Source organism: Cryobacterium glucosi (genome assembly GCF_004402235.1).
In the GTDB taxonomy this organism is placed as follows: Bacteria; Actinomycetota; Actinomycetes; order Actinomycetales; family Microbacteriaceae; genus Cryobacterium; species Cryobacterium glucosi.
Genome location: NZ_SOFS01000019.1, coordinates 224786 through 281905, shown reverse-complemented (window position 1 = coordinate 281905; position 57120 = coordinate 224786). Strand labels below are relative to the sequence as shown.

51 protein-coding genes (2 of these 51 only partly in view) are annotated in these 57120 nt (G+C 69.4%); 36 read left to right on the top strand and 15 right to left on the bottom strand.

Annotation, left to right across the window (positions count from 1 at the left end; genetic code table 11):
- Positions 1 to 577, top strand: partial view of a hypothetical protein gene (locus E3O46_RS09880; RefSeq protein WP_134449932.1) — the 3' portion only. The gene continues 188 nt to the left of window position 1, outside the view; only the last 577 of its 765 coding nucleotides appear in the window; its start codon lies beyond the left edge, outside the window; it ends in the stop codon at positions 575 to 577.
- A 186-nt stretch (positions 578 to 763) separates the two neighbouring features.
- A complete protein-coding gene (locus E3O46_RS09875) occupies positions 764 to 2098 on the top strand; it encodes an ABC transporter substrate-binding protein (protein ID WP_134449933.1) in 1335 nt (444 codons plus the stop codon).
- A gap of 392 nt (positions 2099 to 2490) precedes the next feature.
- Here the strand turns inward: E3O46_RS09875 and E3O46_RS09870 are convergent, their stop codons facing one another.
- From E3O46_RS09870 to E3O46_RS09855, 4 genes are read right to left on the bottom strand one after another with little or no spacing between them, the layout of a single operon-like run.
- Positions 2491 to 3273 carry an ABC transporter ATP-binding protein gene (locus E3O46_RS09870; protein ID WP_134449934.1) on the bottom strand — a complete coding sequence of 261 codons (783 nt, stop codon included), beginning with the start codon at positions 3271 to 3273 and terminating at the stop codon, positions 2491 to 2493.
- A gap of 2 nt (positions 3274 to 3275) precedes the next feature.
- Positions 3276 to 4271, bottom strand: a complete 996-nt coding sequence (locus tag E3O46_RS09865; RefSeq protein ID WP_134449935.1) for an ABC transporter ATP-binding protein — start codon at positions 4269 to 4271, stop codon at positions 3276 to 3278.
- Positions 4261 to 5250, bottom strand: coding sequence for a branched-chain amino acid ABC transporter permease (locus E3O46_RS09860; RefSeq protein WP_134449936.1), 990 nt, complete (start codon positions 5248 to 5250; stop codon positions 4261 to 4263). Before E3O46_RS09860 ends, E3O46_RS09865 begins: the two co-directional genes overlap by 11 nt.
- Before the next feature lie 13 nt (positions 5251 to 5263).
- Positions 5264 to 6643 carry a branched-chain amino acid ABC transporter permease gene (locus tag E3O46_RS09855; protein WP_134449937.1) on the bottom strand — a complete coding sequence of 460 codons (1380 nt, stop codon included), beginning with the start codon at positions 6641 to 6643 and terminating at the stop codon, positions 5264 to 5266.
- A gap of 264 nt (positions 6644 to 6907) precedes the next feature.
- On the opposite strand from E3O46_RS09855, the gene guaB reads away from it, so the two are divergent.
- Positions 6908 to 8410, top strand: a complete 1503-nt coding sequence (gene guaB, locus E3O46_RS09850) for an IMP dehydrogenase (protein ID WP_134449938.1) — start codon at positions 6908 to 6910, stop codon at positions 8408 to 8410.
- Positions 8411 to 8450: 40 nt separating this feature from the next.
- Here guaB and E3O46_RS09845 read toward each other — a convergent pair whose 3' ends face one another.
- The 3 genes from E3O46_RS09845 to E3O46_RS09835 form a co-directional block, all read right to left on the bottom strand.
- A complete protein-coding gene (locus E3O46_RS09845) occupies positions 8451 to 9593 on the bottom strand; it encodes a MalY/PatB family protein (protein ID WP_134561628.1) in 1143 nt (380 codons plus the stop codon).
- 138 nt (positions 9594 to 9731) lie between these two features.
- Positions 9732 to 11654, bottom strand: a complete 1923-nt coding sequence (locus E3O46_RS09840; RefSeq protein ID WP_134561627.1) for a clostripain-related cysteine peptidase — start codon at positions 11652 to 11654, stop codon at positions 9732 to 9734.
- 35 nt (positions 11655 to 11689) lie between these two features.
- On the bottom strand, positions 11690 to 12382 hold the full coding sequence (locus tag E3O46_RS09835) for a hypothetical protein (protein ID WP_134449941.1): 693 nt from the start codon (positions 12380 to 12382) through the stop codon (positions 11690 to 11692).
- Positions 12383 to 12488: 106 nt separating this feature from the next.
- Between E3O46_RS09835 and E3O46_RS09830 the strand changes: the two genes are divergently transcribed.
- The 9 genes from E3O46_RS09830 (at position 12489) to E3O46_RS09790 (ending at position 22190) form a co-directional block, all read left to right on the top strand.
- Positions 12489 to 13607 (top strand): GuaB3 family IMP dehydrogenase-related protein, encoded by a 1119-nt coding sequence (locus E3O46_RS09830; RefSeq protein ID WP_134449942.1) that lies wholly within the window; start codon positions 12489 to 12491, stop codon positions 13605 to 13607.
- A gap of 39 nt (positions 13608 to 13646) precedes the next feature.
- A complete protein-coding gene (locus E3O46_RS09825; protein WP_134449943.1) occupies positions 13647 to 15407 on the top strand; it encodes a glycerol-3-phosphate dehydrogenase/oxidase in 1761 nt (586 codons plus the stop codon).
- Positions 15408 to 15539: 132 nt separating this feature from the next.
- On the top strand, positions 15540 to 16067 hold the full coding sequence (locus E3O46_RS09820) for a cation:proton antiporter regulatory subunit (RefSeq protein ID WP_134449944.1): 528 nt from the start codon (positions 15540 to 15542) through the stop codon (positions 16065 to 16067).
- Positions 16068 to 16070: 3 nt separating this feature from the next.
- Positions 16071 to 17816, top strand: a complete 1746-nt coding sequence (locus E3O46_RS09815; RefSeq protein ID WP_194087900.1) for a cation:proton antiporter — start codon at positions 16071 to 16073, stop codon at positions 17814 to 17816.
- Between the two features lie 5 nt (positions 17817 to 17821).
- Positions 17822 to 18604 (top strand): SURF1 family cytochrome oxidase biogenesis protein, encoded by a 783-nt coding sequence (locus E3O46_RS09810; protein ID WP_166791054.1) that lies wholly within the window; start codon positions 17822 to 17824, stop codon positions 18602 to 18604.
- Between the two features lie 9 nt (positions 18605 to 18613).
- On the top strand, positions 18614 to 19048 hold the full coding sequence (locus E3O46_RS09805) for a DUF3817 domain-containing protein (RefSeq protein WP_134449946.1): 435 nt from the start codon (positions 18614 to 18616) through the stop codon (positions 19046 to 19048).
- A complete protein-coding gene (gene guaA / locus E3O46_RS09800) occupies positions 19045 to 20664 on the top strand; it encodes a glutamine-hydrolyzing GMP synthase (protein ID WP_134561625.1) in 1620 nt (539 codons plus the stop codon). The genes E3O46_RS09805 and guaA overlap by 4 nt, the downstream gene beginning before the upstream one ends.
- Positions 20665 to 20981: 317 nt before the next feature.
- Positions 20982 to 21377, top strand: a complete 396-nt coding sequence (locus E3O46_RS09795; protein ID WP_134449948.1) for a hypothetical protein — start codon at positions 20982 to 20984, stop codon at positions 21375 to 21377.
- Positions 21378 to 21527: 150 nt separating this feature from the next.
- Positions 21528 to 22190: a response regulator transcription factor gene (locus E3O46_RS09790; protein ID WP_134559035.1), complete on the top strand. Its 663-nt coding sequence runs from the start codon at positions 21528 to 21530 to the stop codon at positions 22188 to 22190.
- Between the two features lie 120 nt (positions 22191 to 22310).
- On the opposite strand, the gene E3O46_RS09785 is transcribed toward E3O46_RS09790, so the two are convergent.
- A complete protein-coding gene (locus E3O46_RS09785) occupies positions 22311 to 23117 on the bottom strand; it encodes a Bax inhibitor-1/YccA family protein (RefSeq protein ID WP_134449950.1) in 807 nt (268 codons plus the stop codon).
- Positions 23118 to 23194: 77 nt separating this feature from the next.
- The gene (locus E3O46_RS09780) at positions 23195 to 23770 is read right to left on the bottom strand and encodes a hypothetical protein (protein ID WP_134561624.1); all 576 of its coding nucleotides are present in this window, start codon (positions 23768 to 23770) and stop codon (positions 23195 to 23197) included.
- Positions 23771 to 23806: 36 nt separating this feature from the next.
- On the opposite strand from E3O46_RS09780, the gene E3O46_RS09775 reads away from it, so the two are divergent.
- The 9 genes from E3O46_RS09775 to E3O46_RS09730 all read left to right on the top strand — a co-directional run bounded on the left by E3O46_RS09775 (position 23807) and on the right by E3O46_RS09730 (position 33928).
- Positions 23807 to 24835, top strand: a complete 1029-nt coding sequence (locus E3O46_RS09775; protein WP_134449952.1) for a glycerophosphodiester phosphodiesterase family protein — start codon at positions 23807 to 23809, stop codon at positions 24833 to 24835.
- 114 nt (positions 24836 to 24949) lie between these two features.
- Positions 24950 to 27430 (top strand): ATP-dependent helicase, encoded by a 2481-nt coding sequence (locus E3O46_RS09770; protein ID WP_134561709.1) that lies wholly within the window; start codon positions 24950 to 24952, stop codon positions 27428 to 27430.
- Positions 27430 to 28482 carry an FUSC family protein gene (locus E3O46_RS09765; protein WP_241975339.1) on the top strand — a complete coding sequence of 351 codons (1053 nt, stop codon included), beginning with the start codon at positions 27430 to 27432 and terminating at the stop codon, positions 28480 to 28482. The genes E3O46_RS09770 and E3O46_RS09765 overlap by 1 nt, the downstream gene beginning before the upstream one ends.
- 80 nt (positions 28483 to 28562) lie before the next feature.
- The gene (locus E3O46_RS09760) at positions 28563 to 30002 is read left to right on the top strand and encodes a ferredoxin reductase family protein (RefSeq protein ID WP_241987383.1); all 1440 of its coding nucleotides are present in this window, start codon (positions 28563 to 28565) and stop codon (positions 30000 to 30002) included.
- Entirely contained in the window at positions 29999 to 30535 is a 537-nt protein-coding gene (locus tag E3O46_RS18560) for an FMN-binding protein (protein ID WP_198413633.1), read from the top strand. The genes E3O46_RS09760 and E3O46_RS18560 overlap by 4 nt, the downstream gene beginning before the upstream one ends.
- Before the next feature lie 125 nt (positions 30536 to 30660).
- Positions 30661 to 32064: a ferredoxin reductase family protein gene (locus tag E3O46_RS09745; RefSeq protein ID WP_241975337.1), complete on the top strand. Its 1404-nt coding sequence runs from the start codon at positions 30661 to 30663 to the stop codon at positions 32062 to 32064.
- Entirely contained in the window at positions 32061 to 32633 is a 573-nt protein-coding gene (locus E3O46_RS09740; protein ID WP_241975336.1) for an FMN-binding protein, read from the top strand. The genes E3O46_RS09745 and E3O46_RS09740 overlap by 4 nt, the downstream gene beginning before the upstream one ends.
- A gap of 39 nt (positions 32634 to 32672) precedes the next feature.
- Positions 32673 to 33485 (top strand): FAD:protein FMN transferase, encoded by an 813-nt coding sequence (locus E3O46_RS09735; RefSeq protein WP_241984992.1) that lies wholly within the window; start codon positions 32673 to 32675, stop codon positions 33483 to 33485.
- Between the two features lie 164 nt (positions 33486 to 33649).
- The gene (locus E3O46_RS09730; protein ID WP_134559029.1) at positions 33650 to 33928 is read left to right on the top strand and encodes a hypothetical protein; all 279 of its coding nucleotides are present in this window, start codon (positions 33650 to 33652) and stop codon (positions 33926 to 33928) included.
- Between the two features lie 96 nt (positions 33929 to 34024).
- Here E3O46_RS09730 and E3O46_RS09725 read toward each other — a convergent pair whose 3' ends face one another.
- Entirely contained in the window at positions 34025 to 34504 is a 480-nt protein-coding gene (locus E3O46_RS09725; protein WP_134449956.1) for a MarR family winged helix-turn-helix transcriptional regulator, read from the bottom strand.
- A 133-nt stretch (positions 34505 to 34637) separates the two neighbouring features.
- Here E3O46_RS09725 and E3O46_RS09720 point away from each other — a divergent pair, with 133 nt between their 5' ends.
- Both E3O46_RS09720 and E3O46_RS09715 read left to right on the top strand, forming a co-directional pair.
- Positions 34638 to 35279 (top strand): NADPH-dependent F420 reductase, encoded by a 642-nt coding sequence (locus tag E3O46_RS09720; protein ID WP_134561623.1) that lies wholly within the window; start codon positions 34638 to 34640, stop codon positions 35277 to 35279.
- Between the two features lie 88 nt (positions 35280 to 35367).
- Positions 35368 to 35970, top strand: a complete 603-nt coding sequence (locus tag E3O46_RS09715) for a DUF6518 family protein (RefSeq protein WP_134561622.1) — start codon at positions 35368 to 35370, stop codon at positions 35968 to 35970.
- A gap of 2 nt (positions 35971 to 35972) precedes the next feature.
- Here E3O46_RS09715 and E3O46_RS09710 read toward each other — a convergent pair whose 3' ends face one another.
- The gene (locus tag E3O46_RS09710) at positions 35973 to 36374 is read right to left on the bottom strand and encodes a DUF3054 domain-containing protein (RefSeq protein ID WP_134559024.1); all 402 of its coding nucleotides are present in this window, start codon (positions 36372 to 36374) and stop codon (positions 35973 to 35975) included.
- A gap of 15 nt (positions 36375 to 36389) precedes the next feature.
- Positions 36390 to 37100 carry a VIT1/CCC1 transporter family protein gene (locus E3O46_RS09705; RefSeq protein WP_134449960.1) on the bottom strand — a complete coding sequence of 237 codons (711 nt, stop codon included), beginning with the start codon at positions 37098 to 37100 and terminating at the stop codon, positions 36390 to 36392.
- Positions 37101 to 37273: 173 nt separating this feature from the next.
- On the opposite strand from E3O46_RS09705, the gene E3O46_RS09700 reads away from it, so the two are divergent.
- On the top strand, positions 37274 to 38146 hold the full coding sequence (locus tag E3O46_RS09700) for an EamA family transporter (RefSeq protein WP_134561621.1): 873 nt from the start codon (positions 37274 to 37276) through the stop codon (positions 38144 to 38146).
- Between the two features lie 142 nt (positions 38147 to 38288).
- Here E3O46_RS09700 and E3O46_RS18275 read toward each other — a convergent pair whose 3' ends face one another.
- On the bottom strand, positions 38289 to 41015 hold the full coding sequence (locus E3O46_RS18275) for a hypothetical protein (RefSeq protein WP_166791053.1): 2727 nt from the start codon (positions 41013 to 41015) through the stop codon (positions 38289 to 38291).
- Between the two features lie 201 nt (positions 41016 to 41216).
- Between E3O46_RS18275 and sucC the strand changes: the two genes are divergently transcribed.
- The 9 genes from sucC (at position 41217) to E3O46_RS09650 (ending at position 53396) form a co-directional block, all read left to right on the top strand.
- Positions 41217 to 42386, top strand: a complete 1170-nt coding sequence (gene sucC, locus E3O46_RS09690; protein ID WP_134561620.1) for an ADP-forming succinate--CoA ligase subunit beta — start codon at positions 41217 to 41219, stop codon at positions 42384 to 42386.
- A gap of 13 nt (positions 42387 to 42399) precedes the next feature.
- Positions 42400 to 43287 carry a succinate--CoA ligase subunit alpha gene (gene sucD / locus E3O46_RS09685; RefSeq protein WP_134449963.1) on the top strand — a complete coding sequence of 296 codons (888 nt, stop codon included), beginning with the start codon at positions 42400 to 42402 and terminating at the stop codon, positions 43285 to 43287.
- Positions 43288 to 43407: 120 nt separating this feature from the next.
- The gene (locus tag E3O46_RS09680) at positions 43408 to 44778 is read left to right on the top strand and encodes a cell division protein PerM (RefSeq protein WP_174775127.1); all 1371 of its coding nucleotides are present in this window, start codon (positions 43408 to 43410) and stop codon (positions 44776 to 44778) included.
- A gap of 9 nt (positions 44779 to 44787) precedes the next feature.
- Entirely contained in the window at positions 44788 to 45381 is a 594-nt protein-coding gene (gene purN, locus E3O46_RS09675) for a phosphoribosylglycinamide formyltransferase (protein ID WP_134559016.1), read from the top strand.
- Positions 45378 to 47054 (top strand): bifunctional phosphoribosylaminoimidazolecarboxamide formyltransferase/IMP cyclohydrolase, encoded by a 1677-nt coding sequence (purH, locus tag E3O46_RS09670; protein ID WP_134559014.1) that lies wholly within the window; start codon positions 45378 to 45380, stop codon positions 47052 to 47054. Before purN ends, purH begins: the two co-directional genes overlap by 4 nt.
- An 82-nt stretch (positions 47055 to 47136) precedes the next feature.
- Positions 47137 to 48336, top strand: coding sequence for a mechanosensitive ion channel family protein (locus E3O46_RS09665; RefSeq protein WP_241987382.1), 1200 nt, complete (start codon positions 47137 to 47139; stop codon positions 48334 to 48336).
- A 61-nt stretch (positions 48337 to 48397) separates the two neighbouring features.
- Entirely contained in the window at positions 48398 to 49186 is a 789-nt protein-coding gene (gene ddaH / locus E3O46_RS09660) for a dimethylargininase (protein WP_134449966.1), read from the top strand.
- Positions 49187 to 49659: 473 nt separating this feature from the next.
- Positions 49660 to 51594 (top strand): ABC transporter ATP-binding protein, encoded by a 1935-nt coding sequence (locus E3O46_RS09655; protein WP_134559055.1) that lies wholly within the window; start codon positions 49660 to 49662, stop codon positions 51592 to 51594.
- Positions 51591 to 53396 (top strand): ABC transporter ATP-binding protein, encoded by a 1806-nt coding sequence (locus E3O46_RS09650; protein WP_134559008.1) that lies wholly within the window; start codon positions 51591 to 51593, stop codon positions 53394 to 53396. The genes E3O46_RS09655 and E3O46_RS09650 overlap by 4 nt, the downstream gene beginning before the upstream one ends.
- Before the next feature lie 105 nt (positions 53397 to 53501).
- Here the strand turns inward: E3O46_RS09650 and E3O46_RS09645 are convergent, their stop codons facing one another.
- Both E3O46_RS09645 and E3O46_RS09640 read right to left on the bottom strand, forming a co-directional pair.
- Positions 53502 to 53996 carry a PTS sugar transporter subunit IIA gene (locus E3O46_RS09645; RefSeq protein WP_241987381.1) on the bottom strand — a complete coding sequence of 165 codons (495 nt, stop codon included), beginning with the start codon at positions 53994 to 53996 and terminating at the stop codon, positions 53502 to 53504.
- Positions 53993 to 54226 carry a PTS sugar transporter subunit IIB gene (locus E3O46_RS09640; protein ID WP_134449968.1) on the bottom strand — a complete coding sequence of 78 codons (234 nt, stop codon included), beginning with the start codon at positions 54224 to 54226 and terminating at the stop codon, positions 53993 to 53995. Before E3O46_RS09640 ends, E3O46_RS09645 begins: the two co-directional genes overlap by 4 nt.
- Positions 54227 to 54488: 262 nt before the next feature.
- Here E3O46_RS09640 and E3O46_RS18855 point away from each other — a divergent pair, with 262 nt between their 5' ends.
- The 3 genes from E3O46_RS18855 to E3O46_RS09625 form a co-directional block, all read left to right on the top strand.
- A complete protein-coding gene (locus tag E3O46_RS18855) occupies positions 54489 to 55235 on the top strand; it encodes a GntR family transcriptional regulator (protein WP_134449969.1) in 747 nt (248 codons plus the stop codon).
- Positions 55236 to 55291: 56 nt separating this feature from the next.
- Entirely contained in the window at positions 55292 to 56536 is a 1245-nt protein-coding gene (locus tag E3O46_RS09630; protein ID WP_134559006.1) for a PTS transporter subunit EIIC, read from the top strand.
- Between the two features lie 83 nt (positions 56537 to 56619).
- A protein-coding gene (locus tag E3O46_RS09625) for a glucosamine-6-phosphate deaminase (RefSeq protein WP_134449971.1) crosses the window boundary here: on the top strand, positions 56620 to 57120 show its 5' portion. It continues 285 nt past the right edge of the window; 501 of the gene's 786 nt are visible here — the first part of the coding sequence; it begins with the start codon at positions 56620 to 56622; the stop codon falls past the right edge of the window.

The window sequence follows — 57120 nt, the reverse complement described above, 5'->3', positions numbered from 1 at the left end:
CGGCACGCTGTTCCCGATGACCGGGGAAGCGGGAGCCGCAGTGACCGGCGCCGCTCAGGTCGCCGGCACCGAGCTGGCCGCCCGCGAGATCCTTGAGCAGGCCGTGCCCGGCACTCTGCCGATCCAGCTCGTGCATCGGAACTCGACGGGGAACGTCGCGGCCGCGGTTGCCGACCTGGTGGCGCGACACGTTGACCTCGTTCTCTGGGACGCGACGAGTGCGGTGCCCGCTGATGTCACGGCATCCGTCGCCGCAGCGGGCATCGCCCTGCTGCCTCTGAACGACTTCACGAACGGCGGCACTCCGCTCGCAGCAGACGAGGCCTTCGCAGTGCGCCTGCGCACCTCGGACCCCGGGCTCGCCGACACCGCCGGAGGCGGGGAAGCCTTCGACGGGGTGGTGCTCGCGGCCCTCGCCGCGAGGGAGGCAGGCGACGACGGCGGGCCCTCGATCGCCCCGGCGCTCGACCGGGTCAGCCACGGCGACGCGGTGTGCGCATCCTGGGCATCCTGCATCACCGCCCTCGGTGAGAAGAAGCAGATCGCATACCAGGGCGTGACCGGGCGACGCTCCTAGTACAGCACCTCGTCCGACGGCGTCCCCCAGAGCAGGTGCCGGTGGTGTCACGAATCGCTAACGATGTTCTCTTTGCGCGGCAAGAAAACATCCTCGAAACAAAGTGATCCTAGGTTGGAGCCTAATAACGCGAGTGGGCCTCACCCGGAGGCGTACTTACGCGTGCAAGATGAAAGGGTACCCAGGATGATTAAATCCAAGCACGCCCTCCGGACCGCCATCGTGGCGGGAGCAGGCGTCATCGCCGTCATGCTCTCCGGTTGTGCATCCGGCGGCGGTTCAACCGCTACCACGACCTCGGCTGCGGCCGCGTCCTCGTACACCGACGCAGCTTGTGCGAGCGGAGCGTCCACGGACAAGTCGCTGGTCGTCGGCTCGATCCTCCCGATCACCGGTAGCCTCGCCTATCTCAACCCGCCGGAACTCGCCGGCGTCGGCCTCGCCGTCTCCGACATCAACGCCGCCGGCGGCGTCGACGGCAAGGACGCCTGCGTCCTGGCCACCGACTCCGGTGACAGCACGGACCTGACGATCTCGACCGCGTCCGCCCAGAAGCTCATCGCGGCTAAGGTCTCCGTCGCGATCGGCGCCGCGTCCTCGAGCGTTTCGCTCAACGTCGTCGACTCCTTCGCCTCCGCCAAGATCGTCCAGATCTCCCCGGCCAACACCTCGGCCAAGCTCAGCGGCTACGGTCCGTTCTACTTCCGTACCGCACCGCCGGACTCGGTCCAGGGTTCCGCGCTCGGCCAGCTCATCACGGGTGACGGCAACGCCAAGGTCGCCTTCCTCGTCTTCAACGACTCCTACGGCACCGGCCTCCGCGACTTCACGCAGGCCAGCGTCGAAGCCTCCGGCGGAACCGTCGTCTATGGCGGCAAGGGCAACGGCCAGGAATTCCCCCCCGGCCAGACCACGTTCTCGTCCGAGGTGACCGCTGCGAAGGCGACCAACCCTGACGCGATCGTCATCCTCGCCTTCGACGAGACCAAGTCGATCATCCCCGAGCTCAAGGCCCAGGGCGTCGACCTCTCCAAGGTCTACCTGTCCGACGGCAACACCGCCGACTACAGCAAGGACTTCGAAGCCGGCACGCTGACCAGCGCACAGGGCACGATCCCCGGCGCATACCCGGCTGATGACTTCAAGGCCAAGCTCGTCTCCTGGTACAAGGACACCCAGAACGCAGCTCTCGGAGACTTCTCCTACGCTCCTGAGGCCTACGACGCGACCACCCTCTCCGCCCTCGCGGCGCTGAAGGCCAAGTCCACCGTCTCCGCCGACATCCAGGCGCAGCTCGCGGCCGTTTCCGGCGCGAGTGGCAAGGGCACCAAGTGCAAGAGCTACGCCGAGTGTGCACCGCTCGTCACCGCCGGAACGGACATCCAGTACGTCGGACAGTCCGGCGTCGGCCCGTTCAACTCGCACAACGAGCCGTCGAGCGCCTTCATCGGCATCTACAAGTTCGACAAGGACAACAAGCCGGTCTGGCAGTCCGCCATCGAAGGACAGACCTCCTACTAGCAGGAGAGTGCTGATCGTCGGCTGAGGCCGGACGAACACAGGGAGCGGGGTCGGGCGAAAGCCCGGCCCCGCTCTTTCGTGCGCCCGCCCCCGCGCCTCCCCGCCCCGCGCCTCCCCGCCCCGCGCCTCCCCGCCCCCGCGCCTCGCCGTGCTCGCCAGCATCCGATCTTTCGCTGAGGTGTCGCAGATCGACGTTCGCCGACCCCGTGAACCTCGATGTGCGACCCCTCAGCGAGGTTTCCAGCCGCACCGGCGCCGGTTTCGGCAGCCCGCGCCCGCCGTTGCGGGAGCGCCTGAGCAGACGGGCGCAGCGGCGGATGTCGCCGGGGACGCGAAAAGGCCCGTGCCTGCCCCCAGGGGGCTGGCACGGGCCTCTCGGCGGTGCGGGCGGGTCAGGCGATGCTGACGGGCTTCTCGTCCTTCTCAGCGTCGACGTCCTTGGCGAGGGTGCCGAGGTAGAGCTCGATGACCTTGGGGTCGTCGGCGAGCTCGCGGCCGGTGCCTGTGTAGGCATTGCGGCCCTGATCGAGCACGTACCCGCGGTCGCAGATCTGCAGGCAGCGGCGCGCGTTCTGCTCGACCATCACGATCGTGACGCCGGTCTTGTTGATGCGGCGGGTGCGGATGAAGGTCTCGTCCTGACGCACCGGGGAGAGGCCGGCGGACGGCTCGTCGAGGAGCAGTACGGACGGGTCCATCATGAGCGCACGCGCCATCGCGACCGACTGGCGTTCGCCGCCGGAGAGCGAACCGGCGCGCTGGTTGCGGCGGTCGGCGAGGGCGGGGAACAGGTCGAAGATCGCGTCGAGACGCTCGACGAGCAGCTTGGGCCGCAGGTACAGGCCCATCTGCAGGTTCTCCTCGATCGTGAGGGAGGGGAACACGTTGTTGTTCTGGGGGACGAAGCCGACGCCGGCCTGCACGAGGCGGTTCGCCTTGAAACCGGTGATGTCTTCGCCCTTGAGCGTGACGTTACCGCTGCGGACGGACACCAGTCCGAACAGTGCCTTGAGCAGCGTGGACTTGCCCGCGCCGTTCGGGCCGATGATTCCGATGAGCTCACCGGGGTAGACATCCAGGTTGCAGCCGTTGAGGATATTGACCCCGGGAACATAGCCGGCGACGAGATCCGTCGCCTGCAGGACCGGAGCGGGAGAGCCTGTGGGTACAACCATGACTACGCGTCGCCTTCCGTGCGGTTTTCGAGTTCGACCTCTTTGGCCAGTTCCTCCGCGACTTCGTCCGTGAGGAGCGAGTCGTCGCCGAGGTCGGTGTCGTGGTGCGCGCCGAGGTAGGCGTCGATCACGGCCTGGTCGTCCATGACGGTGGCCGACGGACCCTCCGCAACGACCTTGCCCTCGGCCATCACGACGACCCAGTCGGAGATGTGCCGCACCATGTGCATGTCGTGCTCGACGAACAGGACGGTCATGCCCTCGTCGCGGAGAGACTTGATGTGCCCGAGCAGCGACTGGGTGAGTGCGGGGTTGACCCCGGCCATCGGCTCGTCGAGCATGATCATGGTCGGTTCGCTCATGAGCGCCCGCGCCATCTCCAGGAGCTTCTTCTGGCCGCCGGAGAGGCTGCCGGCCATGTCGTTCTTCTTCTCGAGCAGCTTGAACCGCTGCAGGAGGTCCTCGGCCTGCGCCGTGATCTCCCGTTCGCGCGCAGCCCAGAGCGGCTTGATCACCGCGGCGAAGAGGTTTTCGCCTGGCTGGTCCTTCGCGCCGAGGAGCATGTTCTCGAGCACGGTGAGCCTGCTGAGCGCCTTCGTGAGCTGGAAGGTGCGCACCATGCCGCGCTGGGCGACCTTCGCCGCACCCATGTTGTTGACCGAACGCCCGTTGAACATCGAGCGGGCTGCCTGGTCGGACTTCGGGCCGCCGATGAGGCGCGGAGCGGAGCTCGGCTTGTCGAAGCCCGTGATCAGGTTGAAGAACGTGGTCTTGCCCGCGCCGTTCGGGCCGATCAGGGCCGTGATGATTCCGCGCTGTACCTCGAGGTGCGGCACGTTGACGGCGGTCATGCCGCCGAACTGCCGCACGATGTTGTCGACGACCAGGATCGGGTCTGGCTTGGGGACGCCGGGAAGGGGGGAGACGGCGGCGACGCTCGCGGTTGCGGCTGCCGCAGCGGCTGTCGGGGCGACGGTGACTCCGAGATCAGTTGACATTGAAGCTCAGCTCCTTCTTGTTACCGAGTACACCCTGGGGTCTGAAGATGACCACGAGCATGAGCACCACACCGATCAGGATCCAGGAGAACTGTTCGGCCTGCTGGCCGTTCATGATGCTGTCCGGCACGAACTGGCCGGCGACACCCTGCACGAACAGGCGCAGGGCGAAGAAGATGATCGAGCCGAGCACGGGCCCGAACACGGTCGCGGCGCCGCCGAGCAACAGTGCTGTCCACACGAAGAACGTCATCGATCGTCCCATGCTGTCCGCCTGAACGGATGCCGGCAGCACGTAGATGATGCCGCCGAGCGCTCCGATGGTGCCGCCGAGGATGAGCGCCTGCATCTTGTAGCTGTAGACGTTCTTGCCGAGGCTGCGGATCGCATCCTCGTCTTCCCGGATGCCGCGGAGTACGCGACCCCACGGGCTGCGCATCAGCAGGAACACGAAGAGGCAGAGGATCCCGACGATGGACCACGCGACCAGGCGGATCCACCAGCCGTTGGAGCCGGTGTTGTCGTAGGTGAACGGGCCGAGGGTGGTCTGGCCGTCGCCGAGGAAGGAGAGGTCGGTGAACGGGCCTCGGTAGCTCTGGCCGGTGAGACCGTTCGAGCCGCCGGTGATGTCGGTGAGGAGCGACGAGCGCCCGATCATCCGCACGATCTCTGCGGCCGAGATCGTGACGATCGCGAGGTAGTCACCGCGCAGCTTCAGCGTCGGAACGCCGAGGATGAGTGCGAAGACCGCCGCGGCGACGAGTGCGATCAGTACGGCGGGGAACAGCGGGATCCCGGCGACGATGGAGATGGCGAAGGCGTATGCGCCGACGAGCATGAATCCGGCCTGGCCCATGTTGAGCAGGCCGGTGTAGCCGAAGTGGATGTTGAGTCCGATGGCTGCGATGGCGAGTGCCGCCGTCGATGGCGAGAAGGCGGAGGCGGCAATCGCCGTCAGGGTCGTCAGAAATTCATTCACGGTCTTGTCCTTCCTAACCGATGCGCTCTCGGCGCCCGAAAATGCCTTGTGGCCTGACGAGCAGGACGAGGATGAGAATGAGCAGTGCCGTGGCGTACTTGAAGTCGCCGGGGAGCACGAGGTTCGTGAGCTCGACGACCATGCCGATGATCATCGCGCCGGCGAGGGCGCCGAACGCGGTGCCGAGGCCGCCGAGGGTGACCGCGGCGAACATCAGCAGCAGCAGCTGCAGGCCGGTCTGCCAGTTCACGCCATTGAGCACGAGGCCGAGCATGACGCCGGCGAGACCGGCGAGTCCGGCGGAGGCCGTCCAGACCAGGCGGATGATGGCGTCGACGTCGATCCCGGAGGCCGCGGCGAGCGAGGGGTTGTCCGAAACAGCGCGGGTGGCCCGGCCGATCCGGGACCGGAGCAGGAACAGCCCGACGAGGATGATGACCGCAACGGCGATGCCCATCGCCCAGAGCGACTGAACCGAGAGGGTGATCGGGCCGATTTCGACGGTGACCGGGTTGGCCTTGTCGATCCGGACGGTCTTGGCCCCGATGAAGAACTGGAACGCGTACTGCAGCGCGATCGAGAGGCCGATGGTCACGATCATCAGCTGGGTGTTCGGCAGGCCGCGCTTGCGCAGTGGCTTCCAGATCAGCGCGTCCTGGAAGTACCCGGTCGCCGCGCAGACCGCGACGGTGAGGAAGGCGGCGAGGAAGAGGTTGAGACCGAGCTGGTTGGCGAGCACGAATGCCAGCAGGCCGCCGAGGGTCACCTGCTCGCCGTGGGCGAAGTTGCTCAGCCCGGTCGTCCCGTAGATCAGCGAGAGGCCGACGGAGGCGAGGGCGAGCAGCAACCCGAGGCGGATGCCCGACGCGGCCTGCTGGAGGAAGCGCTCCCACGTGACGGAGCCGGTCGTCGCGGAGTCACCCGTCGACGGGGCAGAGGTCGAGAGGCCGGTGCTTTCCCCGCTGACCAGCTTGAAGATGGTGCCGGCGTTGCGACCCAGGCCGCCATTGACGGTTGCCGGGTTGGCGATGCTCGGGTCGAGGGTGTTCCCGCTCGGCAGGCTCGTGGTGTCGAGGGTGACGGTCGAGGGGCCTGCGACCGTGATGGCCACGCCCCACTTGCCCGCGGCATCCGTCACGAGGTTCTCGGTCGTGTCACCGTTCGTGACCGTGAGCCTCACGCCGACGGCGGGGTCGCCGTTGCCCTGTTTGATCGTGCCCTGGATACAGCCTGTGGTGGCATTGGCCACACACGCCGTAGTCGGGACGGCCGTCGCCGCGGAAGCACTCGTCGCGCCGAGGCCCATCAGGCCCAGACTGGCGACTCCGATGAGCAGGAGACCGGCGAGCATCCGCCGGGACGACAGGAGGCCTGCCGTACGTGTTCGCTGCATGAATGGTGTCAAAACGTAACCTCCGTGAACGGGCGGGGCCTCGGGGTGGTCGAGGGGAAAAAACTCGGGTGAACCGGCCCCTGCCAACTTCTTCGTCGACAGTACGTCCCGATTATGTCGCAAATGTTTCGGAGTGGTCCTCGGAATCGTTTCCGTCCTCAAGGAATGCGCACGCGGAGAAGTCGCTTAACATTGGGGAACCGGTCGTTTCCACGAATTCCCGGACTCTTCTGTTATTTCTCTGCACCAGCAAAAAGGGGTTTCATGGATCAGCCAGATCCGTTCGGTTTCACCGGGCTTACCTACGACGACGTCCTGCTCCTGCCAGGACACACCGACGTCATTCCCAGTGAAGCAGTGACAATGTCGCGGTTGACCCGGAGAATCAGCGTCGCGACGCCCCTGCTTTCGAGCGCCATGGACACGGTCACCGAGACCAGGATGGCCATCGCCATGGCCCGCGAAGGGGGGCTCGGTGTCCTGCACCGCAACCTGTCGATCGCGGACCAGGCCGAACAGGTCGATCTCGTCAAACGCAGCGAATCCGGGATGATTACCAATCCGGTAACAACTTCGCCGGAGGCCACCGTCGCGGACGTCGACGCCCTCTGCCGGCAGTTCCGGATCAGCGGACTCCCCGTCGTCGATGGAGACGGCGTGCTCGTCGGCATCATCACGAACCGCGATATGCGCTTCGTCACGGCCACCCAGAAGCACACGATGCGGGTGCGCGAGGTGATGACGCGGATGCCGCTCATCACCGGCAAGGTCGGCATGGCGCCGATGGACGCGGTGGCCATCTTCGCCACCCACAAGATCGAGAAGCTTCCCCTCGTCGACGACGCCGGCCGGCTCACCGGCCTGATCACCGTCAAGGACTTCGACAAGAGCGAGGAATACCCGCACGCGACGAAGGACGACGCCGGCCGGCTGCGCGTCGGCGCGGCCATCGGCTTCTTCGGCGACGCGTGGCAGCGCGCGACCGCGCTGCTCGACGCGGGGGTCGACGTGCTCGTCGTCGACACCGCCAACGGCGACAGCGCCGGCGTGCTCGAGATCATCCGCCGGCTCAAGACCGACCCGGCCTTCGCGGCCGTTGATGTCATCGGCGGCAACGTCGCCACCAGGAGCGGCGCCCAGGCGCTCATCGACGCGGGCGCGGACGCGATCAAGGTCGGCGTCGGCCCGGGCTCCATCTGCACGACCCGCATCGTCGCAGGCGTCGGCGTCCCCCAGATCACGGCGGTCTACCAGGCCTCCCTCGCCGCGCGTGAGACCGGGATCCCGGTCATCGCCGACGGCGGACTGCAGTACTCCGGTGACATCGCCAAGGCGCTCGTCGCCGGCGCGGACACCGTCATGCTCGGCTCGCTCCTCGCCGGCTGCGACGAGAGCCCGGGAGAGCTCGTTTTCGTCAACGGCAAGCAGTTCAAGACCTACCGCGGCATGGGCTCGCTCGGCGCGCTGCAGACCCGCGGTAACAAGACCTCCTATTCGAAGGACCGCTACTTCCAGTCGGACGTCCCCTCCGACGACAAGCTCATCCCCGAGGGCATCGAGGGGCAGGTTCCGTACCGCGGTCCGGTATCCGCCGTCGCGTACCAGCTCATCGGCGGCCTCCGCCAGTCGATGTTCTACGTCGGCGCGCGCACGATCGACGAGCTCAAGCAGAAGGGCAAGTTCGTGCGGATCACCTCCGCCGGGCTCAAGGAATCGCACCCGCACGACGTGCAGATCGTGGTCGAGGCCCCGAACTACCGTCGCTGACCGGGTCGCGCCGGCACACCCAGCCGGGTGCCGGTGCGGCTCAGGTCGCCGCGGCGATCCGCGAGACGGCCTCGCTGAGCACCTCGGGTGAGCAGCCGAAGTTGAGCCGGGCGAAACCGGCGCCCGGAGTGCCGAAGAGCAACCCGGGGAGCAGCGCGACCTTCGCCCGCTCGAGGGCGACCGCTGCCGGATCATCGCCCCAGCCGAGCGAGCGCAGGTCCAGCCAGGCCAGATAGCCCGCGCGCGGCTGCTCGTAGCCGACCCCGCCGAGATGCGCGTCGAGGAGCCCGGCCAGCAGTCCCCGGTTCGCCTGGAGCGCGGCGAGCGCGCCGTCGAGCCACGGGCCGCCGTCACGGAACGCCGTGGTGCTCGCGAGCAGCCCGAGGTGGCCGGTGCGCTCGCGGATGCCGGGCGGCAGGGCGGAGGTGAGCAGGCGCATCCGTTCGGAGGCGGTGACGATGAGAGCGCAGGTGAGCCCGGCGAGGTTCCAGGCCGTGCTCGCGCTCGTGACGCAGACGCCGTGCTGGGCCGCGGCAGGGGATACCGTGAGGTACGGGGTGAAACTCTCGGCGCTGTAGGCGAGCGGTGCGTTCACCTCGTCGCTGACCACGAAGGCCCCGTACCGGTCGGCGAGTTCGGCGAGGGCCGTGAGGTCCTCGATGCCGTGCGGGTGGCCGAGCGGGTTCTGCGGATTGCAGAGCAGTACGGCGCGGGCGCCCCGGCGGAGCGCGGCTTCGAGGCCGTCGAGGTCGAGCGTCCAGCCGGTCTGGCCGTGCAGGAGCGGCACGTCGACGACCCGGCCGCCCGCCTCGGGCACGAGGTCGAAGAACGGCGGGTAGACCGGGGGAGTGATCACGACCTCGTCCCCCGGCTCGAGGATCATCCGCAGCACCTCGACGACGGCCGAACCCACTTCGTTGGTCGCGACCACCTGCCCGGGGTCGACCGGCCAGCCCCAGCGGCGGGCGGCGAAGCCGGCGAACGCCTGGGCGAGCGGCTCAGCGGATACCGCGTAGCCGGTGTCGCTCCGGCGCACGGCCTCGAACAGGGCGTCCCTGATCGGCTCGGCGAGCGGGTAATCGAGTTCGGCGACGAAAAGGGGCAGCACGTCGTCGGGAAAAGCCCGCCACTTGAGGCTCGTGCGTTCGCGCAGCAGGGACAACGGTTCGGCTTCAACGTCCATGACAGCAGCTTGCACCTCCTGTGCCGTAGGCGCACCCGTTGATTGCCTCGCTGAGGTGTCGCATATCGAGGTTCGCGGGCGCCACGAACGTCGATCTGCGACACCTCACGAAAGCGGGGGCGCGCGGGGGCGCGCGGGTCAGGGGACGGTCGCGGTGCCGCTCGCGGTGGCGCTGTTGCCGCCGAAGTCGGTCACGGTCAGGTCGACCCGCAACCGGCTGCCCGAGGGGAGCCTGGCGAAGGCGTAGTGCAGGGCAGGGAGGTCGGCGTAGAGGCCGTAGTCGCTCGTGCCGACCCAGCTCTCGGTGCCGTCGCCCTGCACGTTGAGCCGCTCGGGCACGATGATGCCGTCCGGGTCCGCGGTGAGCTCGCCGTAGCTGCCGAGCTTGTCGTCGTAGGCGAAGTAGGTCTCGTTGAGGATGTCTCCGCTCGTGCCGTCGAGGGTGAGGCTCAGGAGCACGTCCTGGTAGGTCTCTCCCGCGACGTCACCGGGAGAGTAGTACGCCATCGGCACGTCGATCGTGACGGAGCCGGACCCCGACGTGGCAGTGCCCGTGTCGTCTCCGAGCTGCGCGTACGCGGGCGTCGTGTCGGTGCCGTCGGCCAGGGTGAGCTGGGTGAGGTCGTACCCGCCATGCACCAGGCCAGACCCGCCCGCGTCCACCGTCGCCGGCCGCTCGCCGAGGTAGGTGACCGAGCCGTCTGCCTCGATGAGGCCGTACCGGACGGATGCGCTCGCCGCGTTCCCGAGCCCGGCCGGGTCGAGCGCGGCGCTGATGCTCAGTCCGTCCGCGCCGAAGGAGACCTCGGCGTCACCCCCGGTGAACCGGGTCTTCTGGTCGCCGGGGATCGCACCGCCGGCGGCGTAATAAGAGGTCAGGAAGTCGAGCCAGCCACCTGCGGTGCCGAGTGCACGGTAGTCCTCTGCGAAATAGGCCTTCTGGGGCGGGAAGTAGATCGACAGACCGGTGGCGCCCGCGGTGGACTGGCCGTCGACCTTGTCGACCACCGCCGAACTGATCGCCCGTACGAGCGCATCGGCAGCGTCGGCTTCCGCGGTGTCGCCCTGCCCGATCTCGCCGGCGAGGAGGCCGAGGTCGGTCATGAACGAGTCCTCGGCCGGATCGGGGCTGCGCCCGAAGCCGAGGGTGCTCGCGAGGGTTCGGCCCACGACGGGAGCGAGACCGGCCCCGCGCCCGACCAGGCTGCTGCTGAACGAGGCGAGGGCGGCATCCACCGCCGGCAGCTTGCCGAGGTCGATCAGGGACAGGGTGATCTCGGCCGCGTCGCCCTCGGTTTCGGCCTGGGAGGAGAACCCCTGGATCAGCGCGGAGCCGAGCTCGTCGACGGTGGCGCCCGCGGCGGCCGTCTCGAGGGCCGTGTAGTTCCAGCCGTGACCCGGCTCGAGCTCCTGGGAGGCGAGCAGGCGATCCGCGCGCGGGGCCAGGGTGCTTGCGACCTCGTAGGTCGCCATCAGGCAGGCGTCGAAGCCGAGCAGGTCGAGCTTCGCCACACCGGCCGCGCTCAGGCCGCTGCCGATGGCGTCGTTCAGTTCGGCGAGGCTCAGCGAATCTCCGTCGGCGGACTCGTCACCGCCGACGCCCGGCCAGGATGCGCCGTGATCGGAGATGATCACGGCGTAGTGCTCCGCGGGGTACGCGCTGATGCCGCGGGTGATGAAGTCGGAGAGCACGGCGGGGTCGCCGGTGTCCACGGGGCCGAGGTCGTCCATCACCTCTGCGCCGCCGGGCAGGACGTGCAGGAGCTTCCCGCCGGCCCAGTCGGGCTGGCCGAGCACGGGTTCTGCACTGTAGTCCGCCGAACGGTCGACGAGGGCGACGAGATTGAGGCCGTCGTGCGAGCCGACCTCGCCCATCTCGCCGAGGTCGGCCATCATGAACGGCTCGAGGTCGGTGTCGGCGATCGAGTAGGTGAGAACGGTCCAGCTGCCGGCGGCCGGGCCGTCGCCGCTGTCCGGCTCGACCGGGCTGCCCGTCGTGCACGCGGCGAGACTGACGACCAGGGCCAGTGCGGCCAGCGCCGCGACGGTCCTGCGTGTCACTCCTGCAGATTGTGCCGTTCGCACAGCTTGCCCCGCTACAGGCCGACGTAGGGGATCATCGCGGTCAGCGCGGCAGCGGCGAGGAAGATCACCACGCCGGTCGACATCAGCACGAGCTGCACCTTGAACTGGCGCACGAGGGCGGCGATGCCGAGCAGGAACAGCGAGATGGACATCAGCACGGTGTTGAGGGTGAGCCGGTCACTGAGGCTGTTGTACTCGTCGCCCTGGCTGATCGTCGCGACCGACTTCGCCTGCGTCTCGGAGTAGCCGCCGAAGAGGGTGCTCTGGTATTCCTCGTCGTCGAGCGGGCTGTGGTACACCGTGGCGTCGGCGGTGTTCTCGGCGTCGGCCCGGGCGATGGCCGCGGCGAAGTCCGTCGAGACGGCCTGGAAGGTCAGGGTGTCGTACTTGCCCGTCGCGTCGGCGGCGATCGCCGCATCCGTGCTGTCCTTCTCGATGTCGAGCTCGGCGAGGCGGTTCCAGACCTGGGTGTCCTCGAGGAATTGCTGGTTGGCCTCGAGATAGAGCGACTCCGCCTCGGTGGACTGCGTCGAACCCTTGGTGTACGCCCCGGCCATCTGGCTGTCGTAGAGCGCCGCCTGGAAGGAGGCATAGGCCGTTGCGATGGAGACGAGGCCGAGGAGGACCGCGATCACGAGCTCCAGGTTGCTGAACATCAGGTTGAGGCGAGGCTTCGCGGACTCGGTGGGCTTTTCGGACGACATCGGGTGCTCCTGGTGCATCGGGCAGGTTTGCGGGCCTCACCTGCGGGATTTGCGCCAGCCTAGCGGTTCATACCCTCCGGTTACGGGCTGCGCCTAAGCTGGGGGTATGGAAATCGAGATCGGCCGCTCCAAGCGCGCTCGCCGCGCGTACGCCTTTGACGACATCGCGGTTGTGCCCAGTCGGCGCACCCGCGATCCCGAAGACGTGAATGTCAGCTGGACGATCGACGCGTATGAATTCGCGATCCCGTTCCTCGCAGCCCCGATGGACTCCGTAGTCTCCCCGACGACGGCGATCATGATGGGCCAGCTCGGCGGCATCGGCGTGCTCGACCTCGAGGGCCTCTGGACCCGCTACGACGACCCGGAACCGCTCCTCGCCGAGATCCGCGAACTTCCGGCCGACCGGGCGACCGCACGCATGCAGGAGATGTACTCCGAACCGATCAAGCCGGCCCTCGTCACCGAGCGGCTCGCCCAGATCCGCGCCGCCGGGGTCACCGTCGCCGGAGCGCTCTCCCCGCAGCGCACCCAGGAACTCTACGAAACCGTCGTCGCCGCAGGCGTCGACCTCTTCGTCATCCGCGGCACCACGGTGTCCGCCGAGCACGTCTCGCTCAACCAGGAGCCGCTCAACCTCAAGAAGTTCATCTACGAGCTCGACGTACCCGTCATCGTCGGCGGTGCGGCCACATACACGGCGGCCCTGCACCTGATGCGCACCGGCGCTGCCGGCGTGCTCGTCGGCTTCGGCGGCGGCGCGGCGTCGACCACCCGGGCCTCGCTCGGCATCCACGCCCCGATGGCCACGGCCGTCGCCGACGTCGCCGGCGCTCGCCGCGACTACCTCGACGAATCCGGCGGACGCTACGTGCACGTCATCGCCGACGGCGGCCTGAGCACCTCCGGTGACATCGTCAAGGCGCTCGCCTGCGGCGCGGACGCCGTCATGCTCGGCACCACCCTGGCCAGGGCGACGGATGCCCCCGGCGGCGGATTCCACTGGGGCGCCGAGGTGCACCACCCGCAGCTGCCCCGCGGCAAGCGGGTCGAGGTCGGCACCGTCGCCCCGCTCGAGACCATCCTGTACGGCCCGACGCCGATCGCCGACGGCACCGCCAACCTCGTCGGCGCCCTGCGCCGGTCGATGGCGACCACCGGTTATTCGACCCTCAAGGAATTCCAGCGCGTCGAGGTGGTTGTCGCGCCGTACCGAACGAACTAGCGTCGAGGTACGCACCACCACCTCGATGGGAGTACGCACATGGCAACAGGGAATTCGGTCACGCGGTCGAACAAGCTGGGACCGGCGGAACGCGCCGCGGCCATTGAGAGGCTGAAATCCAAGGAGGTCGACATCCTCGTCGTCGGCGGCGGGATCGTCGGCGCGGGCAGCGCCCTCGACGCCGTCACCCGCGGACTGAGCGTCGGCATTCTCGAGGCGCGAGACTGGGCCAGCGGAACGTCGAGCCGGTCGTCCAAGCTCGTGCACGGCGGCATCCGCTATCTCGAGCAGCTCGATTTCCGCCTCGTTCGGGAAGCGCTCACGGAGCGCGGACTGCTCCTGCAGCGGATCGCCCCGCACCTGGTCAAGCCCGTGCGCTTCCTGTACCCGTTGAAGAAGCGGGTCACCGAGCGCTTCTATGTGGGTGCGGGCATGCTGCTCTACGACATCTTCTCGTACACCGGTGGCCGGCCGCCCGGCGTCCCTCACCACCGGCACCTGTCCAAGCGCCAGGTGATGGGCATGATCCCGAGCCTCGACGCCGACGCGACGGTCGGCGGTATCACCTACTACGACGCGCAGGTCGATGACGCCCTGTACACGGCGTCGCTCGTGCGCACCGCCTCGTTCTACGGCGCCCACGCGGCGAGCCGGGTGCGGGTCGAGGGCTTCATCAAGGTCGGCGAGCGGGTCGTGGGCGTGCGCGCGCACGACCTCGAGACCGGCGAACGCTTCGAGGTGCGCGCGAAGCAGGTCGTCAACGCGACAGGCGTCTGGACCGACGACACCCAGCGGATGGTCGGCGAACGCGGCACCTTCAAGGTGCGCGCGAGCAAGGGCATCCACCTCGTCGTGCCGCGTGACCGGTTCCAGTCGGCGATGGGGCTGCTGCTGCGCACGGAGAAGAGCGTGCTCTTCGTGATCCCGTGGGGCAGGCACTGGCTCATCGGCACCACCGACACCGACTGGCACCTCGACAAGGCGCACCCCGCGGCGACGGCCGCCGACATCGACTACCTGCTCGAGCACGTCAATTCGGTGCTGCGGGTGCCGCTGACCCGCGAGGACGTCGAGGGCGTCTACGCAGGTCTCCGGCCGCTGCTCGCCGGGGAGTCGGAGCAGACCTCGAAACTGTCCCGCGAACACCTGGTCGGGCACTCCGTTCCCGGTCTCGTCGTGATCGCCGGCGGCAAGTGGACCACATACCGGATCATGGCGAAGGACGCCATCGACGCGGCCGTTGACGCCCTCGACGGGAAGATCGCCCCGTCAACGACGCACGAGATCCCGCTGCTCGGTGCGGAGGGGTACAAGGCCGCGTGGAACAAGCGCACCCGCATCGCGACGGCATTCGGGCTGCACACCGTGCGGGTCGAGCACCTGCTCAACCGGTACGGTACCCTCACCGACGAGCTGCTCGACCTCATCCGGGAGAGCCCTGAGCTGATCGAGCCGCTCCCGGGAGCCGACGACTACATCCAGGCCGAGGTCGTGTACGCGGCCGGCCACCTGGGCGCCCTCCACCTCGAGGACGTCCTGGCCCGGCGCACCCGCATCTCGATCGAGGCCTGGGATCGCGGGGTCTCCGCGGCGCCGGTCGCGGCCAGGCTGATGGCCGGCGTGCTCGGCTGGGACGCCGAACGCGAGGAACGCGAGGTCGCGGTCTACCTCAAGCGCGTCGCCGCGGAACGCGCCTCCCAGCTCGAACCCGACGACGAGTCCGCCGACCGGGTGCGCCTCGAGGCTCCCGATATCGTCCTGACCGAGCGGTCGGCGATGGGCGACTCCGTCACGCACTGACACAGGCGACACCACCACCGGGCGGATGCCGGGCGCACGTCGTGCGCCCGGCATCCGACTGTGCCCGGCCGGGTGACGGGCGGCTTCGATAGACTAGGGCCCACTTGCCCATAATCTTCAGGAGTCGTAACCATGGTTGACGTTCGGCGGGTCAAGCTTCCCGGAGTGGGTGTGCTGCACACCTTCATCACCGATGACGGCGGCAAGGTCGGCGTCATCGCCCACCGCTCCGGGCACAGCGACCTCATCACCTTCGCGGACGACGAGGGCGGCCCAGACGCGAGCAAGGTCTCCCTCCGCCTCAACGAAGACGAGGCGCACACCCTCGCCGAACTCCTCGGCGGCACCCAGATCACCGAGTCGCTCACCGCGCTCGACCAGATCCCCGGTCTCAGCATCGACTGGTTCACGGTCGACTACGAGGATCACATCGCCGGCCAGACCCTCGGCAACCCCGCCGACCGCGGCATCGCCGGCCTCACGGTCGTCGCCGTCGTGCGCGGCGAGTCCGCCAACCCGGCACCGGCCCAGGACTTCCGGGTCTTCCCCGGCGACACCCTCGTCGTCGCAGGATCCCCGGAGAAGGTCGCCAAGGCCTTCACGTTCTTCCGCACCGGTGAACTCAAGGCCAAGACCGTCGACGCGCCCCCCGGGGGCTAACCAATGAACCTTGGCACGGACCTGATCACACTCGGCATCCTGCTGGTCGTGGCTTATGTGCTCGGGCGCGCCGCAAAACTGATCGGCCTGCCGTCCATCCCGATCTACATGATCGTCGGCCTGCTCGCGAGCCCGTACACCCACTGGTTCCCGCTCGACTTCCACTCCGCAGACATCGAGCTCATCGCCGTCTTCGGGCTCATCCTGCTCCTGTTCAGCCTCGGCCTCGAGTTCGACCAGGAGGAGTTCTTCAACGACGCCGGGAAGCTGCTGCTCTCCGGCGGCTCCTACGTCGTGATCAACATGGGCATCGGGTTCGCCTTCGGCATGATGGTCGGCTGGGGCACCCGCGAGGCCCTCGTCATCGCCGGCATGACCGGCACGTCCTCGAGCGCGATCATCACCAAACTCCTGATCGAGCTGCGCCGCCTGGCGAACAAGGAAACACCGATGATCCTCGGCGTGACCGTGGTCGGGGACATCTTCATCGCGGTGTACCTGTCGATCGTCTCGGTCGTGCTGAGCGGCAAGACCGAGATCTGGCCGATCGTGCTGCAGCTGAGCATCGCGTTCCTCTTCCTCGTCGTGATGTTCTCTCTCGCCCGCTGGGGCGGCCGTGTCGTGTCCCGGCTGGTCCGCACCAAGGACGACGAACTCTTCACGATCCTGTTCTTCGGGCTTGCCGTGCTCTTCGCCGGCATCGGCGAGATCATCGGGGTGACGGATGCGATCGGCGCGTTCCTGATCGGTGTCGTCCTCGGCGCGAGCACCTACCGCACCCGGCTCGAACGTGTCGCCGTCCCGTTGCGGGACATCTTCGCCGCCTTCTTCTTCCTCAACTTCGGCCTCGCGCTGCACATCAATGAGTTCGGTTCCGTCATCCTCGTGGTGCTCGCGGCGGTCGTGATGACCTTCGTGCTCAACCTGATCTCGGGGATGCTGTTGGCCCGGTTGCACTCGATGGGAATCTCCGAGGGGCTCAATGCCGCCGCGATCCTGGTGAACCGCGGAGAGTTCACGCTCATCCTCGCGACCCTCTCTGTCGGAGCGGGCCTGAACGGGCTACTCCAGCCGTTCGCGGGCCTCTATGTGCTCACCATGGCCATCCTCGGTCCGCTCTTCGCCGCCAATTCCGAGAGGCTCGGCGCCCTGCTGCCCGGACGCCGCCGGAAGCGCGCGGGCGTCCGGCCCGACCGCGACCCGATGCACGCCGAGGAGTTCCGGCTCGTCGACGCGGCGACAGCGGGCGCGCTGAGCGACCAGGACGCGCAGCGCGCCGCCGCCCACCTTGGCGACCAGCCGCTGCCGTCATCACGGCCGGAGCCGCGGAAGCGCACGGACCACGACCGCCGCGCCGACCACGACGAACGGGCGGAACAGGCCGAACGCGGCGAATACGTCAAGCACGTGGTGGATGACGGCATCGACGAACTCGACGGGCCGACACCGCTGCCTGCCTCAGTCCGACCGAACACGGCCCCGCGCCCGAGCGCACGCGTGAACCCAGACCCAGACCCAGATGCCGATGACGAGACGCAGGCGCACGCACCTGCCGACGTGCACGTTCCTGCCGACTCGCACCCCGCCGCCGCCCCGGAATCGGACCGGGATTCCGGCGTCGATTCCGGCCAGGCCGCAGAGGCCGACGCAGACGCCGACCCGATGGCCGACTACGCCAAACGACTTTCGCGCACTCGCGCCCAGAGGGACAAGCCGGCACCCGACGCCGGGACAGGTGACTACCAATGATCCGCATGATGCTCCGCCCCCGCTGGATTCTCGCGCTCCTGCTCGCCCTCGCCGTCGCGGCCGGCTTCGCGGCGCTCGGGCGCTGGCAGCTCGAACGCGCCGTCGCATCCGGTGTGGTCGTCGAGAAGACCACCGAGACCGTGAAACCCCTCGCCGACGTCGTGACTCCCGGAGGCGCCCCGCGTGACGCGGCGACCGGCCAGCTCGTCACCGTCGACGGCAGTTACGTACCCGGCGACGAGCAGCTGATCAGCGACCGGTCCAACGACGGCGCCTCCGGCTACTGGGTCGTGAGCCACTTCATCGTCGGTGCGGCAGGCACGGGGAACGGCGCGGGCGCGAGCATCGCGGTCGCCCGCGGCTGGGCTCCGGACGAGGCGACAGCCCGGTCGACGATGGAAGGCCTCGCGTCGGCCCCGGCCAACCAGGTCGTCACCCTGGCCGGCCGGTTCCTCCCGACCGAAGCCCCCGTCGTTCCCGCAGACGGCCGTGACCCGCACAGCATGACGACGGTGTCCACCGCGGCCCTGATCAACCTCTGGGCCGGCTTCGACGGCACAGCGGTCTACCCGGGCTACATCGTCGACGGGACCGCGGCATCCGGTCTCACGGGAATCGATTCGCCGGCACCGCTCACGGATGCCTCCCTCAACTGGCTGAACATCTTCTACGCCATCGAGTGGGTCGTCTTCGCCGGCTTCGCCGTGTTCCTCTGGTACCGCCTCGTCCGGGACGCCTGGGAGCGCGAGGAGGAGCTCCGCGAGGAAGCGGCGATATCCGCCGGTTAGAATTGGCGCATGCCACTCGAACCCAAACGCGCTGATATCCCCAGCATCCCGGGGGCGTTGAAGCTCTACCAGACGTCCTCGATCATCACCGGCGTCTTCCTGCTGCTGCTCTGCGCCGAGGTCATCCTCAAGTTCGGCTTCCAGTACGAGCTCGAGCTCGGCGGCCCGTACGGGCTGCTCGTGCCGCGCGACACCGTCACCGCGTTCAATCTGAGCACCGCGATCCTGATCATGCACGGCTGGTTCTACGTGTTGTACCTGTTCGCGGACTTCCGGCTCTGGAGCCTGATGCGCTGGCCGTTCAGCCGGTTCCTGCTGATCGCCCTCGGCGGCGTGATCCCCACCCTGTCCTTCTTCCTCGAGGGCCGCGTCGCCCGCGAGGTCCGCGCCTGGCTTTCCGCCAGGGCACTTTCCGACGCCGAGGGTGCGGAGGCCCGTTCATGACTTCAGTTGCCGACCCGACCGTGGTCGTGACTCCGACGGAGGCGTCCGGCATCGACCGACCCGTGCTCGTGGTGGACTTCGGCGCCCAGTACGCCCAGCTGATCGCGCGCCGCGTGCGCGAGGCATCCGTCTACTCGGAGATCGTCGCACACTCGATCACCGCTGCGGAGGTCGCCGCGAAGAACCCGGTCGGGATCGTGCTGAGCGGAGGACCCTCGAGTGTCTACGCCGAGGGCGCCCCGACCTTCGACCCCGCGATCTTCGACCTCGGTATTCCCGTGCTCGGCATCTGCTACGGCTTCCAGGTGATGGCGACCGCCCTCGGCGGCGAGGTCGCCCACACCGGGCTCAGCGAATACGGGTCGACCCCCGTGACGGTCGCGAGCGGCGACAACGTCCTCCTCGCCGGGCAGCCGAACGAGCAGACCGTGTGGATGAGCCACGGTGACTCCGTCTCCCGCGCCCCTGCCGGCTTCGCGGTGCTCGCCTCGACCGGCTCGACCCCGGTCGCCGCGTTCGCGAACGACGAGCGCCGCCTCTACGGCGTGCAGTGGCACCCCGAGGTCAAGCACACCGAATTCGGCCAGGACGTGCTCGAGAACTTCCTGCACCGCGCCGCCGGGATTCCCGCCGACTGGAACAGCGGCAACGTCATCGCCGAACAGGTCGCGAAGATCCGCGCCCAGGTCGGCACCGGCAAGGTCATCTGCGGGCTCTCCGGCGGCGTCGACTCCGCCGTGGCCGCGGCGCTCGTGCACAAGGCCATCGGCGACCAGCTCGTCTGCGTCTTCGTCGACCACGGCCTGCTCCGCCAGGACGAACGCCGCCAGGTCGAGGAAGACTACGTCAAGGCCACCGGCGTGCGCCTCGTCACCGTGGACGTACGCGAGCAGTTCCTCGCCGCGCTCGAGGGTGTCAGCGACCCGGAGACCAAGCGCAAGATCATCGGCCGCGAATTCATCCGCACCTTCGAGCAGGCCCAGGCCGAACTCATCAGGGAGGCCGCGGAGAAGGACGGCGACCCGATCCGCTTCCTCGTCCAGGGCACCCTGTACCCAGACGTCGTCGAGTCCGGCGGCGGCAGCGGCACCGCGAACATCAAGAGCCACCACAACGTCGGCGGCCTGCCGGAAGACCTGAAGTTCGAGCTCGTCGAACCGCTCCGCACCCTGTTCAAGGACGAGGTGCGTGCGATCGGCGCCGAACTGGGTCTGCCGCCCGAGATCGTGCAGCGCCAGCCGTTCCCCGGTCCAGGCCTGGGCATCCGCATCGTCGGTTCGATCACTTTCGAACGGCTCGAACTGCTGCGGCACGCGGATGCGATCGTGCGCGCCGAGCTGACCGCCGCCGGCCTCGACGGGGTCATCTGGCAGTGCCCGGTCGTGCTGCTCGCGGATGTCCGTTCCGTCGGCGTCCAGGGCGACGGCCGCACGTACGGTCACCCGATCGTGCTGCGCCCGGTCTCCTCTGAGGACGCGATGACGGCCGACTGGACCCGCCTGCCGTACGACCTGCTCGCCCGCATCTCCAACCGCATCACGAACGAAGTGGATGGCGTCAACCGCGTCGTTCTCGACGTCACGTCGAAGCCGCCGGGAACCATCGAGTGGGAGTGAGCGCTCCCCGCTGAGCGACTCCCGCTGCAGCACGAAAGAAGCACCCTCGTCGTCGAGACTAGGGTGCTTCTTTCGTAACCGGGCGAAGGCGGTGCGTTTCCGGTGCGCTCCGGGTGGCGAACACCGGAACGTGACAGCTGTCATGGGGCAGCGGTGACAGGAGGGACTTCCGGCGTCGTGGCATCCGCGTGAGGATGAGTGGGAAGCGTCGACGGGAGCCGCTTCGGCTCTCCGTCGTCTCCCGCGGAGGCCTCCTCGCGGCGGCAGCCGGCCGGGCATTCCGGTCGGGGCGTCGTCCCCGGACGAAGGTGACGCCCATGGATTCCACGGTTCCGGAAACACGCGGGTTCGATGATGAGCCGCGCTCGCCGGGCGCTGTGCCCCGGAGCGTCCCTGCCGAGGAATCCGCACCGCGGCACCGCATCCACTCCGACGGCGATGAGATCGCCGCGGAGGCCATCGTCCTGTTCCGGAACGCCGCGGCCCGGCCGCGCGTCGAAGCCGTGTACACCGGCGCGGACGGCTGGGTCGACGTGCCGGGACGCGCCGTGTTCACCCGTGCGCTCGCGGATCACTACCGGCAGGCGGGCGTCGCGATGGTCCGGTTGGCCTGGCGGTTCCGCACCCGCACCTTCTCGATGAGCCGGGCGACCGCGCGGCCCGGCGGGCCGGACGGGCAGTGGCGCGTCGAGGCTTCGTCCTCCCGGCACTGACCGCCCGGGCGTTGGTCGGGACTTCTGGGCAGATCCACACCCCGTTCGGGGGGTTTTTCGCTGTCGGTGTTTGCTAGAGTCCATACGCGACCTTCCACTTCACAACTGCCGTGATCGCGGGCAGTCGTCCGACGTCGGGAGGGGGCAGGGATGAGCTTCGACACCACCCAGCCCGCACTTCCCGCACCGGTGAAGGGGCAGGGCTCGCAGATCCGGGTGTTGCTCGTCGAGGATCACGTCCTCCTGCGCACGGCGCTCCAGGCCGTCTTCTCGCTCGAAGCCGACATCGAGGTCGTTGCCGCGATCGGCGACGGCGCCGAGGTCCTCTCGACGGTGCGCCGGACCGCTCCCGATGTCGTCGTCCTCGACATCCACCTGCCGACGATCGACGGCCTGGGGCTGTTGCCGCTGATCCAGGCCGCCGACCCGCGGGTGAAGGTGCTGCTGCTCGCGAGCCATCCGCGCCCCGGTGACGTCCGCCGCGCCATCCAGGGCGGCGTGGACGGCTTCCAGCACACGGACCTCGCCTCAGAGCGCCTGATCGCGGTCATCCGGAAGATCCGGGCCGGCGAACGCGTGGTCGACCCGCAGCTCGCGATCAACGCGATGATGCACGGAGAATCACCGCTCACCGCGCGGGAGACCGAGGTCCTTTTCCTCGCGGCGGGGGGACGGAGTGCCCCAGAGGTCGCACGCGCCCTGCACCTGAGCCCTGGGGCCGTCCGGAACTACCTCTCGGCGGCATCCGCCAAGCTCGGGGCGAGCAACCGGTCAGAGGCGATCCGCATTGCGACAGACAAGGGCTGGATCTGAGCCGGCCTCCGGCTCTGCGACCCCTGCCTTAACGACGTGAAGTCGGAGATCTTCCTGACGAAAATCTCCGACTTCACAGTGTGTGCGGCGATGTCCTGCTCTCGCCAGGGTGCGAGCGAGCTAGTTTCGCGAGATCGCGAAGAGGCGGAGCAGCTCGACGTAGAGCCAGACGACAGTCACCATGATGCCGAACGCGCCGGACCAGCCGTACTTGCGGGCGACCCGGTTGTTGACGCCACGCTGGATGAAGTCGAAGTCGAGCACGAGGGAGTACGCGGCCATGAGCACCGCGAGGATTCCGATCGCGACGCCGAGCGGGATGCCGAAGATCTTCACGTTGCTGCTGAGGCCGAACGGGCTGTCGACGGCGCCGAAGGCGACGAGGCCGAAGTTGAGCATCGAGAACACGAAGTAGCCGACCATCGCGATCAGGAAGACCTTGGTCGCGCGCTTCGAGGCGCGGATCTTGCCGCTTGCGAACAAGGCGAGGGTCACACCGACGACCACGAGGGTCGCGAGCACGGCCTGGACGACGACGCCAGGGTAGATGGCCTCGAAGATGTACGAGATACCGCCGACGAAGAGGCCTTCCGCTGCGGCGTACGCGAGGATCAGGCCCGGTGACGGCTCCTTCTTGAAGGCGTTGACCAGGCCGAGCACGAGGCCGGCGATCATGCCGAGGAACGGCAGGAACGGCATCGTGGGAGTGAGCAGCCAGCTGGCCGCTGCTGCGACGAGCAGAAGGGCGAAGCTCAGCGTGGTCTTCACGATGGTGTCTTCGTAGGTCATCCGGCCGGTGTCCTGCGAGCCTGCGGACGGCGCTTCGTAGATGCGCTGCAGGTCAGCTTCGGTCAGGCCGTTCGCTGCCGCGGATCCTTGTGCGGCAAAGGCGGGATTGCGCGAGAATGCGGGGTTTGAGGATGCCATGTTCCTAAGATCTCAATCAGCTCGGGTATTGTCAACGCCGGGGATCCGGCACTACGCCGGTGGGCGTTTCTGAGAGTCTATTCAGCCCTGCTGGGCGTCTGCCTTGTAGATCCTGAGGGGTCGTCCCCGGTGTCGCCTGTTCCGGCCGTTTCGCCGGCCGGCGGCGGATTGAGCCGCGCCCAGCGTCGCCGTGCGAGAGCGCGGGCGACCCACGCCGCGGCGATCACGGTCACCGAACCGGCCACGTCTCCGACCCAGTTCTGCGACGAGTTGTGCAGCGACAGCTTGAGGGCGAAGCTCACGACGACGGGGGCGAGCAGCACGAGGTAGCTGATCCCCGGCCGGTGCCGCACGAACAGCCAGCACGCGAGGAGTACGGCGAACGCGCCGGTGAAATCGGGGCCGGCCAGGAGCGTGAGCGCGGCGATTTCCGCGGGGAGGATCACCAGCAGTCGCCGCCAGAGGGCCCCGGGCAGCGCGAGCCAGCCGAGCAGCTGCACGGCGGGCCCGATGGCGAGGAAGAAGAGACTGTAGGTGCTCGTGAGGTTCGTCGCGGCAACGCCGAGGGCGATGGCAGAGACTCCGAGCGTGAGGCGGGCGCGATACACCGCCGGCGAGTGGCGCCGGGTGTCGGGTTCCCTCCAGAGTGTCATGGCTTCGAGTCTGCCAGCAGCGCGTATGGTCAGGGAATGCAACCGATCGTGATCGGTCACCGCGGGGCGAGCGGTTACCGGCCGGAGCACACCCGCGGCGCCTATGAGCTCGCGGTTGCCCTCGGTGCGGACGCGGTCGAACCCGACGTCGTCGTCACCCGCGACGGCGTGCTCATCGTGCGTCACGAGAACGAGATCTCCGCGACGACGGATGTTGCGGCCCATCCCGAATTCGCCGCTCGCCGCACCCGGAAGGTCATTGACGGCATCCGCATGACGGGCTGGTTCACCGAGGACTTCACCTGGGCCGAGCTGCGCACCCTGCGAGCTCGCGAACGGCTGCCGGCACTCCGCAAGGCCAGTGCGTCCTTCGACGGCCGATTCCCGCTGCTGCGGTTGCGCGACGTGTTCAAGCTCATGGACCGGGTGTCCAGCCGGGCGAGGCGCCCGGTCGGCGTCGTCGCCGAGATCAAGCACGCGAGCTATTTCGAGTCGATCGGCCTCCCTGTCGACGAACTCTTCGCCGCCGAGGTGAACACCGCCGGCTGGAACGCCGGCGACGGGCGGCTCACGATCGAGAGTTTCGAACGCACCCTGCTCGACCAGGTCTACGCACGCGGCATCTATGGGAAGCGGATCTTCCTGCTCGAGGCGACGGGGAAACCGGCCGACCAGGTGCGCCTGCTCGGCCGCTCGGCCCCCGACTACGCGGACTACCTGACCGACCAGGGCCTCTACGGGCTGAGCGGTCTCGTCGACGGCGTCAGCGTGCCGAAGTCGCTCGTCCTCGAGATCGGGGCGGACGGACACGTCACGGGAGCTTCCGATCTCGTCGACGCCGCCCACGCCGCCAACCTCGAGATCTACTGCTGGACGCTGCGCCCGGAGAACGTGTTCCTTGCGAAGACCTTCCAGCGCGGGCGGTTCCGCGCCGACTTCGGCGACTGGCAGACCGAGTTCCGCACCATCATGGGCACCGGGATCGACGGGGTCTTCGCCGACCACCCCGACCTCGCCGTGGCGGTCCGTGACGAACTCGCCGCAGAGGCCCGCGAAGACCGCTGACCCGGGCGGCCGCCGGTCGACGTGCCTCCGGTCGACGTGCTGCCGGCAACGCCGGCATGCGGCCGGGTGCCCCTGCCGGTGTCAGGGGCACCGCTTAGACTTGGAGGCGAGATGATGACGCCCTTCGACCCGGACAACACCCCCGCACGCACTTCTTCGGCAACGCCGATAATCCTGGACGGCTATGGCGACGGCTACGGCCCCGGCCGCCCCGATGGCGAGCCCGGCCAGCGGCAGAGTCCCCTGCTCGACGGGCTCAACCCGCAGCAGCTCGAAGCCGTCGAGTACCGCGGGCCGTCCCTCCTCATCATCGCGGGTGCGGGCAGTGGCAAGACGAGCGTGCTGACCCGCCGCATCGCGAGCCTGCTCGAGACCCGGGAGGCCTACCCGAGCCAGATCCTCGCGATCACCTTCACGAACAAGGCCGCCGCCGAGATGCGCGAGCGGGTCAAGGTCCTCCTCGGCGAGGGTTCAGAGGGCATGTGGATCTCGACCTTCCACTCCTCCTGCGTCCGCATCCTGCGTCGCGAGGCAGAGAGCGCCGGCCTCTCCTCGAGCTTCAGCATCTACGACTCCGCGGACACCAAGGTCACCCTCAAGCGCATCATCAAGTCGCTCGACGCCGACACGTACGGATTCACGCCCGGCAACGCCGCCGCGAAGATCTCCAAGCTCAAGAACGAGCTCGCCGACGTCGATTCCTACGCCCGCAACGCCAACCTCAGTGACCCGCAGGAGGTCATGTTCATCGAGATCTTCCGCCAGTACACGCAGCGCCTGCGTGCGGCGAACGCCCTCGACTTCGACGACCTGATCGGCGAGACGGTCTACCTGTTCCGCGCCTTCCCCCGCGTCGCCGCAACCTACCGGCGGCGCTTCCGGCATATCCTCGTCGACGAATACCAGGACACCAACCACGCCCAGTACTCGCTCGTACGCGAACTCACGCTACCCGTCACCGCAGAGCTCGCCGACGAACTCGAGGCGACCGGCGTGCACGTGCGCAACCTGCGCGAGCCGACTGGCGGCATCCCCGGTGCCTCCCTCACCGTCGTCGGCGACTCCGACCAGTCCATCTACGCCTTCCGCGGCGCCGACACCCGCAACATCAGCGAATTCGAACGGGACTTCCCCGGCACGAAGGTCATCCTGCTCGAGCAGAACTACCGCTCGACCCAGAACATCCTCTCGGCGGCGAACGCCGTGATCGGCCACAACTTCGACCGCAAAGACAAGAAGCTGTGGAGCGCGGGCGGCGACGGCGAGAAGATCGTCGGCTACACCGCGTACAACGGTCACGACGAGGCCCAGTTCGTCGCGGACGAGATCGAGACGCTGCACGGGGCCGGCATGGCGTACCGGGACATGGCCGTGTTCTACCGCACCAACGCCCAGACCAGGGCGCTCGAGGAGATCTTCGTCCGCGCCGCCGTGCCGTACCGGGTCGTCGGCGGCACCAAGTTCTACGAGCGTGCCGAGATCAAGGACGCGCTCGCCTACCTGATCGCGGTCGCCAACCCCGACGACGAGCTCGCCCTGCGGCGCATCCTGAACACCCCCAAGCGCGGCATCGGCCCCGCAACGGAGACCGGGCTCGGCAGCTTCGCCGAGGCCAACCAGATCAGCTTCCGCGAGGCGATGCGCGATTCCGCGTCCCTCGGACTCGGCCAGAAGGTCACCGGCGCGATCCTGCAGCTGGCCGGCGTGCTCGACGAGGCCGCCCTCAAGATCGACCCGGCGTATCCCGGCGGGCCGGTGAACGTCTCCGAGCTGCTGACCTTCGTGCTCGAGGGCAGCGGGCTGCTCACGGTGCTGCGCAACAGCCGCGACCCCCAGGACGAAGCGCGGGCGGAGAACATCGAGGAACTCGTCGCCCAGACGAAGGACTTCAACCGGGAGAACCCCGACGCCGGCCTCGTCGACTTCCTCACCCAGGTCTCGCTCGTCGCGGCAGCGGACGACCTCGACGACGCCTCGGGCACCGTCTCCCTGATGACACTGCACACCGCGAAGGGCCTCGAGTACGAAGCCGTGTTCCTGACCGGGGTCGAGGAGGGGCTGCTGCCCCACCAGATGTCGGCGAACGAGCCGGGCGGCCCCGCCGAGGAACGCCGCCTGTTCTACGTGGGCATCACCCGGGCCCGGCAGCGCCTCTACCTCTCGCTCGCGATGACCCGCGCCCAGTTCGGCGAGATCAACGTGGCCATGCCGAGCCGTTACCTCCAGGAGATCCCGGCCGCGCTGATCGACTGGAAGCAGTCGCCCGGCATGGCCAACTCCCGGAACGGCACCCAGTCGCGTGCGCTCAATCGCAGGGACGGCTTCGGCGGCGGCTTCAACTCCACCCGCAGCGGTTTCAGCGAGCTGCCGCCCGCCCCGAAACCGAAGACCGAGTGGGCGAACGCCGTCACCCAGGTCCGCGACAACGGCGACCTCGAGCTCGCGGCCGGCGACCGGATCCGGCACTCGAGCTTCGGCGACGGGCGCGTCAACCAGGTCACCGGCGAGGGCACCAAGCGGGTCGCACACGTCCAGTTCGATACGGCGGGCGCAAAGAAGCTCCTGATCAAGATCGCGCCGATCGAGAAGATCTAGTGTCGGAGGGACTCCTCGAACGGGTGCGTTCGCTGCGCGCGCTCGACATCGAAGTGGCCGTGCGAGCGAGCCTCGCGATGGCACTCCCACTGGTGCTCCTCGTGGTCTGGGGGCGCCTCGACTGGACCGCCTACGCGTCCTTCGGTGCGATGACGGCGCTCTACGGCCGCAACGAGCCCTACCGGCTCCGTGCCCGCACCATCAGCATCGGCGGGGGATTCCTGCTCGTGAGCATCACCCTCGCGCTCATCGTGGCCATCGCCGGTGCGAGCCTTCCCCTCCTGACCGCCGGCCTGCTGTTCGTCGTGGCCGCCGGCATCCTGATCGCCGCGACCGCCGGGCTCGTGCCCGGCACCCCGCTGTTCTTCGTGTTCGCGTTCGCGGTCTGCGCCCAGGTGCCGACGCCCGCGGCGGAATTCGGACCGCGGCTGCTCGTGGCGGTGTGCGGTGCGGTCTTCGCCTGGTTGCTGACGATGTCCGGCTGGACGCTCCGGCGGCTCTCGGGGGACCGGTCTGCCGTGCTGTTCAAAGGTCTGCCGCGGCGGCCGCGCCTCTGGCCGCGGGCCGTCACCGATCCGCAGGTCTGGCTGGCGATCCTGCAGAACGTCGTGGGCGTGCTCATCGCCGGCGGTCTGGCGATCGCCGCCGGAATCGGGCACCCCTACTGGGCCGTTGTCGCCGTCGTCGCCGTGCTGCCGCCGCCCCGGGCGGCCCACTCGATCTCCCGGGCCGTGCACCGCGTGGTCGGGACCGCACTGGGCGTGGTCGTGACTGGCCTCGTGCTGTTGCCTGGGCCATCCGTCGCGTGGCTCGTGGTCGTGATCGCGGTCAGCCAGTTCGGCGCCGAGATCCTGGTCGGCAAGCACTACGGCGCCGCGCTGCTCTTCATCACCCCGCTCGCCCTCTCCGTCGTGCACCTCAGTAGTCCCGTTCCGGTGCCCGCCCTGCTCGTCGACCGCATCGTCGAGACCGCACTCGGGGCGGCGGTCGCGATCCTGCTCGTGCTGCTCTTCCGGTTCGGCTCCGGAAAGCGGACCGGCGCAGCAGCATAGGCGGCAGGTGAGGCGGATTTCATAGCCGGCACATAGGCTTCCGAAAGGCTCCCCATCGGAAGCGGCCCGATGCTCGGAACATGAGCCTCGACACCAGACCCCTGCGCCTCCAGCAGCGTCTCCCCGAGACGACGCACACCCGCCGTCAGCCCGCCCCACGCGTCAACCCGAACTACCCGAGACGGATGCGCCTCGCCGACACCCTGCAGGTGCTCTGCATCGTCTCGGTCGCGCTCGCCGTCGCCCTCTTCCTCGGCTCCGGTGGGGCCGCCCGCTTCGGCACCCCCGCGGACGCCCTCACCTCGATCGGCATCGTCACCGGCCTCGTCGGCACCGACCTGCTGCTCGTGATGACACTGCTCGCCGCCCGGCTGCCCGCGATCGACCGCGCCTTCGGCCACGACAGCGCCATGGCGCTGCACCAGTCCCTCGGCAAGCCGGCCCTCTACCTGATCCTCGCCCACGCGGTCTTCCTCATCATCGGGTACGCCCTCTCCAGCGAGGTCAACGTGTTCGCCGAAACGTGGAACATGCTCACCCAGATGCCGGACATGCTCCTGGCCTTCATCGCGCTCGGGCTGCTCGTGCTCGTGGTCGTCACGTCGCTCGTCATCGTGCGCCACAAGCTGCCATACGAGGTCTGGCACATCGTGCACCTGCTCTCGTACGTCGCCGTGCTCGCCGCACTGCCGCACATGCTGACCGCCGGTACGGTCCTCGTCGCCGGCTCGCCGCAGTGGTACTACTGGCTCGCCCTCTACGTCGCCGTGGCCGGATCCATCGTGGTCTACCGGGTGGTGCTCCCGATCGTGCGGTCGCTGCGCTCCCGGCTCGTCGTGGCCGGCGTTGATCGTGAGGCGCCCGGTGTCGTGTCGATCCGCCTCACCGGCCGCCGGCTTCACCACCTGCAGGCGACAGCAGGCCAGTTCTTCATCTGGCGGTTCTGGACGCCCGGGCAGTGGTGGCAGGTGCACCCGTTCTCGCTCTCCGCCGCGCCGGCCCACAACTCCCTCCGGGTCACGGTGCGCGCCCTCGGCGACGGTTCGACCGACCTCGCCTCGGTGCCGGTCGGGACCCGGGTGAGCTTCGAAGGCCCGTACGGGTTGTTCACCGACCGGGCCAGGACGAGCCCGCGGATCGTGCTCGTCGCCGCAGGCATCGGCGTCGCCCCGATCCGGGCGCTCCTGGAAACGGCGACATTCGCGCCGGGCCAGGCGACCGTGCTGTTGCGCTCGCACTCCGTCGCGGACAGCTACCTCGTCGACGAGATCGCCGAGCTCTGCCGCGTGCGGGGAGCCGAGTTCCGGATCATCGCGGGCAAGCGTGCGCCCGGAGCCCACAGCTGGCTGCCCGGTGACGCCGTCAACGCGCGGATCTCCCTCAGAACCCTCGTCCCGAATCTCAGCGAATCGGACGTCTACATTTGCGGTCCACGGCGGTGGACCGACGAGGTCGTGCGGGATGCCCGCTCGGCCGGTCTACCCACGCAACAGATCCACTTCGAAAGGTTTGACTGGTGAGAAAACGAGCAGCGGCTGCGGCCGCAACAGCGTCCCTGTCCGTACTGGCAATCGGGTGGCTGGTCGGAACACCGGCCGTCGCCTCCCTGCAGAACACCCTGGGCGGATCCGCGACGGATGCGACGGTGTCTGCCGCCGCATCCGCCCCGGCCGTTTCGACCCCCACAGCCACGGCCACGGCGCCGGCGGTCGCCACCGCGACTCCGACCGCGACCGCGACGGCTACCCCGGCCGCGGCCGCCCCGGCGGCCGGCGTCACCGGAACCTTCACCGGTTCCGTCGTCGCCACCCGGTTCGGGAACATGCAGGTCTCCGTCACGATCGCGGCCGGCACGATCACCGACGTCACGGCGCTCCAGCTGACCGACAAGGATTCCAAGTCGGTCCAGATCAGCAACCGGGCCGCCCCCGTGCTCAAGGCCGAAGTGTTGAAGGCACAGTCCGCCGCGGTGGCGAATGTGAGCGGCGCGACCTACACGACCCAGGGGTACCTCACCTCGTTGCAGGCGGCGCTCGACGCTGCCGGGTTCTAGCCGAGGGCATCCGTTTCGCCGGGCAGAGGGGAACCTGTGAACTCGTGCAGCGCACATTGGCGACGCACAGGTTCCTCTCAGGTCCTCGATAGAGATTCATTGGATTCGCCGGGGATGCTCACCTTATGAGCCTCGACACGCGCGCACGCCCGCACCAAGCCAGGCCGCGCATCCACCCGAATTACCCGCGGCGGATGCGACTGGCCGACAGCCTGCAAATCCTCGCGGTGGTCTCGGTGGCGCTCGTCGTCGCGGTCTTCCTCGCCGACGGGGGAGCGGCCAGGATCAGCACACCCGCCGACGCCATCACGGCACTCGGAATCGTCACCGGGCTGGTCGGCACCGACCTCCTCCTCGTGATGATGCTGCTCGCCGCGCGGCTGCCCGCGATTGACAGGGCGTTCGGCCACGACAGCGCGATGGCGCTGCACCAATCGCTCGGCAAGCCGGCGCTCTACCTGATCCTCGCCCACGCCGTGCTGCTCACCATCGGGTATGCGCTCGTGCAGCCCGCCGGGTTCTTCGACGAGGTCTGGATCATGTTCTCGTCGCTCCCGGACATGCCGCTGGCCTTCCTCGGGCTGGGCCTGCTCATCGCCGTCGTGGTCACCTCGCTCGTCATCGTGCGGCACAAGTTCCGCTACGAGGTGTGGCACCTCGTGCACCTGCTGTCCTACGTCGCCGTGCTCGTCGCGATTCCGCACCAGCTCAGCGTCGGCACCCTGTTCCGCGAGGGATCGCTGCAGCGCTACTACTGGCTCGCCCTGTATGCGGGCGTTGCCGGGTCCATCATCCTCTTCCGCTTCATCGTGCCGATCGTGCGATCGCTGAGGGCCCGCCTCACCGTGGTCGGAGTCGACCAGGAGGCCCGTGGGGTCGTCTCGATCCGCCTGTCCGGCCGGCAGCTGCGCAGCCTCAGGGCGAAGTCCGGCCAGTTCTTCATCTGGCGGTTCTGGACCCCCGGGTTGTGGTGGCAGGCGCACCCGTTCTCGCTCTCTGCCGCGCCCACCGGCTCGTCCCTCCGCATCACCGTCCGCGGGCTCGGCGACGCGTCTTCCACGCTCCCGCGCGTGCCCGTCGGCACCCGGGTGAGCTTCGAAGGCCCGTACGGGCTCTTCACCGACTTCGCCCGCACCTCGCCGCGGATCGTCCTGATCGCCGCGGGCATCGGAGTCGCCCCGATCCGCTCGCTTCTCGAGACCGCCACGTTCGCACCCGGGCAGGCGACCGTGCTCCTCCGGTCGAGCACCGTCGACGACACCTACCTCGTCGATGAACTCGCCGCCCTCTGCCGCGCCCGTGGCGCCGAACTGCGCATCATCGCCGGCAAGCGCGCCCCGGGAACCAGCAGCTGGCTCCCCGGCGACGCGGTCCAGGCCCGGATCACCCTCGCAACCCTCGTGCCCAAGCTCCGCGAGGCCGATGTCTACATCTGCGGGCCACGCAAGTGGACGGACGAGGTCGTGCGGGACGCCCGGTCGGCAGGCTTGCCGACCCGGCAGATCCACTTCGAAAGGTTCGACTGGTGAGGGCCCGCGCAGTCAGCCTGGCCACCCTGGCGTCCCTGTCCGTGCTCGCAGTCGGGTGGCAGGTCGGCGCCCAGGCGAACGCCTCGATGCAGGCGCTCTCGGCGCCGCAGGCCGCGCCCGCGACGATCCCGGCTCCGAGCGCCGGCCCGGCAACGCCGACGCCGGCCGCCTCAGCACCGGCAGTGTCCGGTCCGGCGACGACGTCTGCCGGTTCAACGACCACGGTGCCGACAGCGGCGGCGCCCGCTCCGGCCGCGCCTGCCCCTGCGGCGCCTGCCCCGGCGGCCCGGCCGACGGGGACCTTCACGGGATCGTCCGTGCAGACCCGGTTCGGCCCCGTCCAGGTCTCCGTCACGATCGCCAACGGCACGATCACCGAGGTCACAGCCCTGCAGCTGACCAACGACGGCGGCCGCTCCGTCGCGATCAGCGCGCAGGCCGCCCCGATCCTCCGCTCCGAGGTGCTCTCCGCCCAGTCCGCGAAGGTCAGCAACGTCAGCGGAGCCACGTACACGACGAGGGGCTACCTCACCTCGCTGCAGGCTGCGCTCGACACGGCCGGGTTCTAGATCGTGCACCCGGCAGGGGGCGCCGCTAGCGTTGGCGTCATGGACGCGCAGACCTTCGAGACCATGGGCACCGTCGTGAGCCTCCGCATCGGCAGCACGGCACGCGGCGGCGCCATGCGTGACGGCGGCCTCGGTGACGGCGGGACCCGCGCCGTCACCGAGGCCGCCGCCCCGGACGCGGCCCTCGCCGCCGTCCGCACGGTCTTCACCCGCTGGGACGAGCGTTTCAGCCTGTACCGGCCCGACTCGGAGATCAGCAGGATCGCGCGGGGGGACATTCGTCTCACCCAGGCGAGCGCCGAGCTACGGGACTGCTACGCGATCGCGCTCGACTGGCGCGACCGCACGGACGGCGTATTCACGCCGCACCGCGCCGACGGCGTGCTCGACCTTTCCGGGGTCGTGAAGAGCCTCGCGATCGCGGAGGCGGGGGAGGCCCTGCGGGGTCTCGGACTCTCGGAGTGGTCGGTCAATGCGGGCGGCGACCTGCTCGTGAGCGGCGACCAGTCACCGGGCCAGGACTGGGTCGCCGGAATCGTCGACCCGGCAAGCCGGCATGAACTCCTGGCCTCCGTGCCGCTCGTCGCCCCGGTGCGGGCCGTCGCGACCTCGGGAAGTGCCGAGCGCGGCGAGCACATCTGGACCAGCGCGGGCGGCGGACCCTCGCCGTACCGGCAAGTCAGCGTGATCGGTCTCGACATCGTGACCGTCGACGTGCTCGCCACCACGATCATCGCGGGCGGCGAGGCGGCACTGGGCCGCAGCATCGAGACCTTCCCGATCGAGGTCCTCGCGGTCCTGCGGGACGGTTCGCTCGTCGCCACAGCCGGGCTTCGCTCCGGCCAGAGCTGAGCCGCCGGAGGGTTCCCGAGGGTTCCGGACGGTTCCGCACCGATTTCCACCGGTTGTGCACAGGGACGACCCGGCCCTTGTCGGTGGCGGGGCGGGAGCGTACCGTTGCTCGCGCGGGGGCACCCAGCGGGGGACGTCCCTCTTCCGACGAGGAGGCAGCCACAATGAGAATTGACCCGGACGGGCTCTGGCCACGGCGAACGGACTCCGGCAGCGACGGTCTCGACGAAGACCGCGACATCGACGACGTCGAGCTCACCCTCGAGGAGGACCTGGTCCCGGAAAACGACCCGGACGATGATCTCGACTGGTCGATCGACGCTGACGACCGCGTCGTCGACCAGGACGACGAGGACGAGGACGACCGCGGTGTCGACGAGCACAGCATCATCGACATCGATGATGCCGAGGAGTTCGACGACGTCGACGACTACGAACGGTAGACCGGGACGCACCGGGGACCGCAGAGCCTGAACCCGCCGTCCAGCCATGCCCGGCTCGGGCATGGCTGGACGGCGGCGGGCTCGGCGCGTGCCGGCTCAGCTCGGGCGGAGCAGGCGGTGGTCCGGGTCGAGGGTGCCGAGCAGGCTGCCGCAGATCTCGGAGAGTTGGCTGACCTGACCGGGCGTCAGGGAATCGAAGACGACCGAGCGCACCTCCTCGACGTGGCCGGGCGCGCTCGCGACGACCTTGGCCCAGCCGGCCTCGGTCAGCTGTGCGATCGAGGTACGGCCGTCGCTCGGCGAGGCGCACCGGGTGAGCAGACCCTGGACTTCGAGCCGGGCGATCACGTGCGACAGGCGGGACAGCGACGAGTTCGTGCGTGCGGCGAGCTCGCTCAGGGCGAGGGAGCGCTCAAAGCTCTCCGAGATCATCGCGAGCACGTAGTACTCGAAGTGGCTCAGCCCGGCATCCCGTTTGAGCTGCGTCTCGAGTCGCCCCGGCAGGAGCATGGTCACGGCCATCAGGCGCAGCCAGGCCTCGCGTTCGTCATCTGTCAGCCAGCGCGGTTCGGTCATGCCGAGAATTCTACCGGTTAACTTGACGGTTCAACTAAAGAGTCGTAGTCTTTAGTTGTTGCTTCAAGTAATTGTGACGGGAATCCCGCCGGAGGCAGCATCCATCTGACACTCTTCCGGAGGAAAAACAACTATGACGAACATCACGATCATCGGCAGCGGCAACATGGCTCGCGGCATCGGCACCCGTGCCGTCGTCGCCGGAAGCGGCCTCCAGATCCTTGATCGCGACCCGGCCAAGGCTGCGTCCCTCGCCGCCGAGCTCGGCGCCCAGGTCACTTCGGGCACTCTCACCAGCCCGCTCACCGGTGACATCGTGGTGCTCGCCCTCCCGTTCGACGCAGCCAAGGAAATCGTCACCACCCTCGGTGTCGCCCTGTCCGGCAAGACCGTGATCGACATCACCAACCCCGTCGACTTCAGCACCTTCGACTCCCTCGTCGTCGCCCCCGGCACCTCCGCCGCCGAAGAACTCGCAGCGCTCGCCGCGCCCGGAGTGACCATCGTCAAGGCGTTCAACACGACCTTCGCCGGTGCCCTCGTCGCGGGCACCGCCGCGGGCCTCCCGCTCGACGTGTTTATCGCCTCCGACTCCGACGAGGCGAACGCGACCGTCTCCGCCTTCGTCACCGCCGCCGGCCAGCGCCCGATCGTCGTCGGCCCGCTGCGTCGCGCCCGCGAGCTCGAGGGCTTCCAGTTCCTCGTGATGACCCTGCAGGCCAACCCGGCCTTCGAGGACTTCAACTGGAACACCTCGCTCAAGGTGCTCGTCTAACCGATTGATCCGCGCCACAGCCAGCGCCCGCATCCGCGGAGCGCTGGCTGTGGCGTTTTTTGGCGGGTCGGGGACCTAGGCTGGGCCCGTGACCTCCCGAGACCCGTTGCCGAGGCGCCGGCCTGTCTGGTATCTCGTGGCTGCCGCCGCGGGAGTCACCGCCGGGGCGCTCGCCCGGCTGCTGTTCGCGGTGCTTCCCGCGCCCTGGGACACCCTCGCGAACACGAGCGCGCTCTGGGGCCTCGTGCCGTTCCTCGTCACCGCCGGGTTCCGGGTGCACGGCAGGGCCGCGGCCGGAGTCGGGGCGGTCGGCCTGCTGACGATGGTCTCCGTGTGGGTGCTCCTGGCGCCGCAGCCGGCTCCGCCGCGCATCCTGCTGCTGTGGGGCGCCGTCGGCGTCGCCGCAGGGGCGTTGTGCGGATGGGCCGGCGCGCTGGCCAGCAGCCCCCTCGCGGGGCAGCGGATCGTTGCCGCGGCGATCATCGGAGGGCTCGTCCTCGGCGAGGGCCTGTACGGCATCGTGCTCATCGGCGGCCCGCAGTGGTGGTGCGAGGCCCTTGCCGGAGCCGGGTTCGCCGTCGCCTGGGGCGTGACACTGCCGGAACGGATGCGCGCGCTCGGCGCCGCGGCGCTCGTCGCGGCCGCGCTGTTCGCGGCCTTCCTCGGCTACGACGCGATCGCGGCCGGCTGAGGCTACTGGACCTGCGTCGAGGCCCGACGACGTGCCTGGATCCGGCGCACAAGCACCGCGATGCCGCGCCAGCCGACCAGGAACAGACCGAGCACGATCGCCGTCACGACGATGAAGCTCGGCTGAACGCCCTGGCCGCTCACGACCCGGAGCAGCAAACCGCCCGCGACCGTCCAGAGCCAGACACCGAGCCCGGTGTAGACGATCCGCTGCGGGGCGTGCCAGGCGCGCATGATCAGCCAGCCGATCGTGAGGCCGCCGAGGAACGGCCACCAGGTCGTCAGCACGCCGAGCAGGTCCTCGCCGTGGCTCGCGCGGCCGATCGCCGCGAAGACGAGCACAAGGGCGGCGTCGATGCCCGCCGCGAGCAGAGCGGATGCTGGGAGCGTGCGTGGTGAGGACATGGCACCAGCCTACGGTCAGACCGAGGTGCCGATCAGGCCGCCGATCGCCCAGGTCACGCCGAGGGCGAGCAGGCCTCCGACGAGGACACGCGAGATCGCGCGGCCGCGGGGGCTGCCGCCGAGGTAGGCGCTCAGCCAGCCGGTGACCACGAGGGCGACCGCTACGGCCAGGAACGTGGCAGGCAGCCGCCACGCCGGCGGTGGCAGCAGCACAGCGAGAAGCGGCAGGATCGCACCGACGGTGAACGCGAGCGCGGATGCGAACGCCGCGTGCCACGGGTTCGAGAGTTCCTCGGTGCCGATGTGCAGTTCCACCTCGAGATGCGCGGCGAGGGCGTCGTGCGCGGTGAGCTCGTCGGCGACGCGTCGGGCCGTCTCCACGCTGAGCCCCTTGGCCCGGTACATCTCGGCGAGCTCGGCGAGTTCCTGCTCCGGCAGGTTGGCGAGCTCCCAGCGTTCCTTGGCGATCAGGGTGCGCTCGGTGTCGCGTTGGCTGCTCACCGAGACGTATTCGCCGAGGGCCATCGAGATCGCCCCGGCGAGGAGGCTCGCGACTCCGGCGATCAGGATCGCCGCGGAATCCGGCGTGGCCGCGGCGACGCCGACGACGAGTGCGGCGACGGAGACGATGCCGTCATTCGCGCCGAGCACACCGGCGCGCAGCCAGTTGAGCCGTTCGGCGTGGCCGGGGGCGTGCGGTTCGATGCCGTGGTCGAGTTCAGTCATGCCGGAAGTCAAGCAGCCCCGGGGCTTTCGCGCTACTCGCGGAGGCGCGGGTCCGCCCCGATCCCGTCGCACCCCTGTCCGCCGTCCCGATCGTCCCCGCCCCGACCGTTCGCGGTGCGTCAATCGCGTACGTCGCATTGCCGTGCCGGGCCGTCGTGCTGGAGGATGGACTCGTGATCCTCGTGGTCGTGCTCACTCTCGCGTCCGCGCTGTCCTATGGCGTTTCGGACTTCTTCGGAACCCTCGGCGCACGGCGGTTCGGAGTGATGCCCGCGACAACCCTGACCTACCTGTGGGCGACGGTCGCGCTCGTCGCGGGCCTGTTGGTCGTGGGCGGGACCTGGTCGGAGGGCGCCGTGTTCTGGGGTGCGGTCTCGGGGGTGGCGGCTGTTGTCGGCTTCGTGCTGTTCTACCAGGCGCTCACCGTGGGTCCCGTGAGCGTGCTCTCCCCGGTGATCGGCCTCCTGGTCGCCGGTGTGCCGGTCGGCGTCGCGACCGTGGGCGGCACGCGGCTCTCGGGTGCGGCCTGGATCGCCGTCGGTCTCGCCCTCGCGAGCGCGGTGCTGGTGTCGACCTCGCGCCGCGACGGGAGTGTGCGGGTGTCCCGGCAGGCCTGGATCGTCGGTATCGGTTCCGGGATCGCGTTCGGCCTGTCCGTCGTCGCGCTCTCCTTCGCCCCCGGATCCGCCGGTCTTGTCCCGGCGTTCGTGGAGATCGCACTCGGTCTCCTGCTCCTTCTGGTGCTCGGGATGTGGCGCCGCAGGTCCGCCGGCCGGCGCCCGTTCTCGCTGGGTCCGCTTCGGTCGGCCGGGCCGCGCTGGATCGCCGGGAGCATGGTCGCCGGCGTGTTGCTCGGCATCGGGGACGCCCTCCTGCTCATCGCCCTGTACTCCGGCAACCTCGCCGTGGTCGGCGTGCTGGTCGCCCTGTATCCGGTTGCGACGATCCTGTTGTCGATCGCGGTCCTCGGGGAACGCCTCACGCTGCCGCAGTCCATCGGCGTCGGCACCGCCCTCGCCTCCTCCGCCATCTTCGCGCTCGGCTGATCCCCGCATCCGCCCGCCGGGCCGACGACGGCTCCGGCCGAACGCGCCAGTTGCGCCGCTTCGCGCCAGGCATGCCTGGCGGGCACCGGCGCAACGGGCGCGCACGAGGCGGAAGGCCGCGCGGGCGGATGCGCGGCACAGGCTAGCCGGGAGGGGCGGTGCCGGCGAGGTCGGCGAGGGCGTCGTGGTACTGCCGGGTGCGGTAGTACTCTCCGTGGGTGCCGACCGCGCCCGTGTACCCGCTCGTATCGACCTCATCGGCGAACCGGTCGATCGGGTTGCCCGGCGCCCGGTTCGACCAGGCCGGGAAACCGAGCGGATCGGTCGCCCGCCACAGGCTGATCCAGCGCCGCACCGGCAACGCGGCAGCGGGCGAGGCCGCTTCCGGCACGGGCGGCGTCGCCAGCGCGTCGGCCAGCCACGGGTCCGTGCTCCACAGCCGGGGGCGCAGGCAGGGCAGGGTGCCGAGCACGTCCGGCCCGAGGATCTCGGGAAAGAACCGCCCGAAGTACGGCCGCACCTGCACGCCGAAGCTCAACAGCGTGACCCGGTCCCGCCGCGCCGACCAGTCCGGGTGCGCGGCGAGGGAGAAGAGGGCGGCGACCGCGACGACCGCGCCCATGCTGTGTGCTGCGAGCACGACCTCCCGCTGGCGCGGTGGTGTCCCTTCCTCCCGGCCGTCCAGCCACCAGAGCACCCGGCGGCAGACTTCGGGTACGGCCCGTTCGGTGTAGCAGGGGGCTCCGAGCGGATGCCCGGCGCGCGGCAGGAAACAGGCGAGGTCCCAGACGATCGCGAGCGGCCTCGTCGCCCGCCCGGGAGCCGGGGGGATGATGAGCCCGGCGAGGACGAGCACGGCGACGCCCGCCCATCCGGCCATCGACACGTCGAGCCACGCGAGCAGCCCGGGCGGTGCGGTGATGCCGCCGGTCGGGACGGACCCCGGTGCCGTTGCCGCGGCATCCGCCGGCAGTAGCCGGGGCACGACGGCGGTGAGGACCTCGGTCGCGAAGAGGGCGAGGAAGCCGGCCGAGGCGACGATCCCGGTGACCGGTTCGACGAGGTGCAGGCGAGCCGCGAGCGCGCGCTTGCGGTCGCGCACGGGGCGGAGCAGCGTCACGAGTTCGGCCTCGGATCCCGCCGGCATCGGGGTCTCGCCGCCGGGGACGCCCGGGCCGTCGGGTCCACCGAAGCCGGGGTCTCCCGCGTGGCCGCCGTCCGCTCCCGCGGCGTCCGTTCCCGTACCGTCGCCGGACCCGGGCGAGAGGTCGTCCGGGCTCCACTCCGCGACGCGGGGGCCGACCCGGCGCGGCCGGATCAGGGCGCAGGCCACGGAGAGCGCCGCGACGGCGAGGAGCGCGAACGCGAGCCCGCCGAACCACGGGTACACGCCCGGCACGGTCAGGAGGGGCGTCGCCGGCGACCCTGCGGCATTCGTCGGCGCACCGAGGAGGGCGCTCGCACCGGCCCCGCCGTTCAGCCAGGTGCCGACCCCGACGGTGAGGAGGCTCGACAGGATGAGCCCGATGGCGAGCGCGAGGGTCAGGAACACGGCGGGCGCGAGGCCGTGCCACGCTTCGAACCGGAGCCGGCCGCGCGGGGCGGGGTAGCGGAACACGGCGCTCGCCACGACGCAGGCGAGCATGCCGCCGAGGAGTGCGAGCAGCGTGATCGAGGAGACCGGGGAGACGGAAGCGACCGCGGCTGCCGTGCCCTGGGCCGATCCGGGGGTCGCCGCCCCGTTGTCCCCAGGGGCGGGCGGGGCGAGCCCGAGGACGAGGAGCGCCGCGAGGTGTGTCACGATGCCGAGCAGCACGAGCGCGGTGTGCCACCGGGCGCCTGGAGTGCGCGCGATGGGCTCGACGGGAAGGGTGCGCGTGCAGACCGCGGTCACGAGGGCGGCCAGGAGCAGGGTCCCCGCGACCAGGAAGACGACGCCCGCCGCCGTTCCGGACGCGCCCGCGCGCACCCCGTCGCCCCCGCCGGCCAGGGCGGCGCAGGAGAGCAGCGAGGTGAGGCTCAGCCCGGCCGCGAGGTGGGCGAGCGAGAGCCGGTGCGTTTCACCGCGCCGATTCCAGAGGTGCGGGGACTCCAGCAGCGGCCGGGGCGTTTCGGCCGGCGTGCCGGGTCGCCCGTCCGCCGGGCGGGCGCCCGGTCGTGCCGCCGTTGGCGGCCGGGCGGCGAGATAGCGGTCGGCGACGTCATACCGCAGCCGCGCGCCGTTCGAGAGCTGCCAGATCCCGAGGATCATCGCGATCGGCGCGAGCGAGAAGACGGCCATCCGCTGCCCGGTCGTCCACGCGGCGAGGCCGCCGAGCGCGCCGGGCAGCCCGGAGCAGACCAGCGCCCCGTCGACGTAGCACTGCCGGGCGAGCAGGTCGATGCCGAGGTTCGCGACCGTCGCGACGAGCAGGAGCGTCAGCAGCACGCCGAACAGGCGGATGACCCCGGCCCGGACGCTGAGGCCGCGCGGCACCGCCTGGGTCGGGAGTCTCCAGCACCAGGCGGCAGCGTTGGCGATCGAGAACGGGAGCAGCAGGGCCCAGCCGATCCGGGCGAGTGCGGCGATGACCGCCCAGACCGGCCCGGCCCCACCGGGGGTGCTGCGCACCAGTCCGCCCCAGGAGTATGCCTCGCGGCGGATCCGGCGAGGGACGTAGCCGCGCTGCTCCGCGGCATCGGCTGCCCGGCGATGACGCCGGAGGGAATCTGGAGTCGGCGTCCAGAAGCTGCCGAGCACATCGCCGGCGGCGAGCTCGACCTCATCCGGCGGCAGGTCGAGCAGGGCGAACGGCGAGGTGTTGTTGATGCCGTGCACCCGCAGTTCGAGAACGTGCGGGGGAGCGGATGTCCTGAACGGTCCGGCCATGCGCGGTCCTTCCGGGCGGCGGGGGGTGTGGCTGGCATGGTACTGCCGTCCGGAAGGTTTGGCGAGGCAGGGGCATGTGGGACGCTAGAGTTTGAACTGGTCAGATTGTCTCGACGTCGAGCTACATTCGATGGCGGACGCTGTGCCGGCACACCCCTCGTACCCTGCAGGAACGCTAAGACGCGGATTGGACAAAGCAGCGTGGACCTTTACGAATATCAGGCAAGAGACCTGTTTGAGCAGTATGGAGTCCCGGTTCTGCCGGGCATCATCGCGGACACACCCGAGGAGGCGCGCGCCGCAGCGGAGAAGCTCGGCGGTGTCGTCGTCGTCAAGGCCCAGGTGAAGGTCGGCGGTCGCGGCAAGGCGGGCGGCGTCAAGGTCGCCAAGACCCCCGACGACGCCTTCGCGGCCGGCCAGGCGATCCTCGGACTCGACATCAAGGGCCACACCGTCAACCGGGTCATGGTCGCCGGCGGCGCGCGCATCAAGCAGGAGTTCTACTTCTCGGTGCTGCTCGACCGGTCCAACCGCTCGTACCTCTCGCTCGCGAGCTACGAGGGCGGCGTCGAAATCGAGGTTCTCGCCGTCGAGAAGCCCGAGGCGCTCGCCTATGTCGCGATCGACCCGAACCTCGGGATCGACCTCGAAACGGCCCGGCGCATCGCGGTCGAGGCGAAGTTCCCCGCCGAGCTCGTCGAGAAGGTCGCCCCGGTCTTCGTGCAGCTCTACAACGTTTTCAAGGGCGAGGACGCGACTCTCGTCGAGGTCAACCCGCTCGTCCTGACCGAAGAAGGCGACATCATCGCCCTCGACGGCAAGGTCACCCTCGATGAGAACGCCGGCTTCCGCCACCCGAAGCACGCCCTGCTCGAGGACGCGGCAGCCGCCGACCCGCTCGAGGCCAAGGCCAAGCTCAACGACCTCAACTACGTCAAGCTCGACGGTGTCGTCGGCGTGATCGGCAACGGCGCCGGTCTCGTGATGTCCACGCTCGACGTGGTCGCGTACGCGGGCGAGAACTTCGGCGGCGTCAAGCCGGCCAACTTCCTCGACATCGGCGGCGGAGCATCCGCTGAGGTCATGGCGGCCGGACTCGACGTCATCCTCGGCGACCCGCAGGTCAAGAGCGTCTTCGTCAACGTCTTCGGCGGCATCACCGCCTGCGACGCGGTCGCCCGCGGCATCGTCGGCGCGCTCGCCGAGCTCGGCAGCGCCGCGAACAAGCCCCTCGTCGTGCGCCTCGACGGCAACAACGTCGAGGAAGGCCGCCGCATCCTCACCGAGGCCAACCACCCGCTGGTCACCTTGGCCGCCACCATGGACGAGGGCGCCGCCAAGGCCGCCGAGCTCGCCTACGCCGCGAAGTAAGGGATTTTCGAACATGTCTATCTTCCTCAACAAGGACTCCAAGGTCATCGTCCAGGGCATCACCGGCGGTGAGGGCACCAAGCACACCGCCCTCATGCTCAAGGCGGGCACCCAGGTCGTCGGCGGCGTCAACGCCCGCAAGGCCGGCACCACCGTCGTTCACGGCGACGTCGAACTGCCCGTCTTCGGCTCGGTCGCCGAGGCGATCGAGAAGACCGGGGCGGATGTCTCGATCGCCTTCGTCCCGCCGGCCTTCACCAAGGACGCCGTCATCGAAGCCATCGACGCCGAGATCCCGCTGCTCGTCATCATCACAGAGGGCGTCCCGGTGCAGGACTCCGCCGAGTTCTGGGCATACGCCAAGGCCAAGGGCAACAAGACCCGCATCATCGGGCCGAACTGCCCCGGCATCATCACGCCGGGCGAAGCGCTCGTCGGCATCACGCCGGCGAACATCACCGGCAAGGGCCCGGTCGGCCTCGTCTCCAAGTCGGGCACCCTGACCTACCAGATGATGTATGAACTGCGCGACCTCGGCTTCTCGACCGCGATCGGCATCGGCGGCGACCCGATCATCGGCACCACGCACATCGACGCCCTCGAGGCCTTCGAGAACGACCCGGAGACCCTCGCGATCGTGATGATCGGCGAGATCGGCGGCGACGCGGAGGAGAAGGCGGCGGACTACATCCGGGCGCACGTCACCAAGCCCGTCGTCGGCTACGTCGCGGGCTTCACGGCGCCGGAGGGCAAGACCATGGGCCACGCCGGGGCGATCGTCTCCGACGGCGCAGGCACCGCCCAGGGCAAGAAGGAGGCCCTCGAGGCCGCAGGGGTCAAGGTCGGCAAGACGCCGAGCGAGACCGCGACCCTGCTGCGCGAGGTTCTCGCCGCACTGTAGCCCGGCATCCGCTCGCAGAGCCAGAAGAGGGGGCCCGCCACCACGGCGGGCCCCCTTTTTTTCGCGCGTCACGGCGGGGGCGCGCGGGCCGGTCAGGCGGGCGAGGTAGGCTCCCACCGGATGAACCGCTTAACGACAGCCCTGCTCGCCGCACTCGAGGCGCTCATTGTCGTAGCCATCGGAGTGGGCGTCTCCCTGGTGCCCCTGACCATCCTGTGGGCCACCCAGTACGGCCTCTCGGTCGACTGGCTCGTCTTCTGGCGCGCTTCGGTCACGGTCTGGCTGCTCGGCAACGGCGTCGACCTCGCCGTCCAGCTTGACCCCACCGTCGTCGCCGCGCTCGGCCTGCCCGGCGCGGAGGCCCCGTTCTCGCTCACGATCGCGCTCCTCGGCTTCGCCGTGCTCGCCCTGTTCCTCGGCAGGCACACCGGCCGCCGCGCGGCGGACTCGCCGCACCGCTGGACCGGCGTCCTGACCGCGATCCCCGTCTATGGGCTGCTCGCGACCCTGCTCACCCTCACCGTCGGCACGGATGCCCTGCAGCCGTCGATCCCGCAGGGCGTGCTCCTGCCCACGGCCGTGTTCGCCGCCGGGGTGTTCATCGGCGCCCGCCACCGGACCGAGTCGCCAGAGCATCCGGTTGCCGGCCAGGCGCCTCACCTGCAGGGAGCTCCGGCTCACCCGGCTCCTGGTCGCCCGGCGACCGGCCGTCCGGCCTGGCTGCGTGCCCTTCCCGCGCTCCCGGCCCTTCCGCGGTCGCCCCGGCTGCCCGAGGTGCCCGCCGAATGGCGCTCGGTTCTGGCCGGAGCCCTCCGTGCCGGCTTCGGCGCCGCGACCGGAACGGTCGGCGTCGCGGCCCTCGCCGTCTTCGTGCTGATCCTCGGCAACTTCGCGACGATCATCGGCCTCTACGAGACCGTGCAGGCCGGGGTGATGGGCGGCATCACCCTGACGATCGCCCAGCTCGCGCTCATCCCCAACCTCGTGATCTGGGCGGCGGCCTGGTTCGTCGGGCCCGGCATCGCCGTCGGCATCGGGTCGAGCGTGTCCCCGGTCGGCACCGTCCTCGGCCCGGTACCCGGCCTGCCGCTGCTCGGCGTGCTCCCGCACGGCAGCCTCGCCTTCGGGTTCCTCGGGCTGCTCGTGCCCGTTCTGATCGGCTATCTCACGGCTTTCGCAACCCGGCAGCGCCAGCACCGTGCGGGCGAGCCCGGCGCCGATCGCGGCCGGCTGGCTCTTACCGGAGCACTGGCTGGTGTCGTCGCCGGCATTGTCCTCGGATTGCTGGCCTGGTGGTCCGGAGGGGCCCTCGGTCCAGGCCGGCTCGTGGACGTCGGGCCGAACCCCTTGCTGGTCGGCGCTTTCGCCGCGCTCGAGGTCGGCGTCGCCGCTGTTCTCGGAATGCTGACGCCCCCGATCCGGCGGCGCGGGGCCACCTCCGGCGCCACGGCCCCCGCCGCGGCCCCACCGGCGAGGACCGGCAAACGATAGGCTCGTCCAGTGCTGTCATTGGTCGTATTGATTTCCGGCGGGGGATCCAACCTCCGTTCCCTCCTGGAAGCGTGCCAGGACGCCGAGTACCCGGCGCGGGTCGTCGCGATCGGGGCAGACAGGGACGCGGACGGCCTCGACCTCGGTGAAGAGTTCGGCGTGTCCACCTTCACGGTTCCGTACAGCTCGTTCGAGTCGCGCGAGGAGTGGGGCGACGAACTGCTCGCCGTGATCCGGCAATGGACGCCGGATCTCGTGGTGCTCAGCGGCTTCATGCGTCTCCTGCCCGCCAGGGTCGTCGCCGCACTGACCCCGAACCTGCTCAACACGCATCCGGCCTACCTGCCCGAATTTCCAGGAGCCCACGGGGTGCGCGACGCGCTCGCCGCCGGCGTCCCCGAGACCGGAGCCAGCCTCATCGTCGTCGACACCGGTGTCGACGACGGGCCCATCGTCGCGCAGGAGCGGGTGCCGGTGCTTCAGGACGACACCGAGGACTCCCTGCACGCCAGGATCAAGATCGTCGAACGGCGCCTGCTCGTGCAGGCCGTTCTCGACATCGCCAACGGAAACACGAACCTCAAGGAGCACTCCCAGATATGAGCGGGCACAGCAACGACCAGAGCCTTTACCGCGAACGCGATGTCGTCCCGGTGCGGCGGGCGCTCATCTCGGTGAGCGACAAGACCGGCCTGGTCGAGCTTGCGGCGGCCCTCGTGGCGACCGGCGTCGAAATCGTGTCGACGGGGTCGACCGCGGCGAGCATCCGTGCCGCGGGCTTCGCCGTGACCGATGTCGCCGCCGTCACGGGCTTCCCGGAGTCCCTCGACGGGCGGGTCAAGACCCTGCACCCCGGAGTGCACGCCGGCATCCTCGCCGACCTGCGGCTCGCCGCCCACGAGGCCCAGCTCACCGAGCTCGGCATCGCGCCCTTCGAACTCGTCGTGGTGAACCTCTACCCCTTCGTCGAGACCGTGAACTCCGGCGCACCCGCTGCCGAGGTCATCGAGCAGATCGACATCGGCGGCCCCGCACTCGTGCGCGCCGCGGCGAAGAACCACCCGAACGTCGCGATCGTGGTCGACCCGGAGAACTACGGCGAGATCGTCACCGCCGTCTCCGCAGGGGGAACGACGCTCGAGCTGCGCCGCAAGCTCGCCTCGCTCGCCTTCGAGCACACGGCCGGCTACGACCTGAGCGTCTCCGCGTGGTTCACCGAGAACGTCTACGACCAGTGGCAGGACGACACCGAGGCCCTCGATGAGGCCATCCTCGACGAGTTCGATGCCGTGATCGGCACCGCCTTCGACGACGAGGGCCCCTTCCCCGGCACCCTCGCGATCGAGGCCACCCGCGGCAGCGTGCTGCGCTACGGCGAGAACTCGCACCAGGCCGCCGCGCTCTACCTCGGCGAAGGCGGAGAGGGCATCGCCCAGGCGGTGCAGCGCCACGGCAAGGAGATGTCCTACAACAATTACGTCGACGCCGATGCCGCCGTGCGCGCGGCCTTCGACTTCGCCGAACCGGCCGTCGCCATCATCAAGCACGCCAACCCGTGCGGCATCGCCGTGGCCAACCCCAAGGCGCCGGATGCGATCGCCTCGGCCCACAAGCGGGCTCACGACTGCGACCCGGTCTCCGCATTCGGCGGGGTCATCGCGGCCAACCGCATCGTGACCCTCGGCATGGCCGAGACCGTCAGCCAGATCTTCACCGAGGTGCTCGTCGCACCCGGCTTCGAACCGGCCGCGTTCGAACTGCTCAGCCAGAAGAAGAACATCCGCCTGCTCGAGCTTCCGGAGAACTACCACCGTTCCTCGCTCGAGCTTCGCCAGATCTCCGGCGGGTTGCTCGTGCAGGAGACCGACTCGTTCGAAGACTTCGACTCCTCGACCTGGACCCTTGCCGCCGGCGAGGAGGTCGACGCGGCCACCCGCGCCGACCTCGAGTTCGCGTGGAAGGCGTGCCGGTCCGTGAAGTCGAACGCGATCCTGCTCGCCCGCTCCGGGGCATCCGTCGGCGTGGGCATGGGCCAGGTCAACCGGGTCGACTCGTGCCACCTCGCCGTGCTGCGCGCCGGGGACAGGGCCGCCGGCTCCGTCGCGGCCTCCGATGCGTTCTTCCCGTTCGCCGACGGCCTGCAGGTCCTCCTCGAGGCCGGGGTCACCGCGGTCGTACAGCCAGGAGGTTCGGTGCGCGACCCCGAGGTCATCGCCGCTGCCGTAGAGGCCGGCGTCGCGATGTACTTCACCGGAGAGCGCCACTTCTTCCACTGATCCGCGGAGGCTCCTGCCAGCGGGGTCTGGCACGATGGAAGGGTCCGGTTCGCTAGTCGGCGGTCCGGTCGAAGGGACACCCGTGCCGCTGCTCGACGGTTTCATCGAACCCACCTTTCTGATCGCGTTCGTCGTCGCGGTGATCAGCGCCTTTGTGATCACCGCGGTCGCCGCGCTCGTCTTCCGGATGGCCGCGCGCAAGCGGGCCTGGGCGCGCGCGTTCATCCGCCTGTGCCGGCGTCCCTTCCGGATTGTGATCCTGATCGGCGCCCTCTGGATCGTGACGTCCGTGTACCTGACGACGACGCCGGACCTGACCCTCGCGGTCGACTTCATCATGCGCGCCCTGTTCATCGCGGCGGCGACCTGGCTCGTCGCGGCGCTGGTGTACTTCTTCGAGGAAGTCATCGCCGCGCGGTACCGCATCGACGTGCGGGACAACCGGGTGGCCAGGCGGGTCCGCACCCAGCTGCGTATGCTCCGCCGGATCAGCGTCGTCGTGGTCATCGTCTGCGCGATCGGCACGGTGCTGCTCAGCATCCCAGGGGCCGCTGCGGTCGGGGCGAGCCTCTTCGCCTCGGCGGGTCTCCTGAGCGTCGTCGCCGGCCTCGCCGCCCAGTCGAGCCTCGCCAACGTCTTCGCCGGCATGCAGCTCTCCTTCAGCAACGCCCTGCGCGTCGACGACGTCGTCATCGTCGAGAACGAGTGGGGCCGGATCGAGGAGATCACCCTCACCTACATCGTCGTGCACATCTGGGACGACCGCAGGATGGTGCTGCCCTCGACCTATTTCACGACGACGCCGTTCCAGAACTGGACGCGCCGCACGAGCGAACTGCTCGGCTCCGTCGAGTTCGACGTCGACTGGAGGGTCAGCACCGGGGCCATGCGCGAGGAACTGAACCGGATCGTCGCCCAGACGGAGCTCTGGGACCGGCGCGTTGCCGTGCTGCAGGTGACGGATGCCGTCGGCGGCTTCGTCCGCATCCGTGTTCTGGTCTCGGCCGGGGACGCCGCGATGCTCTGGGACCTGCGCTGCATCGTGCGAGAGAACCTCGTCGGGTGGCTCGTCGCCGAGAACCCGGACGCACTCCCGCTCGGCCGCGTCGAGGTTCGGCAGCCGGCCCGCCGCCCCACGACGTCGGCCACGAGCGCCGCGAGGGAACAACGCCCCGTCACCGAGGCACCCGGCCTGTTCTCCGGAGACTCCGAAGCCGTGCACCGCGGCGAGGAATTCACCCGCTCGATGCCGATCCAGGAGATCAGCGACCAGAAGCTCTGACCGGCGGGGCACCTGCGCGCGGCCGGCGAAGCCGCACCCGGCGAGCCCATACACTGTCGGGATGGACATCCCCGCATTCGACCCCGCCGCTCGCCGGATCGCCCTGGTCCGTCGCCCCGCCGACAACCTCGCCGAGGGCCAGCTCACGCACATCGAGCGCGTCCCCGTCGACCTCGGGCTCGCCCGCACCCAGTGGGCCGGCTACGTCGCAGCGCTCGCCGCGGAGGGCTGGGACGTGATCGAGGTCGAACCGGCCCCGCTGCTCCCTGACTCGGTCTTCATCGAGGATGCCGTCATCTCCTTCGGCGACATCGCCGTGCTGACCAGCCCGGGGGCCCCGAGCCGCCGGGACGAGACCGCGGGGGCGGAGGCCGCCGTCCGCGGCCTCGGCATCCCGGTGCACCGCCTCGCGCTGCCCGGCACCCTCGACGGCGGCGACGTACTCAAGATCGGCCGGACCGTGTACGTCGGCCGCAGCCTGCGCACGAACGACGCCGGCATCGACCAGCTCCGCGACATCCTGGTCCCGCGCGGTTACACCGTCGTCGCGGTCCCGATCAGCAAGGTGCTGCATCTCAAGTCCGCCGTCACCGCCCTGCCCGACGCGACCGTGATCGGCTATCCGCCCCTCGTCGACGACTCGACGGTGTTCGAACCCTTCCTGCCCGTCCCGGAGGAGTGCGGCACCGCTGTCGTTGTGCTGGCCCCGGACGCGGTGCTGATGTCGAGCGCGGCCCCGCGCTCGGCCGCCCTGTTCGCCGCCCGCGGTTACCGCGTCGTCACCGTCGACATCTCCGAATTCGAGAAGCTCGAGGGCTGCGTCACCTGCCTGAGCGTACGCATCCGCTGACCGGGAGTCCGCGGACCTGACTCTCAAAGAGGTGCTTGCGCCGACGCACGGTGGGGTCGTACTCTGGAAGGCTGCCTGACACGGGGAGCACAACGAGGATTCGACGCGCTCAGGAGGCCGACATGACACAGACAGCACAGCCCCAGCTCGCTGGGAATGCGATCACCGGCGCTGGCTCTGCCGTGGGCGTCCACGACAACGCGGCCTAGCCACTCCATCCGCATCGCGCGTCGGCTCCCTCCTCCAGCACCCCGCCCGTAACCCGCAGCCCGCGACCGGCGTCCCGTCGTCGCGACCGTATGGAAGCGCCCAGCTTCCCGCCCGCCGTCGAACGCGACTCCGACGCGACTTTTTCGACTCCTCGACGCCCAGCGCACCCCGCTGGCGTCCATCGGCACCATGTATCCGAACAGGCTCTACTCGTGACCCAGATCACACCAACCACTCCCATCGAAACCACACCACCCACTCCCATGGACACGACTCCGAACCCACCGACCGCCTCGACGCCACCCAGCACACCTGCTGCCACACCGGCGGCGGCCCCTGAGCAGCCCGGGAAGCGCGCGAGCACGCTGCGCACCCTGCTGCGCCTCTTCCCCTACGTGCGACCCGCGTTGCCCCGGCTCGTGCTGGGCATGATCGCCGCGCTCCTGGCCGCGGTCGTCGCCCTCGCGATCCCGCAAGTGCTGCAGGGCCTCGTCGACGGCGCCCTGTCCCGTCAGGACCCCGCCGGAATCTGGCCCGCCGTGCTGGTCGTCCTCGGCCTCGGCGTGCTCGAGGCCATCCTGATCGCCCTCCGCCGCTGGTTCGTGCTGGTCCCGGGCACCCACGTGGAGGCGAGCATGCGGAACGCGCTCTACGCGCGCCTGCAGGACCTGCCGGTTTCCTTCCACGATCGCTGGCCGAGCGGACAGCTCCTGTCCCGCGCGGTGAGCGACCTGAACCTGATCCGGCGCTGGATCTCCTTCGGCCTGGTCCTCCTGGTCGTCAATATCGTCACGATCGTGATCGGCGCCGCCGTGCTGGTCTCGATGAACTGGATCCTCGGCGTCGTTTTCATCGCCTGCTCGATTCCGCTCTGGATCGTCGGGTACCTGTTCGAGGAGAAGTACTCCGTCGTGGCCCGGCGCAGCCAGGACCAGGCCGGCGACCTCGCGACGGCCGTCGAGGAGTCCGTGCACGGCATCCGCGTGCTCAAGGCGTTCGGGCGCGGCGGTTTCGCGCTCAAGAACTTCTCGCAGCAGGCGGAAGACCTTCGTGGCACCGAGATCGAGAAGGCGCGCGCGATCGCCGGCATCTGGCTCTGGCTCCTGATGGTGCCCGATGTCGCGTTCGCGCTCTGCCTCGTGGTCGGAGTCTGGCTCGCCGCGCAGGGTGACCTCAGCGTCGGTGGCCTCGTCGCATTCTTCGCGACGGCGACCGTGCTGCGCTGGCCGGTCGAATCGATCGGGTTCCTGCTGTCGATGACGTTCGACGCCCGCACGGCGACCGACCGGTACTTCGACGTGCTCGACGCCCCGAACAGCATCACGGACCCCGACAGGCCCGTCACGCTCGCCGAGCCGCGCGGCCGACTCGCCTTCGAGGACGTGCACTTCCGCTACCCCGACTCGCCGGCGCGCTTCCCCGACCTGCTCGACGGCGTCAACCTCGTGCTGCAGCCGGGGGAGACCATGGCCCTCGTCGGGCTGACCGGCTCGGGCAAGTCCACCCTCACCGCACTCACCACCCGCCTCTACGACGTCACCCAGGGCGCGGTCACGCTCGACGGTGTCGACGTGCGCTCGCTCGGCCGCGAAGACCTGCGCGGCCACCTCGCGATGGCGTTCGAGGACGCGACGCTGTTCTCGGCATCCGTGCGCGACAACGTGCTGCTCGGCAGGCCGGAGTTCGCCGAGCGGTCGGCGGCAGCGGATGCCGCGCTCGAGGAGGCCCTGCAGGTCGCGCAGGCCGGCTTCGTGCGTGACCTGCCCGACGGCGTCGACACCCTCGTCGGCGAGGAGGGCATGAGCCTCTCCGGCGGCCAGCGCCAACGGATCGCGCTCGCCCGCGCGGTCGCGGCGAAGCCGGCGGTGCTCGTGCTCGACGACCCGCTTTCCGCGCTCGACGTCGACACCGAGTCCCTCGTCGAGGCCGCCCTCCGCGAGGTGCTCGCCTCGACGACGGCGCTCATCGTCGCGCACCGGCCGTCGACGGTCACCCTCGCCGACCGGGTCGCCCTGCTCGAGGACGGCCGGATCACCGCGGTCGGCCGGCACTCCGAGCTCCTGCGCACCAACGAGCACTACCGGTTCGTCATCTCGAGCCTTGAAGACGAAGAACGGCGCGACGCCACCAGGCAGGTCGCCAGGGACGAATCGGCCGCACGGACAGAACAGACCGAGCGAGAGGAGGCCGCACGATGAGCGTCACCGGAGTCGAAGGCGAAGAACGCAACAATTTCACCGCGTCCGAAAGCAAGCAGATCCGGGCGCGCTCGCTGCGCCTGCTCGGTTCCCTGCTCCGCCCGGTGCGCTGGCGGGTCACCGCGGCGATGCTCGTCGTGGTGCTCTCGACCGCGGCCCAGGTCGCCGGTCCCGCCCTCATCGCGTTCGGGATCGACAAGGGACTGCCTGCCCTCCTCGCCCAGGACTGGCTCCCGCTCGCGGCGACCGGCGGGGTCTACCTCCTCACCGGCGTGATCGGGGCGATCCTCATCGCCTGGTACACGATGATGTCGGCCAGGATCAGCCAGGCAGTGCTGATCGACCTCCGCAAGCGGGTGTTCCTGCAGACCCAGCGGCTCAGCCTCGAGTTCCACGAGTCGTACACCTCCGGGCGGATCATCTCCCGGCAGACCAGCGACCTCGACGCGATCCGGGAACTGCTCGACTCGGGTATCAACCAGCTCGTGCAGGGCGTGTTGTACATGGCCTTCACGGCGATCGCGCTCGTGAGCCTCGACGGCGTCAGCGGGCTGGTGCTGCTCGGGTCCCTGGTGCCGCTGTTCGCGCTCACCCGCTGGTTCCAGGTGCGGTCGCAGACCTTGTTCCGGCGGTCGAGGACCGCATCGGCGAGCCTGATCGTGAAGTTCGTCGAGACGATGACGGGCATCCGCGCCGTCAAGGCGTTCCGGGCGGAGAGACGCAACGAGGAGGTCTTCGGCGAGCTCGTCGAGGACTACCGAAAGGTGAACGGCCGGGTGATCCAGCTGTTCGGCATCTTCGACCCCGGCCTCATCCTGATCGGCAACGTCGCGGTCGCCGTCGTGCTCCTGCTCGGCGGATTCCGCGTCGTCGACGGGCAGCTCGCGATCGGTGCGCTCCTCGCGGCGCTGCTCTACACCCGGCGGTTCTTCGATCCGATGGAGGAGATGGCGATGTTCTACAACTCGTACCAGTCCGCCGCGGCGGCGCTCGAGAAGATCTCCGGCGTGCTCGAGGAACTCCCCGGTGTGCCGGACCCGGTTGCCCCCGTCGACCTGTGGGAGGCGCGCGGCGCCGTCACCTTCACCGGGGTGCGCTTCGAGTACCAGTCCGACCGGGTGATTCTGCCGACCTTCGACCTTGCGATTCCCGCAGGGCAGACGATCGCCCTCGTCGGCTCGACCGGGGCAGGCAAGTCGACGCTCGCGAAGCTGATGGCGCGGTTCTACGACCCCACCGACGGCCAGGTGCTGCTCGACGGGGTGGACCTGCGACGGCTGCACCCCAAGGACCTCCGTCGCGCCATCGTGATGGTCACCCAGGAGGCGTACCTGTTCAGCGGTTCGGTCGCCGACAACATCGCGATCGGCAAACCGGACGCCTCTCCCGCCGAAATCGTGGCGGCGGCGCGTGCCGTCGGCGCGCACGAGTTCATCGAGAACCTTCCCGGCGGATACGACACCGACGTGAACAAACGCGGTGGCCGAGTGTCCGCCGGGCAGCGCCAGCTGATCTCGTTCGCGAGGGCCTTCCTCGCCGACCCGGCGGTGCTGATCCTCGACGAGGCGACGTCCTCGCTCGATATCCCGAGCGAGCGGCTCGTGCAGCAGGCGCTGCAGACCCTGCTCGCCGACCGCACGGCCGTCATCATCGCGCACCGGCTGTCCACGGTCGCGATCGCAGACCGGGTGCTCGTGATGGAGCACGGGATCATCGTCGAGGACGGCGCGCCCGACGACCTGATCGACGGCACCGGACGGTTCGCCCAGCTGCACGCGGCCTGGCGGGAATCACTCGTGTAGCGGCATCCGCACGCGTTCACAGCGGATGCCGGTCCGCGAGAGTACGAAAATGGCCCCTTCGCTGCGCGCGAAGGGGCCATTTCTCCGCTCTCGCGGAACAGCCCGTCAGGAGGTGACGGTGAGGAAGAGGTCGCCGGCGGCAAGGTCGGCGCCCGCAGTGACGGCATCGGCGAGGGCGATGTTCTCGTGTGTGCGCTCGAGGATGATGACCGGCACGATGGGATTACGTCCGCCAGCCTCGACGGCCGCGGAGTCCCAGGTCACGATCACGTCGCCGGCTGCAACCTGATCGCCCTGCTTCGCCCGCAGGGTGAAGCCCTCGCCGCGGAGCTCGACGGTGTCGATACCGAGGTGGACGAGGACGCCGATCCCGTCGGGGGAGAGGATCACAAAGGCGTGCGGGAAGACCTTGAGCAGCCTGCCGGTGATCGGCGCGATCGCGTCGACCATGCCCCGCGGTGGGTCGATCGCGGCGCCGGGACCCACGATCGCCTGGGCGAACGTGGGATCGGGGACCTCGGCGAGACCGACGGCGCGACCGGGGACGGGCGCGAGGACGACGACGGGCGTCACGAGGACGACGGGAGCCCCACGGCTCACAGGAGGTCTTCGATGTCTTCGGCGAGGTTGTCGGCCTCTGGTCCGACGACGACCTGGACGATGGTGCCGGACCGGAAGACGCCGTGGGCGCCGGCCGCCTTGAGCGCAGGCTCGTTCACGAGGGCGGGGTCCTTCACCTCGGTGCGCAGTCGGGTGATGCACGCCTCGATCTCGACGAGGTTGCCTGATCCGCCGAGGCCGGCGAGGATTTGCTCCGCTTTGGTGCTCATGGTGTTTCCTCCAGTGATGGTGGGCCGGGAACCGGCTGCAGCGGCTTGGATACGCGCGAAGCGTTCCGGCCGTGAGCCAAGTCTGCGCCCTGTCTGATTCGGTTTCGGGTGTTCTCGGAGAACCCGAGCGGCTGGGGGTCTTGACAAGCAGGGTGCCGCGGCTTCATCATCGAACTATTGGATCGTACCAGTACGGACCACAAAGCGAAAGTGGTCCTATGCTGGTATCTACACACCCCAACCTTTCGGAGGACGCAGCGAGATGACCGACATCGATGAGGCCCCGGTTCTGGAATCAGGACCGGTCTCCAAACACGCCCAGCTGCGCTCGATCCTGGAGGAGCTGGTCGAGACCAGCCTCGCTCCCCACGCCGCGATCCCGCCGGAGCGGAAGCTCATGACGCGGTACGGAGTCAGTCGCTCGACCGTGCGCGAAGCGATCCGCCAGCTCGTCGAGGAGGGCGTGCTCTACCGGGTGCAGGGCAAGGGCACCTTCGTGGCCGGCGAACGCGTGCAGAGCGACCTGCACCTCGCGTCCTTCACGGAGGACATGCGCCGGCGCGGCCTCGTCCCCGCGACGATCGTGCGTTCGTCCCGGTTGGTCGAAGCGCCCCTCGCGGTACGGGCCGCCCTCGGACTCGGCGCGGGCGCCCAGGTACTTGAGATCGAAAGACTCCGGCTCGCCGACGGGGTGCCGATGGCACTCGAACGCGGCTACTACCCCGCAGAGCTGCTCCCCGACCTCGGCGCCAAAGACCTGACCCGGTCCCTGTACGCGACGTTCGCGACCGAATACGGCCTCCGGATCGACAACGCGGAACAGGCCGTCTGGGCGGAGGGCGCCGACGCCCTGCTCGCCGCCACCCTCGGCATCGCCGCCAACGCCCCCGTGATGGTCTTCCGTCGGACGTCGTCCGCCGGGTCCGCCTTCCTCGAACATGTCACCTCGTGGTACCGCGGCGACCGCTACCAGATCCACATGACGCTCAACCTGCAGCACCAGCCCTGACCCACAGACCACCCACGCAACATCCATACCGACAACGCACCACCAGGAGGAAATCAATGTCCAGCATCACCGTAGACGCCGGGACGAAACGGCCGTTCCCCGGCCTCGCGCAACTTCAACGAGTCGGTCGCAGCCTCATGCTGCCGATCGCCGCACTGCCCGCTGCCGGCCTTCTGCTCCGCCTCGGCCAGCCCGACCTGCTCGGGCGCATCCCGGGCTTCGAAACCGGGGCGGCCGTGATCGCCTCGGCGGGCGGTGCCCTCTTCGACGCTCTACCGCTGCTCTTCGCGGTCGGCGTCGCGATCGGCTTCGCGAAGAAGTCCGACGGATCGACAGCCCTTGCCGCCGTCGTCGGCTACCTCGTCTTCTCCAAGGTCGGCGAGGCGATGTCGCCTCTGGTCCTCGGACTGCCCGCAGCGGGCGGGAAACAGGTGCTGGTCAATTACAGCGTGCTCGGCGGCATCCTGATCGGCATCACCTCCGCCTTGCTCTGGCAGCGCTTCCACCGGATCTCCCTACCGAGCTACCTGGCCTTCTTCGGCGGCCGCCGGTTCGTTCCGATCGTCACCGCAGGCACGGCACTCGTTCTCGGCGTCCTGCTGGCCTTCGTCTACCCCGCCTTCGCGACCGGTCTCTCCGGCTTCGGCGAGTTCGTCTCCTCCAACAACATCTGGGGCGGCTTCCTCTACGGCACGACCAACCGGCTGCTCATCCCCGTCGGCCTGCACCACATCCTCAACTCGGTGATGTGGTTCGTGATCGGCGACTTCAACGGCGCGCACGGTGACATCGCCCGGTTCTTCGCCGGCGACCCGACCGCCGGCTCCTTCATGACCGGATTCTTCCCGATCATGATGTTCGCGCTGCCGGCCGGAGCCCTCGCCATCTGGCAGGAGGCCAAGCCGTCCCAGAAGAAGATCGTCGGCGGCATCATGCTCTCCGGTGCGCTCACCGCCATGCTCACCGGCGTCACGGAGCCCCTCGAGTTCTCCTTCATGTTCGTCGCGTTCCCGCTCTACCTCATCCACGCGGTGCTGACCGGATCCTCGCTCGCCCTCGTGAACGCCCTCGGGATCAGGGACGGGTTCACCTTCAGCGCGGGCACGTTCGACTACGTGCTCAACTTCGGCCTGGCCGAGAAGCCGCTGCTGCTCATCCCGATCGGGCTCGCGTACGCCGGCATCTACTACTTCCTGTTCCGCTTCGTGATCCGCAAGTGGAACCTGAAGACCCCCGGTCGCGGCGAGGACGAGGTCCCCGACGCGACAGTGCCCGACTCCGCGTCGTCCACGACGGTCTAATCCCACCAACGCCGGGGTCGCGGGCGAGCCCGCGACCCCGGCAGCACCACCATGCACCATCATTGTGAAACTGGAGCAGAACATTGGCTGAAGTAATCGTCCTCGACACCGAGACCGCAGCGGGAACGCTTGCTGCGGCATCCATCCGTGCCCTGATCATGCGCAAGCCGGATGCCGTCCTCGGCCTGGCCACGGGGTCCACGCCGCTCTCCGTGTACGCGGCGCTCGCAGCCTCCCTCGCGGAGGAGCCCCTCGACATGTCCCGCGTGCGCGGTTTCGCCCTGGACGAATACGTCGGGCTGCCCGCAGGGCACCCGGAGAGCTACCGCGCCGTCATCACCCGCGACGTCGTCGTGCCCCTCGGCCTCGACCCCGCGAACATCCGTACCCCGAACGGCGACGTGGCCACCCTCGAGACCGCCGGACTCGACTACGAGGCCGCCATCGTCGCGGCCGGCGGCGTCGACGTGCAGATCCTCGGTATCGGGCAGACCGGTCACGTCGGCTTCAACGAGCCGGGTTCCTCCTTCGCGTCCGTCACGCGGATCAAGACCCTGACCGAGAAGACCCGGATCGACAACGCG

Bases quoted from the DNA above. Each gene is read 5' to 3' on its own strand.
- E3O46_RS09875 (WP_134449933.1), top strand. From the start codon at position 764: ATGATTAAATCCAAGCACGCCCTCCGGACCGCCATCGTGGCGGGAGCA.
- E3O46_RS09870 (WP_134449934.1), bottom strand. From the start codon at position 3,273: ATGGTTGTACCCACAGGCTCTCCCGCTCCGGTCCTGCAGGCGACGGAT.
- E3O46_RS09865 (WP_134449935.1), bottom strand. From the start codon at position 4,271: ATGTCAACTGATCTCGGAGTCACCGTCGCCCCGACAGCCGCTGCGGCA.
- E3O46_RS09855 (WP_134449937.1), bottom strand. From the start codon at position 6,643: ATGCAGCGAACACGTACGGCAGGCCTCCTGTCGTCCCGGCGGATGCTC.
- guaB (WP_134449938.1), top strand. From the start codon at position 6,908: ATGGATCAGCCAGATCCGTTCGGTTTCACCGGGCTTACCTACGACGAC.
- E3O46_RS09845 (WP_134561628.1), bottom strand. From the start codon at position 9,593: ATGGACGTTGAAGCCGAACCGTTGTCCCTGCTGCGCGAACGCACGAGC.
- E3O46_RS09835 (WP_134449941.1), bottom strand. From the start codon at position 12,382: ATGTCGTCCGAAAAGCCCACCGAGTCCGCGAAGCCTCGCCTCAACCTG.
- E3O46_RS09830 (WP_134449942.1), top strand. From the start codon at position 12,489: ATGGAAATCGAGATCGGCCGCTCCAAGCGCGCTCGCCGCGCGTACGCC.
- E3O46_RS09825 (WP_134449943.1), top strand. From the start codon at position 13,647: ATGGCAACAGGGAATTCGGTCACGCGGTCGAACAAGCTGGGACCGGCG.
- E3O46_RS09820 (WP_134449944.1), top strand. From the start codon at position 15,540: ATGGTTGACGTTCGGCGGGTCAAGCTTCCCGGAGTGGGTGTGCTGCAC.
- E3O46_RS09815 (WP_194087900.1), top strand. From the start codon at position 16,071: ATGAACCTTGGCACGGACCTGATCACACTCGGCATCCTGCTGGTCGTG.
- E3O46_RS09810 (WP_166791054.1), top strand. From the start codon at position 17,822: ATGATGCTCCGCCCCCGCTGGATTCTCGCGCTCCTGCTCGCCCTCGCC.
- E3O46_RS09805 (WP_134449946.1), top strand. From the start codon at position 18,614: ATGCCACTCGAACCCAAACGCGCTGATATCCCCAGCATCCCGGGGGCG.
- guaA (WP_134561625.1), top strand. From the start codon at position 19,045: ATGACTTCAGTTGCCGACCCGACCGTGGTCGTGACTCCGACGGAGGCG.
- E3O46_RS09795 (WP_134449948.1), top strand. From the start codon at position 20,982: ATGGATTCCACGGTTCCGGAAACACGCGGGTTCGATGATGAGCCGCGC.
- E3O46_RS09790 (WP_134559035.1), top strand. From the start codon at position 21,528: ATGAGCTTCGACACCACCCAGCCCGCACTTCCCGCACCGGTGAAGGGG.
- E3O46_RS09785 (WP_134449950.1), bottom strand. From the start codon at position 23,117: ATGGCATCCTCAAACCCCGCATTCTCGCGCAATCCCGCCTTTGCCGCA.
- E3O46_RS09780 (WP_134561624.1), bottom strand. From the start codon at position 23,770: ATGACACTCTGGAGGGAACCCGACACCCGGCGCCACTCGCCGGCGGTG.
- E3O46_RS09775 (WP_134449952.1), top strand. From the start codon at position 23,807: ATGCAACCGATCGTGATCGGTCACCGCGGGGCGAGCGGTTACCGGCCG.
- E3O46_RS09770 (WP_134561709.1), top strand. From the start codon at position 24,950: ATGACGCCCTTCGACCCGGACAACACCCCCGCACGCACTTCTTCGGCA.
- E3O46_RS09760 (WP_241987383.1), top strand. From the start codon at position 28,563: ATGAGCCTCGACACCAGACCCCTGCGCCTCCAGCAGCGTCTCCCCGAG.
- E3O46_RS09745 (WP_241975337.1), top strand. From the start codon at position 30,661: ATGAGCCTCGACACGCGCGCACGCCCGCACCAAGCCAGGCCGCGCATC.
- E3O46_RS09735 (WP_241984992.1), top strand. From the start codon at position 32,673: ATGGACGCGCAGACCTTCGAGACCATGGGCACCGTCGTGAGCCTCCGC.
- E3O46_RS09730 (WP_134559029.1), top strand. From the start codon at position 33,650: ATGAGAATTGACCCGGACGGGCTCTGGCCACGGCGAACGGACTCCGGC.
- E3O46_RS09725 (WP_134449956.1), bottom strand. From the start codon at position 34,504: ATGACCGAACCGCGCTGGCTGACAGATGACGAACGCGAGGCCTGGCTG.
- E3O46_RS09720 (WP_134561623.1), top strand. From the start codon at position 34,638: ATGACGAACATCACGATCATCGGCAGCGGCAACATGGCTCGCGGCATC.
- E3O46_RS09710 (WP_134559024.1), bottom strand. From the start codon at position 36,374: ATGTCCTCACCACGCACGCTCCCAGCATCCGCTCTGCTCGCGGCGGGC.
- E3O46_RS09705 (WP_134449960.1), bottom strand. From the start codon at position 37,100: ATGACTGAACTCGACCACGGCATCGAACCGCACGCCCCCGGCCACGCC.
- E3O46_RS18275 (WP_166791053.1), bottom strand. From the start codon at position 41,015: ATGGCCGGACCGTTCAGGACATCCGCTCCCCCGCACGTTCTCGAACTG.
- sucD (WP_134449963.1), top strand. From the start codon at position 42,400: ATGTCTATCTTCCTCAACAAGGACTCCAAGGTCATCGTCCAGGGCATC.
- E3O46_RS09680 (WP_174775127.1), top strand. From the start codon at position 43,408: ATGAACCGCTTAACGACAGCCCTGCTCGCCGCACTCGAGGCGCTCATT.
- purH (WP_134559014.1), top strand. From the start codon at position 45,378: ATGAGCGGGCACAGCAACGACCAGAGCCTTTACCGCGAACGCGATGTC.
- ddaH (WP_134449966.1), top strand. From the start codon at position 48,398: ATGGACATCCCCGCATTCGACCCCGCCGCTCGCCGGATCGCCCTGGTC.
- E3O46_RS09655 (WP_134559055.1), top strand. From the start codon at position 49,660: ATGGACACGACTCCGAACCCACCGACCGCCTCGACGCCACCCAGCACA.
- E3O46_RS09650 (WP_134559008.1), top strand. From the start codon at position 51,591: ATGAGCGTCACCGGAGTCGAAGGCGAAGAACGCAACAATTTCACCGCG.
- E3O46_RS09640 (WP_134449968.1), bottom strand. From the start codon at position 54,226: ATGAGCACCAAAGCGGAGCAAATCCTCGCCGGCCTCGGCGGATCAGGC.
- E3O46_RS18855 (WP_134449969.1), top strand. From the start codon at position 54,489: ATGACCGACATCGATGAGGCCCCGGTTCTGGAATCAGGACCGGTCTCC.
- E3O46_RS09630 (WP_134559006.1), top strand. From the start codon at position 55,292: ATGTCCAGCATCACCGTAGACGCCGGGACGAAACGGCCGTTCCCCGGC.